The organism is Nostoc sp., assembly GCF_036917555.1.
Lineage (GTDB): Bacteria > Cyanobacteriota > Cyanobacteriia > Cyanobacteriales > Nostocaceae > Nostoc.
In genome coordinates, this window is sequence record NZ_JBALDD010000056.1 from 1 (window position 1) to 41,449 (window position 41,449).

Genomic DNA, 41,449 nt, shown 5'->3' on the forward strand with positions numbered 1-41,449 from the left:
CCCCTCCCCCGCCCACGATTATCATTTTTATTAAAGCTATTTTAAGTATTTTAACTGATTGACAAAAATGCAATTATCTTAACCTCTCACGGATGCTCTTAGAGAAGGCTTTACGCTGCTATCGCCCTTGGTGTCTCTCCTTCTCCCAAAGGGAGAGGCTAACGCCTTTCCTTCTCTAAGAGACGCTGCGCGAACGGAACGCTTTGCGTTCGCAAAGCGTCTCTGTAGGTTATTCCCAGGAGGATTTGCTAGCAAGGTGCTTGTAGAGGCGGCAATCGATACTGTGTACTTAGCAGCCCAAGCTGAAGAGATTAATATCAAGTGTAGATTCGACCGCCAATGAAAGCTATTTAGATGACGATCGCAATTGCAAAGCCGTCGTATCCTTTGCTACCCACGGTCTGGATTGCCGTAGCACTGACGCGCGGCTCAGAAGCAAGCAGTTCGTTGAAGCGGCGCACCCCCTGAACGCTAGGATCGTTGCTGGCAGAATCAATCACTGCTCCGTTACGCACAACATTATCAGCGATGATCAGGCTACCGTGACGGGAAAGTTTGAGCGCCCACGCGAAGTATTCGGGATTGTTTGGCTTGTCAGCGTCGATGAAGATCAGGTCAAATGGCCCGTGATTCTCGGCGGCAATCTGTGGCAGCGTAGAGAGTGCCTGTCCAAGCCGGAGGTCAACAATATCGGACAGACCAGCATGGGCGATATTGGCACGAGCAACTTCGGCGTGCTTTGGGTTTGCCTCCAACGTGATTAGACGGCCGTCGCTGGGTAACGCCCGCGCTAGCCAGATTGTACTGTAGCCGCCCAGTGTACCAATCTCCAGGATGCTTCGCGCTCCTTGGATTTGCGCCAACAGCAGCAGCAGCTTGCCTTGGTTTGGTGAAACATTGTGCAGCGGTAATCCGGCGGCGGCGCTAGTCTGGAGCGCTTTATCTAGCGCGGGGTCTGGCGGCACAAGCAGATCGGTAAAGTAACGATCAACCGCAGTCCATTGCTCTTGAGTCATAGATTCTCGCTTTTTACCCCATCGATAAAATACTCAAGATTAGGTGTCAGAGCTTGCTTCATTGGAGAGGATTGTAATGATTTCATCCAAGGGGCGATCGCGATTAGACTCTTCTGGTGTTTCTTTACCCAAGGAGGTGTCTTTTACCAAACGGTAAACATCAGCTGCTCCGTCAAAAATGCGCTCAGTTAAACCCAACTCTTTAAAGGTTTCTGCAATCTCTTCCATTTCTCCTATCCAACGATGCGCTTTTGGTGTCATCGATGGAATGGAACGGGTTAAGATGCTAGCAAGTTCTTTTTGACTACTAGATACTTCATCCCATAGTTCTTTATCCAAACCTAAACGATGGGCTGCAATTAGTAATTCTGTGCCGATTGCTGTAAGCCCTTTTGTCAGAGCTGCGTAAGACATTTTCAACCCGGAAGCCTGACCAATTTCATCACCAATCACCCGCACATCTAAGCCATGATCTCGCAGTTGTAGGAGTTGATTTGCCTGTTTTCCTGAAGTGTAAATGCGGGTACGATTGGGAACTCGCGGCGGTGGGCCAATAATTGATGCATCTACAAATGTTCCCCCAGCTGATTCAATGAGTTGGGCGATATTTATAACTTTTTGGGGTGCGATCGCATTACAGTCAACATAGAGAATGGATTTACCAACATTGCCGCTCGCCTCAGCTACTTGCTTCGCTACTTGGGTAGCCGCTGCGGGGACTAGAACTGATAGCACTAGATCAGATTCAATTACCAATTGTCTGAGGGAACCCACATCTTGGATGTTGACTGCGGCTGCTAATTGCCGAGTTCGTTCGCTGCGATCGTCTAGGGCGGCAATAGTTTTCAATCCATTTTGATTGAGAACAGCTGCGATCGCTTGTCCCATATCACCCGGACTTAAAATACCAATAGTTTGGATAGGCATGGAAAGTTTTATATTTATTTCGCGGCTGACAAGTTAATTCAGGTATTGAGTCGTTAACGAACTACGACAAGTCAATGTAGATGCCGTACTATATCAAACCACGGATAAGCTTAACAAGCAAGTTATTAGGACTTACGCACACTCTACAAATTCTTCTCTACGAGATAATTATCCTTAGTGGGAGTTTGACCAATTTGCAGTACACAAACTGCGGCAATCAGACAGAGAACGCCTGATAAAATAAACGCTTGTAAATAACTACCCGTCCAAGTTCTCAATACTCCGGCTCCGAATGCTGCTGTGGCTGCACCAAGCTGGTGTCCTGCGACAATCCAACCGAACATCACGCCGACATTTTCTTTACCGAAGACATTGGCAACAAGACGGACTGTCGGTGGTACGGTAGCAATCCAATCAAGTCCATAGAAGACGGCGAAAATGGAAAGTCCATAGAAGGAAAAGTTAAAACTGAAGGGCAAGAAAATCAAAGATAAACCCCGAAGTCCGTAGTACCAACACAATAAGTAGCGATTGTTCCAACGGTCAGATAGCCAACCGGACATAGTAGTTCCAAAAAAATCGAATAGTCCCATGATTGCCAAAAGCCCAGCAGCCTTGACTTCAGGTATATTGTGGTCAATACAAGCAGGAATTAGATGAGTTCCAATTAACCCATTTGTGCTTGCACCACAGATAAAAAAGCTACCAAATAACAGCCAGAAGTCTCGATTACGCATTCCCAGCCAGAGGGCGTTAAGAGTGGAGGCGATGGAATTGACTTTGGGCTGTAACACTTCCACAGTTTCGCTGTTGTCGCCAAAAGGTCGCAAACCGACATCCGCCGGACGATCGCGCATAAAGACTGCGATCGCTGGAATAATTAGAAGTGCTGCACCAGTCAGAGCTAGAGCCGCAGTTCGCCACCCAAAGCGATCGGCTACTGAGGCCAGCATGGGCAGAAACACTAGTTGTCCCGTGGCTGTACTGGCAGTTAAGATGCCCAGAACTAGACCCCGCTTTTCCAAAAACCAGCGATTGACGACAATAGCACCTAAAACTAGGGCGATAACTCCGCTACCACTACCGACAACTACACCCCATAGCAAGACTAGCTGCCAGGAAGCTGACATCAAAGTGGTTAAACCGACACCAAGCGCAATGATCACAAGTGAGAATACCATCATCCGACGAATGCCGATTCGCTCCATAACTGTGGCAGCAAAAGGGCCAATTAATCCGTAGAGTACTAAGTTTATGGAGATTGCCAAAGATATAGTTGCTCTACTCCAGCCAAACTCGTGTTCGAGAGGCACTATAAAAACTCCAGGAGCAGAGCGGATTCCGGCTGCCACCAGCAAGGCTAGGAATGTTAAACCCGCGACGATCCAGCCATAGTGGAACGAACGACGCGCTAGGAAGGAAGGTAAGGACATGGTTTGGAGGGGGAGAGTGGGGGAGCATACTTCGACTACGCTCAGTAACCGGGGGAGCAGGGGAGCAGAGGAGTGGAGTTCAAAGACTTGTCGGCGAGTATTAAAGACTCATTCACGGAGTTCAAAGACTCGTCGGCGAGTATCAAAGACTCATTCACGGAGTTCAAATACTCGTCGGCGAGTATCAAAGACTCATTAACGGAGTTCAAAGACTCGTCGGCGAGTATTAAAGACTCATTCACGGAGTTCAAAGACTCGTCGGCGAGTATCAAAGACTCATTCACGGAGTTCAAAGACTCGTCGGCGAGTATCAAAGACTCATTCACGGAGTTCAAAGACTCGTCGGCAAGTATCAAAGACTCATTCACGAGTATCAAAGACTCGTCAGCGAGTATTAATGACTCATGCCCAATGCCCAATACTTCGGCTTACCTCGGCTTACTTCGACTACGCTCAGTACAAGTCGCTCGACACAGGTCGCAGTTCAACTGCGCTCACCATAAACTCAGTACAAGTGTTCAATGCTCCGATTCCCAATTTAGAGAGAACTACCCTGCATAAGCATTACCAATTCTGTCTACAGAGACGTTGGAGGAGAATGGCAAACGACCTGGATTTAAGCGTGGTTCGGCTGCATAACCCACAGGAACTAAAACAGCGATCGCTAAATCTGGATTATCCCCAGCACCAATCACTTGCTTTACCTGATCCTCAATCCAACCGTTCATAAAACATGTGGATAATCCCAGACTTTCTGCCGCTAACACCAAATGGGTAGCGGCAATCATGGCATCTTTGATCGCATATTCGCGTCGCTTGTCGCCCAGCGCTGCTTGAGATTGCGGGATGACGGTTTTAAAGTAGTTTACTGTGCCTTCATTCCATGCCCCAGTTTCGAGTCCCCGCTCTAGAATTGGGGCCAAGTTTTGTTCGCCTGCGTAAGGATCAGCGCCAAAGACAAAGGTTACAGGTGCTTGGACAATTTGCTGTTGATTAAAAGATGCCGCTGACAATGCTGCCTTTTGTGCTTCATCTTGCACAAGAATAATTTGCCAGTCCTGGATATTATAGCTGCTGGGTGCAGCCACGGTTAACTCCACCAGTTGCTTAAGTAGTTCTGGGGCGATGGGGTCTGTTTTAAAAGTTTTGATGGCACGACGTTTAGCGATCGCACTGGGTACATCTAAAGGTTGGGTTTGAGTGATGGAATTCATCAGATTCTCCTGATAGTTGAGTTATACGAGGGTTTCAGATTTTATACCTGAAGTGATTAAGAGCCTTAAAGAGCAGAGCAATGTAATATGTTCCTCTTTAATTGCCAATGTTAACCGGGTTAGAGATATGCTCGTGGATAATGCGCCATTGTCCCTCTCACTTTTGCCATACAAGCGTCGCATGAGCCGTAATTCCAACCGCCTCATTTCCTATGGTGATTGCTGTACTATGAAAAATCAAAGCAGAGACGGTAATGTTATCACTTGTGAAAATTTGAATATCCCCAACTAATTTAACTTGCCACTGGGTTATTGCTGTCATGAAGGGCTTCCATATTTCCTGATATGATTGCCATCCTTGAATTCGAGTGGTTTGCGGCGAGAGGGTATCGAAGGCGAGCAATTGTTCATCTTGCCAGTAAAGATTGTCTAGGACAGAAAAATCAAAGGGTTTGTCGCCTGCACTAAACGCAGCTAGCCAATCGTTAACGTGTTCTTTGATTTCCGCTTCTTCTAAAGTATCTTTCATAGTTCACAACCAATTTACACAACCATTTTGTTGTATCTTGGAAAAATCTCAAACTTCTCAGTTTGATTTGATACTTTAAAGTGCCGAAAGTGGGCTTTAATTATTCAGAGGAAAAGAATTACGCCTTAGCTACTGGCTCATTAGCAGGCGACCAAAATGGATAGTCTGTATATCCCTTTTCATCACCACCGTAAAAGCTTGCTTGATTTGGTTGATTTAGTGGTGCATTCAAAGCCAAGCGTCGGGGTAAATCGGGATTTGATATAAATAATGTGCCAAAGGCAACTAAATCTGCTGCTTTATTTGCCAGTACTGCATCGCCTTTTTCACGAGTATAACCACCATTGACCATGAGTGTACCTGTAAAGCGATCGCGTAGATGACTAGTGGGTACAATTATCCCGCCATGTCTAATGTCTGCCTCTATTGCCTCAAAAATATGCAGATATGCCAAATTAAACTGGTTCAACGCTTGAGCCGCATAACCGAATGTCTCCAGGGGATTGGAGTCATGCATATCGTTAAAAGTCCCACTGGGAGATAAACGTACCCCAACTCGGTTAGAATCCCACACACTAGTTACCGCCTCTGTCACCTCCAACAGGAATCGAGTCCGATTTTCAATGGCACCCCCATATTTATCTGTACGTTGATTCGTACCATCCCGGAGAAACTGATCTATTAAATAACCATTAGCTGCGTGAATTTCCACCCCATCAAACCCAGCTGCTAAGGCATTTGCTGCTCCTTGACGGTACTGTTCGACTATCTGCGGTATTTCCGAAGTTTCTAAAGCACGGGGAGTAACAAAGGGTTTTGGCCCCTCATAAGTTGCAGCATTACCTTTAGGAGCAATGGCAGAAGCTGCCACAGGTAAAACTCCATTCGGTTGTAAATCAGGGTGAGAAATCCTGCCTACATGCCATAGTTGCAGAAAAATTCTGCCTCCGTGCTGATGTACGGCATCGGTTACTAACTTCCATCCCTCCACCTGTTCTGGTGAATGAATTCCTGGTGTCGCAGGATAGCCCTGTCCTTCAGGAGTTACCTGTGTTGCTTCAGCAATAATCAATCCGGCGGAAGCACGTTGGACGTAGTAGGTAGCATTCAGTTGGTGTGGTACGTTTCCCTCACCTGCCCTGTTTCGGGTTAAGGGTGCCATCACTATCCGGTTAGGTAGTTCCAGATTTCCTAATTGGTAAGGAGAGAATAAGTTGATATCAGTAGTCATGTCGCTTCGCTCCAATTCAAAATTCAAAATACAAAATAGCTATTTTCAGGTAAATAGATTATGCAGTTGTGGTTCAAATACTAAACAATCGACCGAATAACGCCACCATCTACCCGCAAAGCTGCACCATTAGTTGCCGATGCTACGGGACTAGAAAGATAAACTACGATCGCTGCTACTTCTTCATTAGTTGCAAAGCGTTTAATTAGGGAACTTGGACGCACATTTTGAAAAAATTCAGCCTCAACTTCAGCGCGAGTAATACCGCGTTCCTGCGCCAGGTTGTTGATAAAATCTTCAACTCCTTCTGAGCGGGTTGGCCCTGGTAGGACTGAGTTTACCGTGACTCCAGTCCCAATAGTCATTTCTGCTAGACCTCTGGCAATGGCAAGTTGTGCCGTTTTAGTTGTGCCGTAGTGAATCATTTCTACGGGAATTTGAATAGCAGATTCGCTGGAGATAAAAATTATCCGCCCCCAGTTTTGCTCTAGCTGCTTTTGCAGATATTGCCGACTCAAACGGACTCCACTGAGGACGTTAACCTCAAATATCTTTAACCAGTCTTCATCAGTAATATCGAAGAACGTTTTTGGCTCATAAATACCCACATTGTTTATGAGTATATCAACGTCAGGAACCTCTTGAATGAGTTTCTCTACCCCTGATGCAGTGCCAGCGTCAGCAACAACACCAGAAATTTTCGCATCGGGTGTAGAATACTTAATTTTGGCGATCGCTTGAGCTACTCGTTCTTCAGATCGACCGTTAACAATAACTGATGCACCCTCTTGAGCTAACCCTTGGGCGACGGCCATTCCAATACCTGCGGTTGAGCCACTCACCAGGGCGGATTTACCATGCAATTTCAAGTCCATTTCGCTCTTTCCCCGTTAGTTGAAACATAATTCAGGAGTCAGGAGTCTTATATATTTTGACTCCTGCCTCCCTTGACTAGAGAAGGCTGCAAACTAAATGCATCTCACAATCGTACCTAGATTAAAGATGCTGTGCTAAGGTCTTATTCAAGGTAGTTTTTGGAACCGCCCCAACGACAGTATCGACCTGGCGACCTCCTTTAAAAACCATCAATGTCGGAATGCTGCGAATTCCATAGTGGCTAGCGACAGTAGGATTTTGATCTGTGTTCAACTTCACAAATTTCACCTGTCCTTCGTATTCAGCAGCAACTTCATCGACGACTGGGCCCACCATCCGGCAAGGGCCGCACCACGGTGCCCAAAAGTCCACTAATACCGGAATTTCACTTTCCAAGACTTCTTGCTTGAATGTGGCTTCTGTGACGTTTGTAATGGATGACATAAATTGCCTTCCTACTTAATTCTATAATTCGATAATATCGAATAATAAAAATATATGCCACCTGATGAGATAATGCAACTATGAGATTCCTTTATCATCCAGATAGAAAAAATATTTCTTTACCAGGCGTGTTGTATGCGTTGGGCGATCCGGTGCGGCTAGAGATTGTGCGGCTGTTGGCGACTGAGGGGGAACAATGCTGTGCGAAGTTTGATTTTGCGATCGCAAAATCAACTATGTCCAACCACTTCAAGATTTTGCGGGAGTCGGGGATAGTCTTCACACGTAAAGAAGGGACACAGCACATTAACATCCTGCGGCGTGAAGATTTAGAGATGCTGTTTCCAGGGTTGCTGGATGTGGTATTGAAAGCTGCTCAACCATTGCCTATTGAACCCGCCAGTACTAAACAAACAGCCTCAAGGATTTAGGGGCATGGGGCATGGGGCGATCACTATTTGTTTAAGAATCTTCTCGTTTTTTAATTTGTGCTTCTAAATCAGCAAAGATATCATGTTGTTCTTGAAAAACCCTTGGAGTGTTAGATAAACCTAAATCTGTAGAGAGTAAATCAATACCGTCGATAATTTTGGGTATCTGAGCTTGATCAACTTGCAGACCGAGAAAGCATTTCTCCCTGTAATCTGGCCTTTCCTGAAATAGTGCGATCGCTCTTTTTAAAGGGCGCATAACCTGATATGCTTCTTCAGCTTTCTTAATTGATGCTTGAGGGATTGGAGATTGCAGCCGAAGAATTGCTAAATCGATTAAATCTCTTGCCTCAACGCTGTCATCGGCGTAACGGTCAGAATTTGACAGCAACTTAGAGGTAAAACAGTCATTGAAGCTTAAGCAGGGAACGACTGACCACTTTGGATATCTTGGTGGGTCTAGTTGAAAACGAGTTTCGGCAATAATTTCCGTTTTAATGGGCACATCATCTACAAAAACGATCATCCGAATTCCATATTGGTCAGTTGTGCTACGTCCAACTTGGATTTTACTTAAATCCCGGAATAATGCTTCATGCCCACCCTCAAATACTACTGTCCGCAGATATTTGTAGCCTTCTGTACCAACAGAAGCGATAAAATCAACATTTTGACTCCAGCGATATTCTTTAAACTCAAATGCCAAAAGGGTTCCGCCACCGAAGTAAGCAGAACCCTTTCTCAGTATGTCAGAATCCAAGCATTCAAGAACTGTAAGAATTTGATTATGGTGTTCAAACCTGAAGGTCATAAACAAACTTGCAACCAGGATTTATAGCGTCTGGCGAGTTCTTGAAGAAAATTGAGTTCTTCACCTTCAAGATTATTAAATAGGTTGCGATATTGCCAACCACGCTCGTAGCGACTCAACATTTGTTCTGAAGTAAACCGATATACATCAGCAGTTTGCCAACAAATTGACTCCAGAAAAGGCAGCTTTTTGGGGACAATAACAGGATTATTTGTTGGTGTTGCGGTTGTCATAATTCTTTTAATCAACCACTTTCGGCTTACTTTAATTTTAGCTTTCGTGCCTAATATTTCGCCACTGTATTTGAGAAGGACAAATCAATGACGAATATAAAGCGGGCGATCTAAAAAAATCTATCTGCCGCTAAGTATTGGGGTGTGATGCCCTAATTGAGGCAATAGCATCTGATGCAGAAGTAGGTTTGAAAGCTATAATTAGGATACAACACATATTCTTAAAAGTGCAAAATCGCAACAAAAGCACCAATGGCAGAATTCACTATTCAAATTCCCGATGAACTAGCTCAACGTTTAGAACCTCTGCAAAATCGCTTACCCGAATTGCTTTGGCGATTACTAGACGTTGTTAATCTACCAACAAATATTCAGCCAACAATTAATCCTGAGATTAAAAATATTCCAGCAGTTTACCAAGAAGTTATTGATTTTTTAATTAAGGGCCCAAAACCAGAATAAATTATTAATTTTAAAGTTTCATTTTAATCTCAAACACACTTACAAGAATTACTGGAAAAAAATCGTTCTGCAACACTCAGTCAAATGGAATTTGCAGAATTAGATGTTTACGAGCAGCTAGAACATTTGATGATTTTATTAAAAGCACGAGCTTATTCTGCAATCAGCTAAGATGACTTCTAATTCGATTTCTGTGGAACTCCGTAGGTTAGTGACGCAGAGAGCTTCAGGACGCTGTGAATATTGCCAAATCCATCAAAATTTTTCTATTTATACCCATGAAGTAGACCATATTATTGCCGTCAAACATGGGGGTGAAACTACTTCTGAGAATTTGGCACTTTCATGTTTATCCTGTAACCGTCATAAAGGCTCTAATTTCGCTACTATAAAGGCTCTGATTTCGCTACTATAGACCAATTTACTCAAGAAATTGTCCCATTGTTTAATCCCTGCCGCCTGGTCTGGGATGAACATTTTTATCTTGAAAATGCCAGAATAGAAGGAAAAACTCAGATTGGTCAAGGGACTGCAAGGTTACTTCAATTTAATGTTGCCAATCGGGTGCTTTCTCGACAAGTATTGATAAGTCAAGGACAATACCCGTAGATATCAGATCAAGTCTAATTTTGCTCCCAGAGTAATAGGGAATTTAGTAAACTTAAGAGATGTTAATGTTACTGGAATCCAAATATAGTTCATTCCAGAATTTATCGCGGAGGTGTATAGATGAGGATAACTGCTGAGGAGTTGCTCCAGCGATATGCTGCTGGGGAGAGAGATTTTAGTGGGGTTGACTTGGAAAGAGCTAACTTGGTTAGAGCTAATTTGAGTAAAGCCAACTTGAGGGGAGCTAATTTGGCTAGAACCAGTTTGAGAGAAGCTAATTTGGCATATATTTTTCTGGAGGATGCTAACTTGGAAGGGGCTGACTTGATCGGTGTCAATCTTGAAAATGCTAGGTTGATGCGTGCCAATTTGAGTTACGCCAATTTGCGAGGTGTCTATTTTGGATGGGCAAGTTTGTCTAATGCCAACTTGACCAGCGCTAACCTGAGATGTGCTAATTTGGCTTGCTCCTCCTTGGATGGCGCTAATCTGACCAATGCTGATTTTTCGGGGGCTGTTTTGGACAGTGCTGATTTGACTAATGTTGAGTTTGCTGGGATTAATTTGGATTGGACTATCCTGACTAATACCAATTTAAGAGGAGCCAAAGTTCTTGGTGTTCCCTGGGAACAACCCGGTATGGTTTTTCCCAGTAGTAGAGGTGCTTTGTTCTTGGAAACCCTCTTTCCTGATGGGCAGATAGTCGAAGGTCCCTACTATCGCAACCCCTGACAATGCCAAATCATAATTCTATTTCAATTAGAAATTATCCGGGCTGTGATAAACTCTTCCTTTCCAAGCACCGCCACGACCTTGCCAGTGACGTAGTGCTGAGTCTAGAGTCATCAGGGTATAGAGAAAAGCGATCGCAGGTAAGCTCAACGCAAACCAGACAGAACATTTATAAAAGCGAATTGTCGGGTAGTAAGCGAAAGTCATTAACAGCCATCCTAATAAACCTGTAAATGCGATCACCCAATTGCTCCAGACTATACCCAGAATCACACATACAGGTGGAGTTAAATAAATCAGAGGCATTCCCACCAAAGTTCCCAATAGTATTAATGGTGAATAATTCAGTTGGGTATAAGCAGTACGAGCAACCATATCCCAAATCGTCGCTAGCGAATCATAAGGACGCAAACTACGAGTCAAGCTACTTAATCCCAGCCAGATACGACCTTGACTGGGGATTGAGTATTTGGGATTGGGTATTTGGGATTGGAGAAGAGAGGAAAGACTTGTTGCAAGTTGTCTCCTTGTTTCCTTGTCCCCAGTCCCCAGTCCCCATTGCCCCTTATCCCCAGAGGGGACCCCGAGTTCCCCAGTCCCTCTCTTAACAGCCTGAGCCAAGGCACAATCGTCAATTAAGGCTTGGCGAATCACATGAATACCCCCGATTCGCTCTAAAGCTTCTCTACGAATCAAAATAGATCCCCCTGCGGCAGCAGCTGTGGGATTGTTAGGATTATTCACCCAGCGAAAAGGATAGAGTTTTTGGAAGAAAAAGACGAAAGCTGGAATCAAAAGTTTTTCCCAAAAGCTCTCACACCTGAGTCGCACCATTACCGAAACCAAGTCTAAATCTTCCTGTATAGCTTTCTTCACGAGTCGGCGGAGATTAGCAGGATCGTGTTCGATATCTGCGTCAGTCAGCAAAAAATAGTCAGGCGCGAATAAACTCGCGCTCTTTATGCCTTGCTCAACTGCCCAAAGTTTACCCGACCAACCGGGAGGCAGTGATTCACCTGAGATAATATGCAATTGTTGGGGTTTCCCGACAGCGTGGGCAACCCCTTCAGCAAAATTTGCTGTCCGGTCTGTGCTGCGATCGTCTACCAAAAACACGTTGAAAGAACCAGGGTAATCTTGAAGTAGGAGCGATCGCAGTGTAGTTGGTAGCAATTGGGCTTCGTTACGGGCTGGAACGACAGCACAAACCACAGGTAACGATTCTAGCTGAGTTTCTGTAAACTCTAATTGCTGGTCTGTCTGCCAAAACTGTCCCCAAAAACTCAGTAATCCCAACCAAATTGTCAAGGATAAGAGCATAAATCCTAATACAATTACATCCATGACCTATTGCAAATTATCAGTGACTTAGACAGAATACTATGTCTATTGATAGATGAAAAAAAGTTTTTTCGCTATAGTACCGTGTTCATATCTAGTGTTGGGTGTTGAGGTTAAATAGTTTTTCATGCAAACACAAGACAGAGTAAAAGTCAATCAAGTCGCAGATGCGATCGCAACTAGTCAAGAATATCTGCTTTCGATTCAAAATCCGGTAGGTTACTGGTGGGCAGAGTTAGAATCTAATGTCACCATCACTGCTGAAGTTGTCCTTCTGCATAAAATTTGGGGAACAGACCAAACCAGACCTTTACACAAAGTTGAAGCATATTTGCGTCAAAAGCAACGGCAGCATGGCGGCTGGGAACTTTATTATGGTGATGGCGGAGAACTTAGCACCTCGGTTGAAGCCTATATGGCGCTAAGATTGCTAGGTGTACCAGCAACCGATCCGGCGATGATTCGAGCGCAAGCTTTTATTCTGCAACGGGGTGGGATCAGCAAAACTCGGATTTTTACCAAGTTACACCTAGCCTTGATTGGCTGCTACAACTGGCGCGGTATTCCCTCGCTACCAGCTTGGGTAATGCTTTTGCCAAAAGCTTTCCCTGTGAATATCTACGAGATGTCTAGCTGGGCACGTTCCAGCACAGTACCATTACTGATTGTATGCGATCGCAAACCTGTTTTTATCACCAACCCAACTATCAACTTAGATGAGCTATACGCTGAAGGTGTTGATCGAGTCCGGTGGGAATTACCCCAAAGTGGCGATTGGACAGATTTATTTCTTACCCTCGATCGGGGGTTCAAGTTGGCAGAAAGCCTGAATTTAGTACCCTTTCGTCAAGAAGGCATCAAAGCTGCCGAAAAGTGGATTTTAGAGCGCCAAGAAGCTACAGGCGACTGGGGCGGCATTATTCCGGCGATGTTGAATTCAATGCTGGCTTTGCGGTGTCTGGATTATGACCCAAATGACCCCATTGTAGAACGTGGTTTGCAAGCAATTGATAACTTTGCCATTGAAACAGAAGATAGCTACCGAGTTCAACCTTGTGTTTCACCCGTCTGGGATACAGCTTGGGCGATGCGTGCTTTAGTAGAATCTGGCTTTGCACCAGATCATCCAGCTGTAGTAAAGGCTGGAGAATGGTTGTTGCAAAAACAAATTTTAGATTACGGAGATTGGGCTGTTAAAAATCGCCAAGGAAAACCAGGGGCTTGGGCTTTTGAGTTTGAGAATCGCTTTTATCCCGATGTAGACGACTCGGCGGTGGTGGTGATGGCTCTACATTTGGCAAAACTTCCGAATGAAAAAATTAAGCAGGCTGCGATCGCTCGTGCCTTAAACTGGATTGCATCTATGCAATGTAAACCAGGCGGTTGGGCTGCTTTTGATTTGGATAACGACCAAGATTGGCTCAACTCGATTCCTTATGGCGATTTAAAAGCGATGATCGATCCAAATACCGCAGATGTTACGGCTAGAGTCGTAGAAATGCTGGGTGCTTGTGATTTGTCAATTGATAGTGATAATTTGGAGCGATCGCTTACTTATCTTTTGCACGAACAAGAAACTGAAGGCTGTTGGTTTGGTCGTTGGGGTGTAAATTATATCTACGGCACCAGTGGCGTTTTGTCAGCCTTAGCGTTAATCGATCCTCAAAGGTATAAACTCAATATAGAACGGGGAGCAGCTTGGTTAGTTGAATGTCAAAACCCAGATGGTGGTTGGGGTGAGACTTGCCGCAGCTACGACGATCCCAGTCTCAAAGGAAAAGGAAATAGTACTGCATCTCAAACTGCTTGGGCTTTAATTGGGTTGATAGCAGCAGGTGAAGCAACAGGTAAATTAGTTCTTGAGGTGATTGAGCGAGGAATTGACTACCTTGTGGCAACTCAACAGCCCGATGGTACTTGGTTTGAGGCAGACTTTACAGGTACTGGTTTCCCTTGCCATTTTTATCTCAAGTATCATCTGTATCAACAATACTTTCCTTTAATTGCGCTAGGTCGCTATCAAGCAGCGATTCAAAAAGGTTAAGAGTAATTTATATGCATTTGCCCTACCTCCCCAACCCTCCTCTTGGTAAGGGCTACGATCTACACACAAGTCCTAAAAATCTAGCTTGATAAGGCTTGACTCATTCTCATACAGCGCATGGGAACCAGAAAAATAGCATTGTTAATCGATGCAATGGCATTGTTAATCGATACAATGCCATTGTCAGTTGATACAATGCTATTGCAGGTCAAGAGATTTGTGTGTTGTACACCGTAGTTGGTAAAGGGAAGGTGCGTGTTAGCGCAGGTGGGGTATCTGTCGCAAACATTTTTGAACTGGTATTATTACAGAATGTTTTTTGTATAGATAATGTATATTGTTTTCATAAAGTTATGAAAAAGCTGATTATAACAGTTGGAAAAGCGATATAAACTAATCAGCGGAAATATAGCTAGTAGATAATTAGCGTCACCGATAGCGTAGCGTTAACGGTAGCGAGTCCGCGTACTCTTACAGAGAAGCAAGCTACGCCTTCTTCAGTAGCGACCAGCACAGCAAAAATTATCTACGACGCTGTAAGTGGGCAGTTGTTCTACAACCAAAATGGTAGTGCGGCTGGTTTTGGCAATGGCGGTCTATTTGCAACTCTGACTGGTGCGCCAACTCTTAGTGCGTCAGATTTCGTGGTGCAAGCGTAGGATGGTACATCTGTTATCTGTGTCAACTTCAGTAGGTCAGCACAGCTATGCTACCCTACGCTGTATTACATTTACACAAAAATAGCGATTACATAAGCGAGCACATCAACTATATATACTCAAGTGAAGAAAGTTTATTCTCTTAATATTTAACGCCCAAAATTAATGTATTTCTATTCTCTAGCAATGACAATATCATTAGATTTAATAACTGCATAAGCTTCTTTTCCCTCAGATAATTCCAACTCTTCTGCAGAAGCTCTAGTGATAATCGAAGTTAATTCTACTTTGTGAATAATCTCCAGAGTAACCTCACTATTAACTGCTCCATAAACAACTCGTTTGACCACACCTTTAAGAATATTGCGAGAGCTAACTTTTAATGATTTCTTTTGAATACTACTTTCTATATTAGGCTTTTGAGTGTAGTCAATATCTTCCTGTTGTTCCTGCTGAGTTGCTGGTGATATTGATGTTGAGGAATGCTGAGTGAGACTACGCACGAGTTCCCGCAGAATCTCAGTCTTAGTGCGTTGAGACTGTTCACAAAACTCCTCTAAAATCTTCCGCTCGTCCTCTGAAGTTTGAAATGTAACCCATCCTTGTTCTTTTCTTGGCATAATAATATTATTATCAATTTTGGTTATCTTGGTAAAATTCTACCAACTATCAATTCGTTACGTCGTTTTAGTAATAACATTTTTTGTCAGGGTTTTCGGCATTTTAATCGCAAATTAATCAATTAATCTCATATAGTAAACTACATATATATTTATTTTTTTCTAGATGCGAAATATTTTGTTACTTGAAATTGTCTAAATCATCACTAAAATAATACCAACTAAGATGGTATAACATTGCTCTATGGTATTTGTTGGGATAGCGATGCCTATGCAAGGATAATCTAACAGAAAATTCCACTGGCGATCGCGTGAGTACCGTAGGATTATTTAACGTGAGTTCACAGCCGGGGGATGAAACACCTAAAATCACGTTCTCAAGACCTGCGGAGTTTATTTGAGAACAATATCACCATTGAATACGTGGCAGAACCCCTGAAAGCTATGCCAGCTGATGCGGAGGCGAAAGAAGTGCTGCATTGGATGCAAGCACAAAATTTTGATGTTATCGGCGTTGAGACGGAAGATATTATTAGTGGTTATGTAGAACGCTCTAGTTTAAGCCCAGGCAAAAAAGGTAAATGTAGCGACTATCAACGGGTGTTTCATCCCAAAGAACTAATTGCCATTTCTACTCCACTGATAAAGTTGCTACCCATTTTGCAACAAACTCCGCGATTGTTTGTCTTAGATTGCAATCAGGTAAGTGGTATTGTTACCTGTGGTGATTTGCAAAAAGCACCCGTGCGAATGCTACTGTTTGGCTTAGTAACGCTGCTAGAAATGAATTTGCTGCGGCTGGTGCGGATTTACTATCCTCAAGATTCTTGGCAAAAAGTCCTTAAACCTGAGCGCTTAGAAGTTGCTCAACGACTATGGCGAGAGAGTCAGGAAAGAAACGAAGCCACCGATTTGTTAGATTATCTGCAATTCTGTGATAAGCGAGAGTTGATTTTAAATCAACCAGAACTTCTCCTGCAACTAGGACTAAAATCAAAACGGTTTGGCGAACGTTTCCTCAAGTCTGCTGAACAGTTGCGAAACCGATTAGCTCACGCCCAAAGTTTAGTTAGTGGTTCCTCTTGGATAGAATTGATTTCTCTAGCAGAAGCGATCGAAAAGCTGTTAATTCATTGTGAGGAAGTTGAGTAAAGTGGTCAGCTTTCTTTAACACTATTGAACCAGCCGATCAAATCCGCTGCTGTCGATAAATCTAATAACGATTCACTTAGCTTGACTTTATCCATTTTTTTTGCAACGCAATCACTAATGCTAAAACCTATATGGGGTCTTAGTTTTACTTTTTCAAATTTACCGTGAATCAGTGACATAGAAAAAATTTTGCTAAAAAGCTACAGTTTTTGCTCTATAAGGAGAACCAAGTTCTTAATTTTGAATAAAGTCGAGCTTAGAGGATGTTTGAAAAGTTCTGTTGTCGTTATCAAAAGTTTTAGCTCCCTCTGAATCCCCTTTAAAAAGGGGGAATTTGATTCCAGTTCGCCCCTTTTTAAGGTGAGTTAAGGGGGATCTAAAAGTGGCTAAAGTCACAGAAAACACTTTTCAAACAACCTCTTAAATCCTCTAATTGAGTCATATCATGTCCGCATAATTAGTTATGATTCCCACAGTCATTGCACCCCACACGCCAGTCGCTCATGGGGGAAACCCCCTTCTCTACGAGACGCTCTGCGCTCGCGTAGCGTTCCGTTCGCAGAGCGTCCCGTAGGGAAGGAAAGGCGCTAGCCTCTCCCTTTGGAAGAAGACTGCACTGGCTCCCCTTAATCCCCTCCCCACTCTTCGGGAGGGGAGACAAAGCGTAGCTTTGGCTCTTTGGGGTGATTCGGGTTTGATAAGTAATCAAGCGGACATGATCTCAGAGGCAATACTTCATCTGCGATGTCTATGACGGGCTTCTCTACGAGATACACTCGCGTTTGCCTACATAATTTTAAAGCAACTATTGCAAGCTTATTTTTGAGTGAACTTATAACTGTTTTTCTATTAACTGTACGTTAGCAAGCACCGCTCTTATTTGACACAACTTTTAAAGTTTTCAAGATTAGACTAATATCATAAACGATAGACCACTTACGTTGGTAGTCTAAGTCCATGTGAACAATATCTTCAAAGTCTTTAATACTGGAGCGACCATGAGCCTGCCATTCACCAGTCATACCCGGCTTGACATTCAACCGTTCCCAGTGGTGCTTTGAGTAGTGTATCACTTCATTAGGAGTGGGAGGGCGGGTGCCTACTAGACTCATTTCCCCCAGCAGCACGTTCCAAAACTGAGGAAGTTCATCTATGCTAGTGCGGCGAAGAAACCTTCCTACATAGGTAATGCGAGGGTCATTCTCATTTTTGAATATCCGATCGCTTTGAGCTTCATTCTTAACTAGATGCTTAAGTTGGTCAGCTCCAACTGACATCGAACGGAATTTCCAAATTTGGAAGTGACGCCCATTCAAACCACAGCGAATTTGACTGTAAAATATAGAACCTGGGCTATCTAACTTAATAGCGATCGCAATAGGAATTGCTACGAATACTGTAATCGATAGCCCGATAACAGCACCCAAGATGTCAATCATTCGCTTGGCTTTACTAATGACAGAAGGATGAACTGGAACTTTAACTTTAGGAAGAGTATGGGTATCATCTAGAACTTGCATATTAAAACGATGGTAAGAAAAAGTATTAGACATAGTAATTACAGTTTCAGTAGGTAAGTTTATGAACTCGATCGTCTGTATATTTGCTTATTTCAGTAACCTGTAAAAGCAGTAATGAGATTTTCTAATAGGTTAAGCAAGTAAACATGTCACCAATCAATCTGTTCTTTAAGATATTTGCAATGACGGTAGCGATCAATACTTCATGTTTAAGCATTCAATATCGTTACGACGGCATCCTAATTCTCATAAATTTTAAACACTGAATCCATCTAAGTTAGTTCAAAGATCATCCAAACAGGTGCTTGCAAATTGCAAATTACCGAACAACAGGTACTTGAACGTATAGACGAAACCCCCTTAAGTAAAGCGGTTAAGCCTGAACTATCTATAAAATCTACTTTGACTAGATGAATCACCCAAAGAGTAATGTTACAAGCAACTTTTAATCAGTCTTGCTGATGAATTAAAAGTTCAAATCGTTTTCAAATCCAGACTTATTTGTTGCAGCTAATGTGATTTGGCTACTTTGTTCTTCACTTTGGCGTCGAGCAAACGCGTAGCTTAGTACTAAACGTAAAAAGATAAAGTTGCCTAGAAGATAGCGCTGCCAAAGTCGATTCGGTTCCATTGCCAGTCGCCACAGCCACTCCATGCCAACAGAGCGAATTGGATAGGGGGCACGGACCACACGTTCAGCCATAAAATCAAACAGACCCCCCACACCCATACAAGTGATACTAGGCAATTGGCTAGCGTATTGGTTAATCCAAATTTCCTGTAGGGGTACGCCCATCGCCACTAACAGCAGGTGGGGGCGGGCTACCCGAATAGCCTCTAATACTTGCTGCATTTGTGATTCAGCAAAATAGCCGTGCTGAGTTCCGGCAATTATCAACCCAGAATATGCTTTCTTGAGGTTAGCTGCCGCTTCTTCAGCTACACCCGGCTTACCACCTAGAAAATATACTGATAAACCTTTTGTTGCCCCTTCTTTGCACAAAGCCGGAACTAAATCAGTGCCATTTAGATTATGTACCAATGGTGTACCCAAGAAAGCGCTACCCCAACGAACTCCACTCCCATCTGCCAACAACAAATCACTCTGCTCTAACGCCTTTGCCAATGCTGGGTTTTTGGCAGCAGTTACCATCGTGTGGGCGTTGGCATAATACACGCGACCACCCTGCCGCTTCAGCAACTGCACCAGTAACAGTTCAATTGCTTCGTATAAAGGCATACGGTCAAAATCAGTATCGAGAAAACTAACTCGGTCTGCCATATAATTTAATGCTCGCCATCTGGAGTTGCAAAATAGTAGAATTCAGAGCATTGCCCATATTTTCTGCTCACCGGAAATTTCCTGACAGTGTTATGCATTAATCGACACAAAGAATTATGGCTGCTGGTAAGTGAGCATTACCTGCAACAAAACTGAAATCTTTGATCTGTCAGGGCTTTTGAGATACTTAACTTTTTAATGTGTAAGTACCATAAAAGATTTGATCCGAATTGAGAGTTTATTCACAAGGTTGAGTAAAGACCTAGTGAAGCCTACGTATACTTTCGTACGCAAATACCGCTATAAAATACTATCTGATGGCTACTTAAATTATTTTTTATACAGTATCCTAATGAGGAATAAAATTATCCAGCTAACTATCCGTTTGGCTGTAGCGTACAGATAGTCTAAATTTCATAATAAGATAAGTTGGCACGATAAAACAAACGTATGTTTTATTTTTTCAAAACTGTAGAATAACCAATTTATAAGCTACTTAGTAAGTTTATATTTCTTTATATAGCTTGTTTTTTTAACGCTGATTGACTGACTACACCACATAAAAAACCAAAAAAATCAGAGCTTTGACAACTACAGAAATAAGATAAAAAACAATTATTGCCACACAGAATTGGTGTTGAACACATGATATGTCGAGTGAAAATATTTCAAGTAGCGAGTGAGAAGTTTTGTTTATCTTGTCATTGCTATAGTCAGGTAATAATGGCAGTCTATGGACTTGTCAGATTGCAATTTAATTGCTTATGCTTTTTATCTGTTAATGACTTGAGCCTGTCTGGGAAAAAATAAATCTTTATTCTTTCTATCTTTCTGCTCTTAACTGATGATTTATGCTCAACTTATTCGCCCAAAGCTTTATTGTTGCGTCCATTCAAGGCTGACGATCAGCTACACTGGGCGGTTACGCCATCGCACTTCCTTTACGATCGCTAAAACCATTGTATAGTAGGAATTTCCCATTTGCAGATAAGTCTAAATATATGAAAAGACACCGAATTATGGTTATTGGTAGCAATGTCATGACTGTTCAGCGCGTCAGCAGTCATTGCCTAAAACAAAATGCAGAAGTTTTTCCATATTATTGTATTCCCACGCCTGAAGAAATAACTTTGTTTGAACCTCATGTATTGGTGCTATGTCTGCCCATACCTGAGCAATTCCAGCATCAACTACTTCAGCCTTACATTTTGTGGTCAGAACAACTAGTGAATGACATCTCACCACTGGCTACCACTTTTACAGAATTATCTGCTTGTTTACATAAATTTCTCTAAGCTTAAATCAACCCTTGGCGTACGGCTAAAGCTGCTGCTTGAACGCGATCGTCAACGCTAAGTTTATTGAGAACCATACGTACATAAGACTTGACGGTTCCAAGTGAGAGGTAGAGTTGGTTTGCAATCTGCTGGTTTGAGCGCCCTTGTGCAATAAGTTTAAGAATCTCGCGTTCACGATTACTGAGAATAGGTTGCGCTATTACCTGAGATACAGGAACATCGGGAGCGACAGCGGTTGACCTAAGCATCCGAGCAACTTTTTGAGCTATTAAAGGATCTAAATAAGCACCACCTTGAAGTATCAATTGAATGACGGCGATCAGCTGTTCCCATTCAATGGTTTTAAGACAGTAACCATCAGCACCAGCTGCAAGCATCCCCATGACCTGGATATCGTCGTCGAAGGCACTTAAGGCTAGAACACAAGTAGTCAAGCAATTACTTTTTATCTGCTGGGTGGCTGTAATCCCATCCATAACTGGTAGATCGATATCCATTAAAACTACATTTGGTTGGAGTTGGCTAGCTAATTCAACAGCTTCTCCACCGTCCAATGCCTCTCCAACTATACTAAAACCAGGTTCTAGGCTAAATTGCCCTTTCATCCCTCGGCGGATTAAAGGGTGATCATCAACTAATAGAACCCGCACAGTTTTATCTTCGTCAATATTAGGCATCATTCTTGCTACATTTGGTTATATTCTATTCATCGTTGCAATCAACTTTATTTATGGCACTTGGGAGAGTAAACCAGAAAGTACTTCCCTCTCCAAGAGAACTTTCAACACCAATGTTTCCTCCGTGAGCCTCAATAATTTGACGACACAAGTACAGACCAAGCCCACTTCTTCCACGATGCCCTCGTCCTTGAATAAAGCGGTGGAACAGCTTTTCCTGAGCTTGCGGTGCAATTCCTGAACCGTAATCACGCACCGAAATCCGCACTTGCTCTTCTTTATAAGGCATTATCTCAATCAGAATTTCCCCATTAGGCTTACTTACCCGCACAGCGTTATCAAGTAAATTTTGTAAAACCCTTTGAACTTCTAATTCATCACCATAGACAGTTGGCAGCAATTGAGAAGTTTTACAAACGAAGGCTAACTCACGTGTAGATGTTGCTTTTATCTGACCAATTACTTTAATTAAAATCTTTTCCCAATTCAGGCAATCGCACATTAAACAAGCGCTGCGTGCTTCATAACGGGAGATATCTAAGAGCAGTTCCACAAGTTTAAGCAGATCCTCATTAGCTTCATGGTACTCTTCAAAAACTTCCTTCCAAGTGTCATTTACTGAACCAAAAGCTCCTCGGAGCATACAGTCTAAAGTGTTACGAGTGGCGAGTAAAGGAATACGTAGGTCGTGAGAAAGTGCAGATATCATGTCTTCAAGCTGTTGGTTACGCACCTCAATATTTTGTTGACGGTGACGAGTCTTATCAGCGATCGCGTTAAGAACTCCAGCTAGTTGCCCGATCTCATCTATAGAAGAATGGGAAAGTTGCACTTCCATTTGTCCCGCTTGCCAAAGTTTACAAACTTGTGTCAATTTGTTTAATGGAAGTTTGACTCGCCAATGCAACAACTGGATATTTAAAATTGCTACTAATAAAATGATTAATGTACTGAAAATGTTGATCGCAGTGTTAATATTATTCAATTGCTGTATACGATTTTTGCGAACCCTCAAAAGTATCTCTTCGTGCTGAATGAGTTTCTCAATCTCGTAGTGCAAGGAATTAAATAAAGTGCTTTTTGTCAAAGCAGAATTCCTTACAGAACTAGAAAGCGCTTTTTGCTTCAACTCCCTTTGCCACTGGTTATAGATATATTTAATTTTATTGAGTTGCTTTATTTGAGCCGGGTTGTCTTGTACGAGATTGTACAGATGGTTGAAGCTTTTGTGGAAGGTAGGCTTCTTCTGACGATAATCTATAGGATTAGTTCGTCCCTGACTGGAATTTTCTATAAAACCTTTTTCTTGATTATCGATCACAGCATTGAGTAGACGTTCTCCTTCTCGCCCTACGAATAAAGCATGAGTTACCAGGTCAGATGCCTCATGATTTAAGCGTGCTATCAAAAGGTTGAAGACTTGCTGTCCAAATAAAAACAACACTAGCAGTAAAATACTAGTATGCAGAGGGTTTAAAAAATTACCTTTCCTAGATGAATGAATTAAGAAAGGTATCAAGCTAATAGCTATCACTACCTAATATCTCTACCACCTTAATTAAAGTTACCTATAATACTATTTAAAACCCTTATACACCAGTACTGAAAAAGCTTTGCTGGTGTTCAGCTGTGATTCAAAAGCCTTAACTATGCATGTATTACATATCAATATCCTTCATACTAACAACTCAATTGTATTAAATAATGTCGCTAAAGCATACTACTACCTTTTTTACAAAAATTAACATAACACGCAAAAATTAATAATCTTTTAGCTTCGTGGTTTTCTTCCAACTGATATCAGTTGTATAAAATGACTACACAATAGTAATTTTTTTACGAAGCTCCATAATAGATTCCTCTACCGTTAGTGCCAATAAAGACTAGTCCGAATTTCTGCCAGCTAGCCTCCATCACATTAGGCTCATTGCCCATCGGTTGGTGTAAAAAGGCGATATTTATCCATGTTTTTCCTTTGTCGAGAGAGCGGAAAACTCCTTCTCCCATACCAGCAATTTCCCCATACAAATACAGTGCAGGAATTTTGCTTCCCTTCCGTCCCTTACCAAGGGCGAATAAATAAGCTTTTTTCACTTTCGGAATTTGGGCAAATTCCACACCGCCATTTGTTGAGCGATAAAGTCCGTGAGAGTTAAGACTGAGCCAGACTTCGCCATTAACCCCCGGAACTGTTTTGAGCATAGACCAACTTTCTGAAGGCAATAATGAGTTTACAATCCTAAAGGATGCGCCTCCATTCTTACTACGGTATAACTTGCCACCACTGTAATAGTAAAAAGTGTTGCCATCTAATTTGTCAGCTACTAATGGTTGACCCCAGTACCACGGGCCTTTGGGGCCTTTGGGTAATCCTGCTACTTTGCTCCAAGAACATCCGCCATTGGTTGTACGAATAGGCTGTCCTTGATTAATAATTGCGACAAATAGATTTGAATTTGTTGCTGACATGGCTACACGCAACGGGATTGTGTTCTTCGGAAACGAGGAAAATTTTTTCCATGTCAGTCCGCCATCTTTCGAAGTTGCTCCCGTATAAGTATTGTTCCATCGATTACCACCGACACGTACCATTTGTGAAGGATTGCTTTCGCTATAAGCAAGACCATAGGTATCCTGGAATCGAGGACTATTTTTGCCGCCAAACTGCGTAGATGGGTAGACATCTAACCCATTGCTGTGGTCAAACCCATCCGTATCAGCAACACCGCTCAACAATTTAGAGCCACTTCGAGGCGAGACTAGTGCGAAACTAACTACCTGCTCATGTCCTTTTTCATAGTTCGACCAAACAGATGACTCAGCGTTGATGTTATCTGTCCGCCATGTTCCATACCAGTCTGTTAACCATAACCGTCCAGCAGTTTTTGGATCAAACTCAATAGCTGAGGTTGAGGAGGCAAAATACCACTTAGGCCACCAGGGCACTTGAGGTTTCAAGGTATGCTTTTTCTGTTGCCATGTAGCTCCACCATTAGTAGATTGAAATATTACACGATCGTTTGTTGTGGAAACATACTGGTCATAAACAATTAAAAGGTGATTGGGATTTTCTGGATCTACAGCAATGGCATTAAATGTAGTTTTCGCGTTACTTGGTGTGATATTGCTCCAAATACTGTTTGCATATTTGCTGACACCTGACGTATGCGTTACATACAAAACTTTGTCCTTTGCGAGAGCCATTCGATTCACTTTTGCTGGGCTTCCTGGTATTTTGCTCCAGGTAACACCCGCATCAGTGGATTTATATATGCCATTTCCATAGGCATTGGCATAGACTAGTCCAGACACATTTTTGTTAAATACAATACCTGCAATTCCAATATTTGCTTCCGACTTTTCGGGAAAGGAGCTAACCTTGCCCCATGTTGTGCCACCATTTGAAGACTTCCATAGCCCATTCAACCGCGAGCCAAATAAAATAACATTGGAATTAAAGGGATTAACGGCTAGCCTCTCTCCTAGCCAACGTTTAGTTTCATTGCCGCCCATTGGCAAGTTTATTTTCAGCTTATGCCAGGTTCGACCGCGATCGCTCGATTTAAAAATTGTTCCTAATCTACCCCGGTTAGTAGTGTATTTACCTGCTGCTATGTATACAATATCTGGGTTATTTGGGTCAAGTGCTAAGGCTTCTCCCCCGTAGTAATTGCTGTATTGCAACCTAAATATATCTGTTAGCGGAATCCATTTGTAGTCTTTTGAATTCCAACGATAAAAGCCACCCATATCAGTTCTGATATAGGCTAAATTTTGCTCTCGTGGATGCAAATAAATGCCTGTAACATAACCACCTCCTCCGATAGAGACATTAGTCCAGTGATAGCCTGATGTAGTACTCCAACTAGACTTAAGGGGTGTAAATTTGACGACAATAGCCAGTGCAACTATAGCAATACAAATTGTTTTCCTTAGTAGCCTCCAGAAACGGCGATCGCTCATTGCTATTTTCATGATATTTGCAAGTATTTACTTTAATTTACGTTACAGGAAGTAAATAAAGTAAATCAGGTACTAGGTGGATATCTGGGTGGATAATTTTATTAAACCCTAGAGGATGCTGTCTGCATTGATGCAATATTGACCATCAGGCAGTTTCCTCATTGCTGTTTAAGAAGGAGACTTTACTAAGAATTATTAATAAATTTTTAAGCAAGATAGATGTAGTACGATCCTGTAAGTTTACTTAGGCGAATCGCAAAACCCCACCTAGACTTTGTAATTCCGCAGCCAGTTCCCGACTTTAGAGGATTTTTAATGGCCAATCATACAGAAATCTCTGCGGGTTACCCTAGCAGTTTGAGAAAATTAGTAGCGAGAAAAGGATGTTGGCAGCGTTACTTACTTCTAGGTTTAGCGACCAACATAGCATTTTGGACTGCAACTTTCCTTTATTTAAAGCTTACACCACCTACCTACACTAGTTCTTCAGCTGTTAATCTGCCAGGAGCATGGTCAAATGCCAATATTAATTTACCAGACATTGGCTATGCTAATTATGAAAATGTGTCTCCATACGCTGCTCTTTCTTCTCAAGATCCAAGAGAAATTTATAAATTTATTGCTGAAAGCGACCCTATATTAAAAGCGGCAGCAGATCAACTTAATATGTCTTTAGAAGAGTTTGGCAAACCTCGGCTCAAGCTAATAATTAATACTTCCATGATGAGCGTTGACTTTGAAGGCGCAAGTCCCCAGGAAGCTCAAAATAAATCTTTAGCTTTTTACAAAGCCTTGCAAGCAAGACTCAACATGCTACGAAATCAAGAAGCTGTTCAAAGAGATATAGGTTATCAAACGTCCCTGATTTCTTCGCAAAAAAAATTAGCAGCTACTCATCAGCGCCTTGCCGATTACAAAGCACGTTCGGGTTTGAACTCTGAAGATCAAATTAAGGATCTGACAACCAACATTGAACAGCTACGTAGACAACGAGCTGAAATAATCGGTCAACAGCAACAGGCTACTACTCGCCTAGCAGAATTATCGAATAATTTAAAACTATCTGCTGGACAAGCTACAGATGCTTTTACCCTTCAAACAGACCAGATATTTCAACAGAACTTAAAAAATTATAGTGATGCTAGCGCTTCTGTGGTTGTTTTGGAATCCAGATTTCTGCCTAACCATCCGACATTAATTACAGAGCAAGCGAAAAGAGACGCTGCTCAACAGGCCCTGCTAGTTCGAGGTCAGTCTCTTTTAGGGCGAAAATTCACTTTGGCAGTTCTAAAGCAGTTAAGCCTTAGTAGCAATAACTCTGGTAACAACGCTCCTCGAGACGCTCTTTCCCAAGAACTAGTTATAGCTCAGGCAGACCAAAAGGGATTCACCGCTCAAGCTCAAGCAATAGAACAACAGATTACCCAGCTTGAGAGTAGGCTGAAGAATTTAACACAGTTGGAAAGCACCTTAGATTCACTCAAGCGAAATACGCAAATTGCTGGAGCGGTCTTTTCCTCCAATTTGACCAGATTAGATATTGGCAAGTCGAATACTTTTGGCTCTTATCCACTGATTCAACTTGTTATACAGCCTACATTACCTGAGAACCCGACTTCACCAAAAGAGAAATTGGTTTTACTAGGTTCAACTTTAGGCTCCCTTTTTGTATCCCTTGGACTGGTGTTACTTTGGTGGCGCGAACGTAAAAATTTAATATCTGATAAGACTGTGAGTACAGAGAGGAAGAGAATGGAACAATGAAACCTCAAAACTTTGAAGAAAGTCTTGTTTGGTATTGGATAATTAGTACTTATGTATTTTATTTTATTGGTATTTTATATCCTGTAAATTTTGTATTAGCCTGGATACTGTTTTTTTACCTATGTAAGCGGCTTTGGAACCAAACAACGCACACTAGTACTGACAAAATAATCAAAGTTTATTGGATACATTGGGTTTGGATTGTCTCTATTCTGGTCATAGCGATCGCTACACTAATAGGTTGTATAAATTATGAGGTAGGTACAAATCAAACTCTTAGGTCATTAATTAATTGGTTTACAGATTGGGCTTTGTTAGCGCTATTTCCATTAAGTGGCTGTCTTAATATTCGACCACAAGTAATCTATAGAGCCGTCTGTATCTTATGCCTTCAAAGTTTGATTTTAATTCCCTTTTTTTATCTAGCTTGGATATTACATTTGCCTGCACACCTATATTCTTCTCCAATTGAAAGATTAATACAGAATGGCGAACTTTTTTACAATGTAAATCTCTATGGTAGTGATTACGGTACGAATGATGTCCGTCTATTTCTATTTGCACCTTGGGCACCTGCGCTAGGTCTTATTGGAAACATTTACTTCTTCCTTGCTCTGGAAGAACGTAACAACAAGTGGCGCTGGATTGGTATAGTCGGCTCTTTAACTATGAGTGTAGTATCTGTTTCTCGCTTATCTTTTATAGCTTTACCAATAGTTTTTATATTAGTTTTGTTGTTTACAAAAATTACTAAACCTACTACGCAAATTGCGATCGGGTTTGTTAGCTTTTTAGCAGGTATTTTTAGCACGGCACTTCTTAGTACTATTAAGGATACTAAAGAAGCATTTTATAATGCTAGACCGGACTCTTCACGAGTGCATGAAGCCTTAGGTGTAATTGCCTTAGAGAAATGGAAAGAAGCTCCTATATGGGGTCATGGTTTTCGAGAAGCACCAGGGCCGAAAGCATTAGCAGAAATGCCTATCGGCTCTCACCATACTTGGTTTGGTCTCTTGTTTGTTAAAGGTATAGTTGGCTTCACTGCTTTTTTAGTACCAATTTTATTGAGTTTTATAGTTTTGCTGATTAAAGCACAGAAAAGCACAACTGCCAGAGTAGCATTGTATTTTCTTGTCACTCTATTACTTTTTACATTTAATGATAGCCAAGAGGCTTTAGGTTACTTATACTATCCCGGTTTAATCATCATGGGAATTGCATTTAAAGAAGAAGTTAAGCCTCCTAACTCTTCTCTTAATAAAAAGCCTGAAGCTGCTTATATTTAAATTTTAAATTGATAAAAAATATATAATTGTCTCTTAAGGATGCCCTCATGTTAATCAAAAAGCTAAGGCAAAAATTATCTAGCCAATATGTGCGTAATGTTGGTTGGATGGGAGGAGCAGAGTTAGTGAATCGTGTATTCCGATTGGGAACAACAGTCACTTTATCTCACCTGTTAAATCCCTACGATTATGGATTGATAGCAATTGTTTTGACTACCAATGAATTTGCAACTGTTTTTACCTTAAGAGCTGGAATTGGATCTAAGATTGTTCAGGCTTCAGAGAAGGATCTGAAAATTATTTGTCAGACATCTTACTGCCTTAATTGGATACTATGTGGAGTAATGTTTCTTCTTCAGTGTATTGCCGCTTTACCAGTTGCTTGGTTTTATAGTAATAACCAAGTTATCTTACCTATCTGCATTATGGCATTAGTCTACTTAATGCTGCCAATCTTTGCAGTTCAGTCTGCCTTAATCCAGCGAGAAAACCGCCTAAAAATTACAGCATTATGCAATGCCACGCAATCGATTTTAATCAATATTCTCACTATAGCTTTAGCTCTATTAGGTATGGGAATGTGGGCTGTTGTTATACCTATTGTTATTACGACTCCAGTATGGATTGTTATTAATCTGATGAATCATTCTTGGCGTCCTACCATGTCGTTTAGTTTTAACAAGTGGCAGGAAGTTGTTAGTTATGCTAGAAATATTCTTGGCGTTGAGTTACTAAATAAGCTAAGAGCTAATCTTGATTACCTGATTATTGGACGTTTTTTAGGAGTCCAGGCGCTAGGAATTTACTATTTCGCTTTCAATGCTGGGTTAGGAATCAGCATGAATGTCATAAATACAATGACTTGGTCTTTATACCCCCATCTTTGTGCTGCTCGGGGAAACGTTAAGCAGTTTCAAGAACGTTATTTTAGTAGCCTCAAAACATTTGCCTTAATTGTATTTCCATTGGTTTTGCTACAGTCAAGTCTAGCTCCATTTTATGTACCAATTGTTTTTGGGCAAAAGTGGGTAACAGCAATTCCAGTATTGATAGTTATTTGCTTGTCAGCGCTACCACGCCCATTTGCTGATGGCGCTTCTATGTTACTTAACTCTGTAGATAAAAGTCACATTAATCTTTACTGGAACCTAATTTTTACTGTGATTTTTACAATTTCATTACTAGTAGCTGTGAAATGGGGAATTTTTTGGGTAGCTGTTGCGGTGCTCATGACTCATCTATTAGCATTACCTCTTTACAGCATTTGGGCTAGTAAATATGTTTTAGATAAAACTCAATCTTTATCAATTGCAAAATAAAAATTAAATAGCTCTCAGTATTTAATTAAAGCTAAGTAAAAATTTGGCTTTTTATAGAAATAGCCTCTTTTAACTACACTCATTTATTGAGAAATAACGAATAACAATGAGGAACTAAAATTAATGGCTACCACCCAACCGGAGCAGCTGAAAGAACTTCTGCATAAATCACTAGGGAAATTAAAGACATTTCAAGAGTGTGCATTACTGGACTATCCCGACTATCCTAATATTGGCGATCACCTTATAGGGTTAGGTACTATACTTTATTTAATCAATGTGCAAAAAACAAAAATTAAATATACTGCCAGTCCTAATAATTTTTCTAGCAAAGTAATGGAAGAAAGAATTGGAAAATCTCCTATTTTCCTGCAAGGAGGAGGGAATTTAGGCGATCTTTGGATTGCTCATCAAAAATTTCGTGAACAGATTATTTCCAAATACCGGGATCAACCAATAATTATCCTACCACAAAGTATTTATTTTGTTGATCAAACTAATTTAATGGAAGCAGCAGATGTATTCAACTCACATCCTAATTTGACTTTGTTTGTCCGTGACGAATACAGCTATGAACTTGCTCTCAAATATTTCTACAACTGTCAGGTAATTAAAGCACCTGATATGGCTTTTGAAATGGTCAACTTACCTGGTTTATTATCGAGATATAACCACAGCAACTCTATTTTGTATCATTATAGAAATGACAAAGAGTTGAATCTAAGTAATTCTCAGACTTTTATTGATCTCCCTAATTTAGTTGTAGAAGATTGGACTTCTTTTAAATATGACACAACTGAACGCATGGAGCGAATTCGGGAAGGTTTGCAAAAAGGTACAGTGATTCCTGGTGAGTGGATATACCGACATCTTTGGAAATACTTCCATAATTATTCCTTTGGATTCAATAGCTTATATAACTCCTCAATGCATCTTAAATCCTTAAGTTATATGCATCATGGGATGTATCAATTCAAACAGCATCGTCTAATTATTACAAACCGCTTGCATGGCCATATTCTCTGCATTCTTATGGGTATTCCTCATGTCTTTCTACCTAATGCTTACCATAAAAATGAGGCATTTTATCAAGCTTGGACTTACTCAATTCCCTTTTGCAGATTTGTAAAAGAACCTTCACAAATTCAAGTGGCTGCACAAGAACTATTGGAACTATTCCCAAACTAACTGGTTTCTGTACCTACACTAGGAATTACAAAAATCCTTTTACTTTCCATCTGGTTAAACTCTATGGCAACTATATCTGTTATTATTCCCGCTTACAATGCTGAACGCACTATATTAGAAACGATAAAATCCGTTCTTCAACAAACATTTTCTGATTTTGAACTAATTATTATTAATGATGGCTCAACCGATCAGACTTTAGAATTAGTGAAGACTATTGAAGACTCTCGTCTCAAGATTTTTTCATACAGCAATGCTGGTCTATCAATAGCTCGTAATCGTGGTATTTATCATGCCACTGGAGAGTTTATTGCATTTCTCGATGCCGATGACTTATGGACATCTGATAAATTAGAGCTACAACTAGCAGCATTGCAAAAACATCCAGAGGCAGGACTTGCTTATAGCTGGACTTTGAACATGAGTGAAACAGCAGAGATTTTTCACCCTGGTCATAATGTAGTCTATGAAGGTAATGTGTATGACAAATTATTACTCAGTAACTTTATTTCCAATGGTTCCAATCCTTTAATTCGTAAACAAGCAATTGAATCTGCTGGAGAATTTGATCCAACACTTTCTTCCGTGGAAGATTGGGATTATTGGTTTCGTGTAGCAGAGGATTGGGATTTTGCTGTAGTTCCTAAACCTCAAATTCTCTATCGTCATTCTTCAAAATCTATGTCAACTAAAGTTGAGAAGATGGAGAAATATTTGCTGATTGTCTTGGAAAGAGGCTTTCAAGCAGCACCGCCAGAGTTACAAAATCTTAAAAATAGAAGCCTAGCCAATATCTATCAATATTTAACGGGCATGGAACTGGCTCATGTAACTAATAGAGAACAGGTCAACCAAGCTGGTCGTAAATTGTGGAAGACAGTTTCTTTATATCCTCAGATTTTGCTAGAAAGAGTAACTCAACGTTATTTAATAAAATGGCTGGTAATGCAAGTTTTTTCTCCTCAAATTGCTAAGTACTTGACTCGACCTTTTTCTTTGGCTAGGTCTGTTGCGGTTTCAAGGCTGCAATAGAGGCTGTTGTTATAAAGCAACCTTTTGATACTAATTCGCTAGTATAATTTAGCAACTTATTGAAATCATATGCCAACTATATCTGTGATTATTCCCGCTTATAATTCTGAGCGCACAATTGTCGATACAATTGTCTCAGTACAACAACAAACTTTTTCTGATTTTGAGATAATTGTTATTAATGATGGTTCAACAGACGGAACTCTTAAGCTACTGGATGAGTTGAAAGATAGTCGTATAAAAGTCTTTTCCTATGAGAATGGAGGTTTATCAGTAGCTCGTAACCGTGGTATCTCTCATGCCAAGGGAGATTTTATAGCCTTTCTTGATGCTGACGATTTATGGACAGCCGATAAGCTAGAACTTCAGTTAGAAGCTTTGCAGAAAAATCCAGAGGCAGGTGTTGCTTATAGCTGGACTTATTTTATGGATGAACAAACTGGAAATTGCCATCTAGATCAGCCGATCTTTTTCCAAGGTAAGGTTTTGGCTAATTTATTAACCTGGAACTTTATTGCTAGTGGTTCAAATCCCTTAATTCGTAAGCAAGCGATTGAATCTGTAGGAGAGTTTGAACCTTCAGTATCAGGAGCAGCAGATTGGGATTATTGGCTGCGTTTAGCTGCAAAATGGTTGTTTGTTGTAGTTACCAAACCGCAGATTTTTTATCGTCAATCTTCAAATTCAATGTCATCTAGAATTGAATTTATGGAAGACTGTCAGTTCAAAGTATTGGAGCGAGCTTTTCAATCAGGATCGCCAGAAATTCAAATATTGAAAAATCATAGTTTAGCTTATGTTTACCGATATTCTTGTCGGCTCTGCCTCACAAGAATTACAGGTGATGAAGGAGTTGAAAAAGCAAGTAAAAAATTGGGGAAGGCAATTCAGTTATATCCAAAAATTCTACTGGAAAAGGAAACTCAAAAGCTACTTATTAAATTGTTGTTGAAAAAAATACTTGTAGAGAATATTTCCGGGTACTTGCTCCAGATTATTAGTAAAATTCGCGTTACTCATGTTCAAAAATTAAATATTCATGAAAAAAGAATTAGTTGAGGTAAGTTGTAGTACTTGCCACTTGGTAACTCAATGGGATAGTTAACTCAGTCTTATTGTGGATAATAGTGGATAGATCGGTTGCTAAGAATTTCAATCAGACTATCCACACGTAGAAGGCAATGTTCTTCTTTAATACAAGAATTTTCTTTAAGTAACGAATACCAGACGGTAATATTTTACATTATCCGGTGAAAAGTTAGGATGTGGGGTTCGTCCTCTGACTAGACGGATAGCCAGATGGATAAATATCTCACTTTTTTAGATGCTATCACTAGAAGGTGCGATCATAGCCATCAGGTAGTATTCCCATTGCTATATCAAAGATTACTGTAACATCAGTAAAACCTGAAATCAAAACTGAAACTAAAGTCAGTCTGGAAAATGAAAAAAGTTTCTGTAATTATTCCGGTTTATGGAGTCGAGAAATATATAGCTGCTACTGTACAATCTGTTCTTGAGCAATCCTATACAAATTTCGAGCTTCTAATTATCGATGATGCTTCTTTGGACAGCAGTATAAATATTTGTCAGCAATTCACTGACCCCAGAATTAAAATTATTCACCAGGCAAATCGAGGGGTATCTGGAGCTAGAAATACTGGTATTCGCCATGCTCAAGGAGAATATTTAGCTTTTTTAGATGGAGATGACCTTTGGTTACCAGAAAAATTAGAAAAACAGATTGCTCACTTAGAAAATTCACCAGCAGTTGGTGTTAGCTTCAGTCGTTCTGCTTTTATTGATGAAGCTGGACAAGCTTTAGGTACGTATCAGATGCCCAAGCTTAAAGAAATTACGCCATCCTATTTACTCAGTTGCAATCCGGTTGGTAATGGCTCGGCTGCAGTAATTCGCAGAGAAGTTCTTGAAGCGATTAAATTCCAAGATAATCTTTACAGTGCTAATGAAGATTGTTATTTTGATGAACGCTTACTCCAATCAGAAGATAATGAATTTTGGATTCGTATTTCCATTAAAAGCAATTGGCAAATAGAAGGCATTCCAGAACCCTTGACCTTGTATCGGGTTAATTCAAAAGGGCTTTCAGCAAATATGCTCAAGCAGTTAGATTTTTGGGAAAAGCTAATTGAAAAGACACGCTCCTACGCTCCAGAAATATTTACTCAAGGGGAAACACTAGCTAGAGCTTACCAGTTGCAGTATTTAGCTCGTAATGCCGTACGACTACGAGAAGGTTCAATGGCTGTAAAATTAATTAATCGAGCGTTAATAGCTGACTGGCATATTCTTCTTGAAAATCCAAAAAGTACACTTTTGACACTGGTAGCAGCCTATTTACTTTTACTCTTACCTCAAAATGTTTACAATAAATTTGAAGCTCTGGTTTCAAATAATATAGGAGCTAACCAAAAACGTCGTATTCTTCAAGAAGATATGTAGAAATAATTAAGAACTTTCTATGCTTAAAGCATAATTAGATTTATTGCATAGTGTATAGTAAATTTAATTAGATATTAATTAAATAAAATTAATAGGAATAGTCAACAATGAAGAAAGTTTCTATCATTATTCCGGTTTACAAAGCAGAAAAATATATAGCTGCTACACTGCAATCGGCTCTTGAACAAACTTACAAAAACTTCGAGATTTTAATTATTGATGATGGTACTCCTGATAAGAGTATAGAAATTTGTCAGCAATTTACAGACTCTAGAATTAAAATTATTCGTCAAAAGAATCGGGGTCTACCTGGGGCAAGAAACACTGGTATTCGCCATGCACAGGGAGAATATTTAACTCTTTTAGATGCTGATGACTTATGGTTGCCAGAAAAATTAGAAAAACACGTTAGGCATTTAGATAATTCGCCTAATGTCGGGGTCAGCTTTAGCCGCTCTGCTTTTATTGATGATAATGGCAACCCTTTAGGTATTTATCAAATGCCTCAGATGCAGGGAATAACTCCAGCGATTATCCTTTGCCGCAATCCAGTTAGCAATGGTTCGGTAGCAGTAATTAAAAGAGAAGTTTTTGAGGCTATTGAATTCCAAGACAATCTTTACGGTACAGTTGAAAATTTTTATTTCGATGAGCGATCGCGTCATACTAATGGTGACTCAACAGATGTTGAATGTTGGTTTCGGATGTCTGTTAAGAGCGATCTGCAAATAGAGGGTATTCCTGAAGCTTTGACTTTATATAGGGTAAATTCAGGGGGACTATCAGCAAACTTGCTCAAGCAGTTAGATTCTTGGGAATTGGCAATCTCTAGGGCACGTTTATACGCCCCAGAAATAGTTAATCAATGGGAAACACTGGCTAGAGCTTACCAGTTGCGGTACTTAGCCCGTAGAGCAGTCAGCTTGCAAGATGGCGCAATGGCTGTGAAGTTAGTGAATCGAGCATTAGCAACCAACTGGCATATTCTCTCTAAAGAACCACGCCGTACACTTTTGACCCTGGGAGCTGCCTATTTCCTTCGGCTTTTGCCCCAGTTCCTTTACAGTCGAATTGAGACTGTTGCTTTAAAGACTACAGGATATACTCAAAAACAGCGCATTTCACAAGGCTTAGGGGGTAGCAACGCGATTTCGTGAGGTGGATTCAAAGGACGTGCATAAATGAGCTTTAACGCGGCTTTTGGAGCGAATCACTCACTTGAGTCCCTGTATAATTGGGAACCCAACCTTCTGCGATTGCAAAATAGCGTATCCCTTTGAAATTCAACGATGCAGTTGGGCTGCACCAATGCTCAACGCCAGCGGGGATATAGAGATAGTCTTGTGCCTGAACTAAAAGCTGTACCTGGCTGCCATCAGGTCGCACGAAGCCATAAATCATTTCTCCTGACAACACATAGAGGGGTTCAGCCGCAGGATGAGTATGGTAACGACCGTAGGTTGTGATCAGGTGGTGAAGATTGAACGAACCTGGATGCACATTTAGTAAGTCACACCAGAGAGCGCCATTTTCTTGCTGAAGAAATTCCAAGACGCTGTTATGGAGTTCTACGCAATAACGTTTCTCAGCCTCAGTTAAAACGTCCTGGCCTAGCAGATTAGGGAAGAGTAGCGATGTTCCTGGGTCGTAGTGTTTGAGTTGAATGCCAAGAGGCTCAAGTTCACGAGCTATTTCGCCTAAATCGCTCTCAATCGTACTGTCGTCAAGTAGTAGGTTAGCCATGACAAAAAGACTAATTAACTGTTAAGAAGAGTATACTCAATTTTGATCTAAAAAACCACCATTCCCGATTGACAAACCGGGGAATAGGGAATGGCGAGAATTATTGAACAAGTTCCTTCTTTGTCTTTTCCCAATGCCCAATACCCATTAAAAGAATAAATTTATCGCCAGAATGATGCTTATTGGTACCACTAGCATCTAAGCTAGTACGGGTGAACTATATCCAGTATGGAATGTCTGACTTAATTCTGTTTTGGCATCGGCGCGATTTACGCATTTCTGACAATACGGGACTGGCTGCGGCAAAACGGCAGAGTCCGAAGGTAGTGGGCGTGTTTTGCCTCGATCCGCATATTCTAGAACGGGATGATGTTGCTCCTGTGAGAGTAACTTATATGATTGGCTGTTTGCAGAAACTCCAAGAGCGATATGCTCAAGTTGGTAGCCAGTTGTTAATCCTCCACGCTGATCCTGTACAAGCAATACCAGCTTTAGCCGAAGCAATAAATACTAAAGCTGTTTTTTGGAATTGGGATGTAGAGCCTTATTCACAAGAACGCGATCGCACCATTATAAATGCCCTCAAAGAAAAAGGTATTGAGTTTCTTAACCAAAACTGGGATCAAATTCTCAACTCCCCAGAGGAGTTACGCACGGGTAGTAACAATCCTTACACGGTTTACACCCCCTTCTGGAAAAATTGGCTTACTAAACCGAAGGCTCAACCAATAGAAACACTGCAAAATGTTGAGGGATTAACGGAAACTGAACAGGAAATTGCCAAACTTGCAGGAGCGATCGCACTACCTTCAGCAAAAGATTTAGGATTTATTTGGGATGGAGAATTAATTATTTCACCAGGAGAGGCGGCGGCACAAGAACGATTAGAAGAATTTACTAATAAAGCCATTACTGAATATCAAGAACAGCGCAATTTTCCTGCAGTGGACGGTACATCACAACTGAGTGCAGCTTTAAAATTTGGGGTAATTGGCATTCGCACTGTTTGGCAAGCCACGATAGAAGCACAGGAAAATAGCCGCAGTCAGGAAACAGCAGTTAATATCCGCACATGGCAACAGGAATTAGCTTGGCGGGAGTTTTATCAACACGCGATGTATAACTTTCCCGAATTAGCTGATGGTGCTTTCCGCGACGCCTTTAAGAATTTTCCTTGGCAAACTAACGAAGAACACTTCCAAGCTTGGTGTGAGGGGAGAACAGGCTATCCTATTGTGGATGCAGCAATGCGTCAGTTAAACGAAAGCGGCTGGATGCATAACCGCTGTCGGATGATTGTTGCGAGTTTCCTCACTAAAGACTTGCTAATTAATCCCCAATTGGGAGAAAAATACTTTATGCAGCACCTGATTGATGGTGATTTATCTGCTAATAATGGCGGTTGGCAATGGAGTGCTTCTAGTGGCATGGACCCCAAACCTGTGCGGATTTTCAACCCAGCCAGTCAAACACAAAAATTCGATCCAGAGGGGGAATATATTCGGCAATGGGTATCAGAATTGCGGTCTGTAGATACAGAATATTTAGTTACTGGTAAAATTCCATCTTTAGAACGTCATGCTGTTGGCTATCCTGAACCAATTGTTGATCATAAAATACAGCAACAGCAGTTTAAACAACGTTATCAACAACAAAAAAATATTAGTAGTGGTGAGTAAAATTGTTAGTTTTTTAAGAGACATTACCGAAAATGATGTAGGTATAATTAATGAATTGTGCCTCCCAAAAGTTTTGAGCAACGCATGATTAATTTATGGAGATATTTAAGGCTTAGTTAAGGGGGATATGTTAACATAATACAAATTTTGCTACGTATCCGTCTTAGCTTGTTGCTCTTTAACTGCAAATGGATTTCAAAAGTTTTTCTGAGCTACGTGAGTTTATTCGCCACTACAACTCAACATCCATTCTAGAGATTGGAGCTAAGAAATGCTGGCAAAAGTGGGAAACGAAATATTCAGATCCTTTAGATTGGTTGCATAGTAATACTGAACGCAATTATGCTGTCCGACTCATGTTACTAGCTAGTGCAGGTAATCCCTATCGGCATGGGGATATTAGTGTTGAGACGTTTGACAGTTTAATTAATGTTTACCATAATTGGGAACATCATACTATTTCAGATAAACTTATTCTTGATAAAGAAGCAGAAATCGTATTAAGTTTTATCCAAAAATGGGAAATTGAACATGAGAAAACATCACGTAATTGGTCGTTAAAATTGAGTAACATTTTGGATTTAGAAGTAATTCATACTCATATAGCTGGTTTATTTTTACAAAGGCTAGTAGCTTTTCAAAATGCAGGTTTTGGAAAGCCAAATACTCGCATATATCGAACGATAAAATTTATTGAGCTACTGGATAAACATTCCGATAAAAAATTTTTAGATGATTTTATAGAGCGCACAAAACTAAGTCCAATAAATTACTTCAAACAAATTATAGGTTGCTTAGTGGTGTTTGGCAATTTTTATAATAAAAAAGGATTTTGGGATTTTTCTGATTTTATTGATATAGACGATGAAGTTCAAAAACAAGGTATTAACCCAGAAAATATAAAAATATTCGTTAAGCAAAATAGTGAGCTTTTTTCCTCGAAAGCTGATAATTCCTTTCGGAATAGAATCAATCAAACACTTAATAGTGTTCCTGATTACTATCAACCTCTATTTTACAATTATTTTCTAGAAGTTCCTTTTATTAAATTGAATAGTGAAAGATTCTGTTTGCCAGATCCCTTTTCTTTTTCTGAATCTTGTTGGAATCAGATTAGAGGTCTTGTTTTCGAGGATAGTACTAGGAAAAAGTTAGAAGGATTATTAAGTCGCTCATTCGAGGATTATCTTGAAAATACACTTCTTCCTTTTATTATTCCTAATTCTTTTAAAAGAATTCCTGAAGTAAAAAATTCTACCTCTAGCAAAGATAAGCGTGCTGATTTTATTATTGAAACTTCAAGTTCATATATCGTATTAGAATGCAAAATTAGTATTATGTCTGCCGATACAAGCGCATATTTTCATGCTGATAAACTTGCTGATATTTGGTGTCGAATTCATTCTGCATTTGAGCAAATTTGCAACACAGTAGAAGCTTTAAAACTTTACGACAAGCCAGTGATTCCTCTTATTTTGACTTTTTATGACAGTATTGCTGCATCTACAGTATTTGAGGAGATGGTAAAGCAAACTGACTATTGCTCTCGTATGGGTTTGAATATACCGCCAATTGTGCATTCTCTACATGAATTTGAACATTGGATTTCTGAGAGAAGTCTTAATAATTGGGCAGAATCAATTCTTTCAAAACAGAATGCTTCTTCTCCTATACAACGTGATAATAAGGGACATAATTATGGACACTTAAACAATATTTCAATTCTTTAAAATTTATCTTAAATAACCCAGATGAGTTAATATTTTATCCTAATTTTTAAATTCAGCCTGCTAGAGTTCAACGAGTTAACAACGCTAACATCATATTACGTCTTGACAGGTAAACGAGAAATTGTCCATAAGATGAATAGGAAGATTAAGTAAATTGCGCCAACTAGCCCAAACTCAATTAAAGGAATATAGGTTACTTCGTAAATTCATTCTGTCCAAGCCGCGTTCTGTCAATCCATAAACAGCCAGTACACTCACTAAAAAGGCTGCGTAGATAGTACGTTTAGTCAAGATACCTACAGGTAAACCGTGAAGTTGAGTAAGCACGAGAATACCAAGAAAACCAAAGAGAAATGTCGGCCACTTGCTTTGTCCTAGCATCAACGACACAACGACACTATGTAAAAGCACCGTAATTTCTAAAATAAATGTCCACCAACGGTTTACATGAGTGCGGTTAAATATCAACGACGATTGGAGCAGAAGCAAGAACATATAGAGGAAACCAATTAAGTGCCCCATAGTCGCTTCCATTGGATGATACCAAAAGGTGTAGATAGCGGCAAAGGAGAAACAGTAGCCGTGGTACAGCTTGATAATTTGCAAAAACTGTTGATGAAATGGAACAGAATTGCCAAAAAACAAACCGCGTCGAGGCGTTTCTAAAATTAGTACGAAAACTAGTAGAAATACAACCGCACCTTGAGAAGCCCAAATTGAAGTATCCTGAGCTAGAGCATCATACCAAATATATGTCTGGAGAAAGTGTAAAGCGATGAATATACCATTAATGGCAAGCATGAGGTAATTTATCGGGTGCAACACTGATTTGTATTTCAACTGCGATCGCTGCGCCCACAAGATACACGCCCAGATGCTAAACTGATGCTCAAGGTACATGCCCCAAGCCGTCGCTCGGCTCCAAAAGGTTGGTTGGGGAAGCTTCCAGTAGTACCAGTTTAATCCTTGGTCAGGAAGTTTGATGATGCTTGCAGGAATGCTCCCACCGATCCAAATTGCGTAGGTGAGGAGGATGTTTACAAATATGCCTAAAAATAATACTCGGCGACCTATCATATTAATTCGTAATTCGTAATTCGTAATTCTTAATTAATACCTAGATTTTTAGACAACACGTTCAGTGTTGGACTCAGAGGCGTTTTTAGTCACTCGCAAACTAAGAGTCAAAGCTACCAACATTACTATAAATCCACTCAAAAAAGGAGCAGAACTCCCAAATTTCATAAAACTAACTCCTGCCCACGTTGGCCCAGCGATACGTGCCAATGCAGAGCAAGAACTGGCAATTCCTAATATTTGCCCTTGTCCTTCTGGAGGTGTCATCTAGGAAATCAAGCTGTTCAATATTGGTTGACTGACATTAATTCCCCATGCCACAAGTGTGGTGGCGACTAATAATAAATTTAAGCCTTGCGAGAATTCAATTAATAGTAACCCTAAACCACGTTGCGATGTTGCTAGAAAAGAGTTAGGTAAAAAAGCAGAAAAAGCAGGAGCAGAGGGATTAAATACTTTACCTAAACTATTCCAATTAACTTCATCATTGCCTTTTAAAGCAGCGCGCTCAGTTACTAAAAATGTAGCTGCTTTAACTGGTAATGGGAGAACCGTTATTATGGCTGTGATATCATGTTCGCATAATCGCTTATGATAAAAGTCAAGAGTGCATCTATGAACTATGCCGAAACGGATCAATATAGCGACACATTTAAATATT

Annotated in this window: 40 protein-coding genes and 1 pseudogene; 17 read left to right on the forward strand and 24 right to left on the reverse strand. The window is 40.7% G+C overall.

Features of this window, described 5'->3' with window-relative positions:
• Positions 1 to 350: 350 nt before the first annotated feature.
• From V7K60_RS21365 to trxA, 9 genes are all read right to left on the reverse strand, one after another.
• On the reverse strand, positions 351 to 1,016 hold the full coding sequence (locus V7K60_RS21365) for an O-methyltransferase (RefSeq protein WP_334928115.1): 666 nt from the start codon (positions 1,014 to 1,016) through the stop codon (positions 351 to 353).
• Positions 1,017 to 1,055: 39 nt separating this feature from the next.
• The gene (locus tag V7K60_RS21370) at positions 1,056 to 1,943 is read right to left on the reverse strand and encodes an NAD(P)-dependent oxidoreductase (RefSeq protein WP_334928117.1); all 888 of its coding nucleotides are present in this window, start codon (positions 1,941 to 1,943) and stop codon (positions 1,056 to 1,058) included.
• 143 nt (positions 1,944 to 2,086) lie between these two features.
• On the reverse strand, positions 2,087 to 3,376 hold the full coding sequence (locus tag V7K60_RS21375; protein WP_334928119.1) for an MFS transporter: 1,290 nt from the start codon (positions 3,374 to 3,376) through the stop codon (positions 2,087 to 2,089).
• Between the two features lie 41 nt (positions 3,377 to 3,417).
• Positions 3,418 to 3,795, reverse strand: a complete 378-nt coding sequence (locus V7K60_RS21380) for a hypothetical protein (RefSeq protein WP_334928120.1) — start codon at positions 3,793 to 3,795, stop codon at positions 3,418 to 3,420.
• Between the two features lie 129 nt (positions 3,796 to 3,924).
• On the reverse strand, positions 3,925 to 4,590 hold the full coding sequence (locus V7K60_RS21385) for a nitroreductase family protein (protein ID WP_334928122.1): 666 nt from the start codon (positions 4,588 to 4,590) through the stop codon (positions 3,925 to 3,927).
• A gap of 157 nt (positions 4,591 to 4,747) precedes the next feature.
• On the reverse strand, positions 4,748 to 5,119 hold the full coding sequence (locus V7K60_RS21390) for a YybH family protein (protein ID WP_334928124.1): 372 nt from the start codon (positions 5,117 to 5,119) through the stop codon (positions 4,748 to 4,750).
• 118 nt (positions 5,120 to 5,237) lie between these two features.
• Positions 5,238 to 6,350 carry an alkene reductase gene (locus V7K60_RS21395; RefSeq protein ID WP_334928126.1) on the reverse strand — a complete coding sequence of 371 codons (1,113 nt, stop codon included), beginning with the start codon at positions 6,348 to 6,350 and terminating at the stop codon, positions 5,238 to 5,240.
• An 80-nt stretch (positions 6,351 to 6,430) separates the two neighbouring features.
• Positions 6,431 to 7,225 (reverse strand): SDR family NAD(P)-dependent oxidoreductase, encoded by a 795-nt coding sequence (locus tag V7K60_RS21400; protein WP_334928128.1) that lies wholly within the window; start codon positions 7,223 to 7,225, stop codon positions 6,431 to 6,433.
• A gap of 121 nt (positions 7,226 to 7,346) precedes the next feature.
• Positions 7,347 to 7,670 carry a thioredoxin gene (trxA, locus tag V7K60_RS21405; RefSeq protein ID WP_012412473.1) on the reverse strand — a complete coding sequence of 108 codons (324 nt, stop codon included), beginning with the start codon at positions 7,668 to 7,670 and terminating at the stop codon, positions 7,347 to 7,349.
• 80 nt (positions 7,671 to 7,750) lie between these two features.
• On the opposite strand from trxA, the gene V7K60_RS21410 reads away from it, so the two are divergent.
• A complete protein-coding gene (locus tag V7K60_RS21410) occupies positions 7,751 to 8,101 on the forward strand; it encodes an ArsR/SmtB family transcription factor (RefSeq protein ID WP_334928130.1) in 351 nt (116 codons plus the stop codon).
• 31 nt (positions 8,102 to 8,132) lie between these two features.
• On the opposite strand, the gene V7K60_RS21415 is transcribed toward V7K60_RS21410, so the two are convergent.
• Positions 8,133 to 8,912: a nucleotidyl transferase AbiEii/AbiGii toxin family protein gene (locus tag V7K60_RS21415; RefSeq protein WP_334928132.1), complete on the reverse strand. Its 780-nt coding sequence runs from the start codon at positions 8,910 to 8,912 to the stop codon at positions 8,133 to 8,135.
• On the reverse strand, positions 8,909 to 9,145 hold the full coding sequence (locus tag V7K60_RS21420) for a hypothetical protein (RefSeq protein ID WP_334928134.1): 237 nt from the start codon (positions 9,143 to 9,145) through the stop codon (positions 8,909 to 8,911). The genes V7K60_RS21415 and V7K60_RS21420 overlap by 4 nt, the downstream gene beginning before the upstream one ends.
• Before the next feature lie 252 nt (positions 9,146 to 9,397).
• On the opposite strand from V7K60_RS21420, the gene V7K60_RS21425 reads away from it, so the two are divergent.
• The 3 genes from V7K60_RS21425 (at position 9,398) to V7K60_RS21435 (ending at position 10,948) form a co-directional block, all read left to right on the forward strand.
• Positions 9,398 to 9,607 carry a hypothetical protein gene (locus V7K60_RS21425; protein WP_334928136.1) on the forward strand — a complete coding sequence of 70 codons (210 nt, stop codon included), beginning with the start codon at positions 9,398 to 9,400 and terminating at the stop codon, positions 9,605 to 9,607.
• Between the two features lie 172 nt (positions 9,608 to 9,779).
• A complete protein-coding gene (locus V7K60_RS21430) occupies positions 9,780 to 10,022 on the forward strand; it encodes an HNH endonuclease (protein WP_334928138.1) in 243 nt (80 codons plus the stop codon).
• 314 nt (positions 10,023 to 10,336) lie between these two features.
• Entirely contained in the window at positions 10,337 to 10,948 is a 612-nt protein-coding gene (locus tag V7K60_RS21435; protein WP_334928140.1) for a pentapeptide repeat-containing protein, read from the forward strand.
• Between the two features lie 27 nt (positions 10,949 to 10,975).
• Here V7K60_RS21435 and V7K60_RS21440 read toward each other — a convergent pair whose 3' ends face one another.
• Positions 10,976 to 12,292, reverse strand: coding sequence for a glycosyltransferase (locus V7K60_RS21440; RefSeq protein ID WP_334928142.1), 1,317 nt, complete (start codon positions 12,290 to 12,292; stop codon positions 10,976 to 10,978).
• A 124-nt stretch (positions 12,293 to 12,416) separates the two neighbouring features.
• On the opposite strand from V7K60_RS21440, the gene shc reads away from it, so the two are divergent.
• Positions 12,417 to 14,333: a squalene--hopene cyclase gene (shc, locus tag V7K60_RS21445; protein WP_334928144.1), complete on the forward strand. Its 1,917-nt coding sequence runs from the start codon at positions 12,417 to 12,419 to the stop codon at positions 14,331 to 14,333.
• Positions 14,334 to 15,165: 832 nt separating this feature from the next.
• Here the strand turns inward: shc and V7K60_RS21450 are convergent.
• A complete protein-coding gene (locus V7K60_RS21450) occupies positions 15,166 to 15,612 on the reverse strand; it encodes a TOBE domain-containing protein (RefSeq protein WP_334928146.1) in 447 nt (148 codons plus the stop codon).
• A 354-nt stretch (positions 15,613 to 15,966) separates the two neighbouring features.
• On the opposite strand from V7K60_RS21450, the gene V7K60_RS21455 reads away from it, so the two are divergent.
• Positions 15,967 to 16,764, forward strand: a complete 798-nt coding sequence (locus V7K60_RS21455) for a hypothetical protein (RefSeq protein ID WP_334928148.1) — start codon at positions 15,967 to 15,969, stop codon at positions 16,762 to 16,764.
• Positions 16,765 to 16,769: 5 nt separating this feature from the next.
• Here the strand turns inward: V7K60_RS21455 and V7K60_RS21460 are convergent, their stop codons facing one another.
• The 4 genes from V7K60_RS21460 to V7K60_RS21470 form a co-directional block, all read right to left on the reverse strand.
• Positions 16,770 to 16,943 carry a hypothetical protein gene (locus V7K60_RS21460; protein WP_334928150.1) on the reverse strand — a complete coding sequence of 58 codons (174 nt, stop codon included), beginning with the start codon at positions 16,941 to 16,943 and terminating at the stop codon, positions 16,770 to 16,772.
• Between the two features lie 681 nt (positions 16,944 to 17,624).
• Positions 17,625 to 18,284, reverse strand: a complete 660-nt coding sequence (locus V7K60_RS21465) for a sugar transferase (protein ID WP_334928183.1) — start codon at positions 18,282 to 18,284, stop codon at positions 17,625 to 17,627.
• 272 nt (positions 18,285 to 18,556) lie between these two features.
• Positions 18,557 to 18,703, reverse strand: coding sequence for an STAS domain-containing protein (locus V7K60_RS35365; RefSeq protein WP_442944443.1), 147 nt, complete (start codon positions 18,701 to 18,703; stop codon positions 18,557 to 18,559).
• A 47-nt stretch (positions 18,704 to 18,750) separates the two neighbouring features.
• Positions 18,751 to 19,566, reverse strand: coding sequence for a WecB/TagA/CpsF family glycosyltransferase (locus V7K60_RS21470; RefSeq protein ID WP_334928152.1), 816 nt, complete (start codon positions 19,564 to 19,566; stop codon positions 18,751 to 18,753).
• A 1,001-nt stretch (positions 19,567 to 20,567) separates the two neighbouring features.
• On the opposite strand from V7K60_RS21470, the gene V7K60_RS21475 reads away from it, so the two are divergent.
• A complete protein-coding gene (locus V7K60_RS21475; RefSeq protein ID WP_292778151.1) occupies positions 20,568 to 20,861 on the forward strand; it encodes a hypothetical protein in 294 nt (97 codons plus the stop codon).
• Between the two features lie 2 nt (positions 20,862 to 20,863).
• Here the strand turns inward: V7K60_RS21475 and V7K60_RS21480 are convergent, their stop codons facing one another.
• The 3 genes from V7K60_RS21480 to V7K60_RS21490 form a co-directional block, all read right to left on the reverse strand.
• Entirely contained in the window at positions 20,864 to 21,544 is a 681-nt protein-coding gene (locus V7K60_RS21480) for a response regulator transcription factor (RefSeq protein WP_334928154.1), read from the reverse strand.
• 22 nt (positions 21,545 to 21,566) lie between these two features.
• Positions 21,567 to 22,985 carry a HAMP domain-containing sensor histidine kinase gene (locus V7K60_RS21485; protein ID WP_334928156.1) on the reverse strand — a complete coding sequence of 473 codons (1,419 nt, stop codon included), beginning with the start codon at positions 22,983 to 22,985 and terminating at the stop codon, positions 21,567 to 21,569.
• Between the two features lie 392 nt (positions 22,986 to 23,377).
• Entirely contained in the window at positions 23,378 to 25,516 is a 2,139-nt protein-coding gene (locus tag V7K60_RS21490) for a WD40/YVTN/BNR-like repeat-containing protein (protein WP_334928158.1), read from the reverse strand.
• A 303-nt stretch (positions 25,517 to 25,819) separates the two neighbouring features.
• Between V7K60_RS21490 and V7K60_RS21495 the strand changes: the two genes are divergently transcribed.
• The 8 genes from V7K60_RS21495 to V7K60_RS21530 all read left to right on the forward strand — a co-directional run bounded on the left by V7K60_RS21495 (position 25,820) and on the right by V7K60_RS21530 (position 35,716).
• Positions 25,820 to 27,268: a GumC family protein gene (locus V7K60_RS21495; RefSeq protein ID WP_334928160.1), complete on the forward strand. Its 1,449-nt coding sequence runs from the start codon at positions 25,820 to 25,822 to the stop codon at positions 27,266 to 27,268.
• On the forward strand, positions 27,265 to 28,557 hold the full coding sequence (locus tag V7K60_RS21500; protein WP_334928162.1) for an O-antigen ligase family protein: 1,293 nt from the start codon (positions 27,265 to 27,267) through the stop codon (positions 28,555 to 28,557). The genes V7K60_RS21495 and V7K60_RS21500 overlap by 4 nt, the downstream gene beginning before the upstream one ends.
• Before the next feature lie 47 nt (positions 28,558 to 28,604).
• A complete protein-coding gene (locus V7K60_RS21505; protein ID WP_334928164.1) occupies positions 28,605 to 29,876 on the forward strand; it encodes a lipopolysaccharide biosynthesis protein in 1,272 nt (423 codons plus the stop codon).
• 123 nt (positions 29,877 to 29,999) lie between these two features.
• On the forward strand, positions 30,000 to 31,064 hold the full coding sequence (locus V7K60_RS21510) for a polysaccharide pyruvyl transferase family protein (protein ID WP_334928166.1): 1,065 nt from the start codon (positions 30,000 to 30,002) through the stop codon (positions 31,062 to 31,064).
• Between the two features lie 63 nt (positions 31,065 to 31,127).
• Positions 31,128 to 32,096: a glycosyltransferase family 2 protein gene (locus V7K60_RS21515; RefSeq protein WP_334928168.1), complete on the forward strand. Its 969-nt coding sequence runs from the start codon at positions 31,128 to 31,130 to the stop codon at positions 32,094 to 32,096.
• 69 nt (positions 32,097 to 32,165) lie between these two features.
• On the forward strand, positions 32,166 to 33,155 hold the full coding sequence (locus V7K60_RS21520) for a glycosyltransferase family 2 protein (protein ID WP_334928169.1): 990 nt from the start codon (positions 32,166 to 32,168) through the stop codon (positions 33,153 to 33,155).
• Positions 33,156 to 33,539: 384 nt separating this feature from the next.
• Positions 33,540 to 34,559 (forward strand): glycosyltransferase family 2 protein, encoded by a 1,020-nt coding sequence (locus tag V7K60_RS21525; RefSeq protein WP_334928170.1) that lies wholly within the window; start codon positions 33,540 to 33,542, stop codon positions 34,557 to 34,559.
• Between the two features lie 107 nt (positions 34,560 to 34,666).
• On the forward strand, positions 34,667 to 35,716 hold the full coding sequence (locus tag V7K60_RS21530; protein ID WP_334928172.1) for a glycosyltransferase family 2 protein: 1,050 nt from the start codon (positions 34,667 to 34,669) through the stop codon (positions 35,714 to 35,716).
• Positions 35,717 to 35,747: 31 nt separating this feature from the next.
• Here V7K60_RS21530 and V7K60_RS21535 read toward each other — a convergent pair whose 3' ends face one another.
• A complete protein-coding gene (locus tag V7K60_RS21535; RefSeq protein ID WP_334928174.1) occupies positions 35,748 to 36,302 on the reverse strand; it encodes a 1,2-dihydroxy-3-keto-5-methylthiopentene dioxygenase in 555 nt (184 codons plus the stop codon).
• Positions 36,303 to 36,535: 233 nt separating this feature from the next.
• Here V7K60_RS21535 and V7K60_RS21540 point away from each other — a divergent pair, with 233 nt between their 5' ends.
• Positions 36,536 to 37,981: a deoxyribodipyrimidine photo-lyase, 8-HDF type gene (locus V7K60_RS21540; RefSeq protein ID WP_334928176.1), complete on the forward strand. Its 1,446-nt coding sequence runs from the start codon at positions 36,536 to 36,538 to the stop codon at positions 37,979 to 37,981.
• A gap of 188 nt (positions 37,982 to 38,169) precedes the next feature.
• A complete protein-coding gene (locus V7K60_RS21545) occupies positions 38,170 to 39,711 on the forward strand; it encodes a hypothetical protein (RefSeq protein ID WP_334928177.1) in 1,542 nt (513 codons plus the stop codon).
• A 174-nt stretch (positions 39,712 to 39,885) separates the two neighbouring features.
• Here V7K60_RS21545 and V7K60_RS21550 read toward each other — a convergent pair whose 3' ends face one another.
• The 3 genes and pseudogenes from V7K60_RS21550 to V7K60_RS21560 all read right to left on the reverse strand — a co-directional run.
• Positions 39,886 to 40,788, reverse strand: a complete 903-nt coding sequence (locus tag V7K60_RS21550) for a hypothetical protein (RefSeq protein WP_334928179.1) — start codon at positions 40,786 to 40,788, stop codon at positions 39,886 to 39,888.
• A gap of 48 nt (positions 40,789 to 40,836) precedes the next feature.
• Positions 40,837 to 41,055: a hypothetical protein gene (locus V7K60_RS21555; RefSeq protein WP_334928181.1), complete on the reverse strand. Its 219-nt coding sequence runs from the start codon at positions 41,053 to 41,055 to the stop codon at positions 40,837 to 40,839.
• Positions 41,056 to 41,449, reverse strand: a pseudogene (locus V7K60_RS21560) (hypothetical protein); the annotation flags it as partial.

What these genes read in the sequence shown, in the direction of transcription:
- V7K60_RS21460 (WP_334928150.1), bottom strand. Translation starts at nt 16,943, where the DNA reads ATGTCACTGATTCACGGTAAATTTGAAAAAGTAAAACTAAGACCCCAT.
- trxA (WP_012412473.1), bottom strand. Translation starts at nt 7,670, where the DNA reads ATGTCATCCATTACAAACGTCACAGAAGCCACATTCAAGCAAGAAGTC.
- V7K60_RS21430 (WP_334928138.1), top strand. Translation starts at nt 9,780, where the DNA reads ATGACTTCTAATTCGATTTCTGTGGAACTCCGTAGGTTAGTGACGCAG.
- V7K60_RS21475 (WP_292778151.1), top strand. Translation starts at nt 20,568, where the DNA reads ATGAAAAGACACCGAATTATGGTTATTGGTAGCAATGTCATGACTGTT.
- V7K60_RS21450 (WP_334928146.1), bottom strand. Translation starts at nt 15,612, where the DNA reads ATGCCAAGAAAAGAACAAGGATGGGTTACATTTCAAACTTCAGAGGAC.
- V7K60_RS21375 (WP_334928119.1), bottom strand. Translation starts at nt 3,376, where the DNA reads ATGTCCTTACCTTCCTTCCTAGCGCGTCGTTCGTTCCACTATGGCTGG.
- V7K60_RS21370 (WP_334928117.1), bottom strand. Translation starts at nt 1,943, where the DNA reads ATGCCTATCCAAACTATTGGTATTTTAAGTCCGGGTGATATGGGACAA.
- V7K60_RS21490 (WP_334928158.1), bottom strand. Translation starts at nt 25,516, where the DNA reads ATGAAAATAGCAATGAGCGATCGCCGTTTCTGGAGGCTACTAAGGAAA.
- V7K60_RS21400 (WP_334928128.1), bottom strand. Translation starts at nt 7,225, where the DNA reads ATGGACTTGAAATTGCATGGTAAATCCGCCCTGGTGAGTGGCTCAACC.
- V7K60_RS21495 (WP_334928160.1), top strand. Translation starts at nt 25,820, where the DNA reads ATGGCCAATCATACAGAAATCTCTGCGGGTTACCCTAGCAGTTTGAGA.
- V7K60_RS21455 (WP_334928148.1), top strand. Translation starts at nt 15,967, where the DNA reads ATGAAACACCTAAAATCACGTTCTCAAGACCTGCGGAGTTTATTTGAG.
- V7K60_RS21500 (WP_334928162.1), top strand. Translation starts at nt 27,265, where the DNA reads ATGAAACCTCAAAACTTTGAAGAAAGTCTTGTTTGGTATTGGATAATT.
- V7K60_RS21410 (WP_334928130.1), top strand. Translation starts at nt 7,751, where the DNA reads ATGAGATTCCTTTATCATCCAGATAGAAAAAATATTTCTTTACCAGGC.
- V7K60_RS21510 (WP_334928166.1), top strand. Translation starts at nt 30,000, where the DNA reads ATGGCTACCACCCAACCGGAGCAGCTGAAAGAACTTCTGCATAAATCA.
- V7K60_RS21440 (WP_334928142.1), bottom strand. Translation starts at nt 12,292, where the DNA reads ATGGATGTAATTGTATTAGGATTTATGCTCTTATCCTTGACAATTTGG.
- V7K60_RS21535 (WP_334928174.1), bottom strand. Translation starts at nt 36,302, where the DNA reads ATGGCTAACCTACTACTTGACGACAGTACGATTGAGAGCGATTTAGGC.
- V7K60_RS21425 (WP_334928136.1), top strand. Translation starts at nt 9,398, where the DNA reads ATGGCAGAATTCACTATTCAAATTCCCGATGAACTAGCTCAACGTTTA.
- V7K60_RS21525 (WP_334928170.1), top strand. Translation starts at nt 33,540, where the DNA reads ATGAAAAAAGTTTCTGTAATTATTCCGGTTTATGGAGTCGAGAAATAT.
- shc (WP_334928144.1), top strand. Translation starts at nt 12,417, where the DNA reads ATGCAAACACAAGACAGAGTAAAAGTCAATCAAGTCGCAGATGCGATC.
- V7K60_RS21480 (WP_334928154.1), bottom strand. Translation starts at nt 21,544, where the DNA reads ATGATGCCTAATATTGACGAAGATAAAACTGTGCGGGTTCTATTAGTT.
- V7K60_RS21540 (WP_334928176.1), top strand. Translation starts at nt 36,536, where the DNA reads ATGTCTGACTTAATTCTGTTTTGGCATCGGCGCGATTTACGCATTTCT.
- V7K60_RS21520 (WP_334928169.1), top strand. Translation starts at nt 32,166, where the DNA reads ATGCCAACTATATCTGTGATTATTCCCGCTTATAATTCTGAGCGCACA.
- V7K60_RS21390 (WP_334928124.1), bottom strand. Translation starts at nt 5,119, where the DNA reads ATGAAAGATACTTTAGAAGAAGCGGAAATCAAAGAACACGTTAACGAT.
- V7K60_RS21435 (WP_334928140.1), top strand. Translation starts at nt 10,337, where the DNA reads ATGAGGATAACTGCTGAGGAGTTGCTCCAGCGATATGCTGCTGGGGAG.
- V7K60_RS21365 (WP_334928115.1), bottom strand. Translation starts at nt 1,016, where the DNA reads ATGACTCAAGAGCAATGGACTGCGGTTGATCGTTACTTTACCGATCTG.
- V7K60_RS21550 (WP_334928179.1), bottom strand. Translation starts at nt 40,788, where the DNA reads ATGATAGGTCGCCGAGTATTATTTTTAGGCATATTTGTAAACATCCTC.
- V7K60_RS21515 (WP_334928168.1), top strand. Translation starts at nt 31,128, where the DNA reads ATGGCAACTATATCTGTTATTATTCCCGCTTACAATGCTGAACGCACT.
- V7K60_RS21545 (WP_334928177.1), top strand. Translation starts at nt 38,170, where the DNA reads ATGGATTTCAAAAGTTTTTCTGAGCTACGTGAGTTTATTCGCCACTAC.
- V7K60_RS21415 (WP_334928132.1), bottom strand. Translation starts at nt 8,912, where the DNA reads ATGACCTTCAGGTTTGAACACCATAATCAAATTCTTACAGTTCTTGAA.
- V7K60_RS21385 (WP_334928122.1), bottom strand. Translation starts at nt 4,590, where the DNA reads ATGAATTCCATCACTCAAACCCAACCTTTAGATGTACCCAGTGCGATC.
- V7K60_RS21530 (WP_334928172.1), top strand. Translation starts at nt 34,667, where the DNA reads ATGAAGAAAGTTTCTATCATTATTCCGGTTTACAAAGCAGAAAAATAT.
- V7K60_RS21395 (WP_334928126.1), bottom strand. Translation starts at nt 6,350, where the DNA reads ATGACTACTGATATCAACTTATTCTCTCCTTACCAATTAGGAAATCTG.
- V7K60_RS21420 (WP_334928134.1), bottom strand. Translation starts at nt 9,145, where the DNA reads ATGACAACCGCAACACCAACAAATAATCCTGTTATTGTCCCCAAAAAG.
- V7K60_RS21470 (WP_334928152.1), bottom strand. Translation starts at nt 19,566, where the DNA reads ATGGCAGACCGAGTTAGTTTTCTCGATACTGATTTTGACCGTATGCCT.
- V7K60_RS21465 (WP_334928183.1), bottom strand. Translation starts at nt 18,284, where the DNA reads ATGCAAGTTCTAGATGATACCCATACTCTTCCTAAAGTTAAAGTTCCA.
- V7K60_RS21555 (WP_334928181.1), bottom strand. Translation starts at nt 41,055, where the DNA reads ATGACACCTCCAGAAGGACAAGGGCAAATATTAGGAATTGCCAGTTCT.
- V7K60_RS21505 (WP_334928164.1), top strand. Translation starts at nt 28,605, where the DNA reads ATGTTAATCAAAAAGCTAAGGCAAAAATTATCTAGCCAATATGTGCGT.